Here is a 54,055-nt window from a genome sequence, read left to right on the forward strand (position 1 = left end):
CGCAAACATGTCAGAAACGGGATGCTGTCACCCGTCGACTTCGAAAACACACAGCGCAACGTGAACCAGGAAGGCGTCTAGGAAACTAGGGGCTATTCAGTCTTGCGTTGCGTAGTAGTGCCGCCAGCTATAAAGCGTGCGCTCTTTGCCGTCTGCACCCACCTTCAAATCCAGTTCGTCCAGCAGTGCATTAAATGCGCGGTTCAAGCTGGCAATATTAGCAACTTGCCCCAGGCGTGTCGTAAACACATGCTCTTCGCTGCGCGCTGTCAGCAGCTCGTCTAAGCTGTCAGCGCTTATTGCTTTATTTAGCTTGCGCTGCCTATCCAAATACTTCTCAACCCTGTCTCGTGCCACTGCTGCGCGCTTCCGCGTTTTGCCGTCAACGTTCACCACCAAGTAGCGCTCACCGTCTTTCTCTTGCCACTCAATGTTACGCCAGCGCAGCCCCAAGGCTTCAGTGCCGTGCCGGACGCCCGTGTTTGCTAAAAACAGCACGTAGTTGCGTAGCACCTCACGCGTTGCAGCCGCCTTTTCGTTGTTCGTCTCTTTGTGCCAGCCACGCAGCACCGTATAAATTTGCGTATACTCTGCGTTCGTAAAGCTGCCTCTGCTTTCGCTCTTCGTGCCTTTATTCAGCAACGTTGGACGCAAAGATTTTACCAGCCAGCCGTGCAGCTCAGCTTCGTCCAAAACCCTGTTCAGCGCAGCGTTGTGGTTGTTAATGCCGCTCTGTGAGAACGGCTTTTTGTTCTGCTCTGTGCGCATGCGTCATACGCCGTCAGCGCAGCCAAATCTATCTTCGCTATGTCAATGTCGCCAAAGTATGGAACCAGCCATCGACGCAGCGCAGACACGTAGTCTTTGTACGCTTGCTTCCCTGTCCCACTAGCTAGCTCGTCCTGCATCCGCCGAATGGCGAACTCTGCAACGTGTTTGAACTTACGGGTTTGGGCAGGAAGCTTGTTAGCAATGCGAGCTTGGGTCTCAAAGTAGAGCTTCAATGCGCGTTCGCGCGCCTCCTCCAAGTCGTCCGTCTTCGTGCTCTTCACTACGCGCTTGCCATTCTCCAGCGTCAGTCGCGCGTACCAGTTCTCGCTGCCGCGCCGCTTATCCAGCCTCAGTTTCTTGTGCACATTCACAGTGCTAATCCCGTAACTCATCGCGCGCCGGATTCATAAGTATCTGCTGCTGAACACTATCCAGCAAAATGGGGCGACAATGCAGCAAAACTGCACGCGGACTGTGTGCGAGTTGTGTACAAAGCACACCTCACAACATCTTGTGATAGATGCTGTGAGGGGCGCAAAATGTTGTGGAATTGTGGAGGCGAGTACCGGAATCGAACCGGTGTACACGGATTTGCAATCCGCTGCGTAACCACTCCGCCAACTCGCCGCATGGTGGTGATGCTCTAACGCCTCGGATCGAGGGCTGCAAGCACCTGTGTAGGCCCGCTTCGGTCCATTCATCGTTGCAGCGAAGCGCAAGACGTGCTTTCCTAAAAGTACTGTATTAAACGGATTGGTTTACTGGCAATGGTTGAGTTTCAGACCCTTCGCACCATGATGGTGGACACTCAGGTCCGCCCGTCTGACGTGACGAAATTCCCGATTATATCCGCAATGCTCGATGTGCCGCGCGAAGATTTCGTGCCGCGGGCTGCGCAACCGGTCGCCTATATGGACGCCCCCCTTAATCTCGGGTCAGGCCGTGAAATGATGGAGGCGCGCGTCCTTGCTAAGGTTCTGGACGCCTTGGACATTCAGCGCTCGGACCAAGTGCTGATCATCGGAGGCGGCCTTGGGTATTCTGCTGCGGTCCTTGGGCATATGGCCGAGTCGGTCGTCATGGTCGAGGAAGATGCAACGCTCGCGTCCGAAGCGGAGAGCAATCTGGCTCAGCATGAAATAGACAATGCCGTTGTCTTGCAGGCTCCTTTGATGGACGGGGCCGCCAAGGCCGCCCCCTTCGACGTCATCCTGATTGAGGGCGCGGTCGAGACCGTGCCCGAGGCTTTGACCGCGCAACTCGCAGAGGGCGGGCGCATCGCGGCTGTCTTCGCCGACGGCGCGCATGGCGAAGTCCGCATCGGGACCCTTATCGATGGCCATCTCGGATGGCGCACCTCTTTCAACGCAAGCGGGCCAGTCTTGCCCGGCTTTTCCAAATCGACGGGATTTGTTCTATGATCCGCCGTACAATCGAACGCGGTGCCGCCGCGACCGCTCTTGCCTTGCTTATGTCCGTGCCTGCGATGGCCGAGAGCCTGAGCGATGCGTTCATCCAAGCCTATCGAAGCTCTCCCTCGCTTGAGCAGCAGCGTTTCCTGTTGCGCACCACCGACGAGGATGTGGCGATTTCCGTGTCGGCGTTGCGGCCGACTGTCAATTTCGAAGCCACCTACAGCAAGGCGACCGCCTTCGAGGATTTCAGCAACCAGACCACGACGACCAACGGGGCTCTTTCACTGGTGCTGGATTACACGCTGGCAGACGGCGGGCAGCGCCATCTTCGGATCGGGGCAGCCAAGGAAGCGGTTCTTGCCGCACGGTTCCGCCTGGTCCAATTCGAGCAGGGCGTTTTGCTGGATGCCGTTACCGCGTACCTCGACCTGCGCCTTGCGGCGCGTACTGTTGATGTTCGCGAGAGCAACGTTGGTTTGATTAATCAGCAGCTGCGCGCCGCGCAGGACCGGTTCGAAGTCGGCGAAGTGACGAGAACCGATGTTGCACTTGCACAATCCCGCTTGGCGGCTGCGCAGTCCGCGCTCGCGGCTGCTCGCGGCCAAGTCGATGTCCAGCGTGAGTTGTACCGGCTGGCAGTCGGTCGCCTGCCGACCGGACCTCTGCAAGATCCGCCGAGTCCGCCCGATCTCCCGCCCTCGGTTGACCGTGCACAGCAATTGGCGCTTCAAATTCATCCGCTGATTGACGCAGGTCAGCACGATATCAGCGCCTTCACTCTTCTTGCGGATGCGCGCGCCGCCGATCGTCTTCCGACCGTATCTCTGCGCGGGCAGATTTCTCGCACCAGGCCCGAGACGGACACCGCCTCAATCGGCCTGACCGGTCGGATTCCTCTTTACACGGGTGGTCGCCTCCCCGCGCTGCAACGACAAGCAATTGCCCAGACCCACGCGGCCCGGTCCGGGCTTGGCCAAACCACCCGTGAAATTGTCGAAGGCGTGGGACGCGCCTGGGCATTACTTGAAGTTTCGCGCGCTCAAATTAGCGCGACACGTCAAGGGGTCCGCGCCGCACAGCTGGCTTTTGATGGTTTCCGTGAAGAGGCCCTGCTGGGCGCACGCACAACGCTCGACGTGCTTGATGCGGAACAAGACCTTCTGAATTCGCGAACCGACCTTTTGCAGGCCGAAAGCGATGCTCAGCTGGCGGTCTATGGCGTTCTGGCATCCATCGGCTTGCTCACGACAGAGCATCTGGGCCTCTCGGTTCAACGCTACGACGTGTCAGCCTATTACAATGCCGTCTCAAACGCGCCGCAGGCGATTTCCCCCGCTGAGCCCTCAGCGCAGAGTAACCGTCTCGACTCCGTTATGCGGCGTTTCGGTCGCAACTGAGACCGGATAAAAAAGGCTTCGCCACGGCCCAAGTGGACGCGGCGAGGTAACCTCGTGCTATGATCACCCGAAGGCGGCATCAGATCGCCCGTGGTCACACGTCAAGACAGGATCGGGCAATGGCACAGACACATGATATCGAGGACGTCCTTTCGTCCATTCGCAGACTTGTCGCGAACGAAAGTGGGCAAACTGCTAAGCCGAAGGTCATGGACGGACCGATGCTTGTTCTCGAAGACAGTCATCGGATAACGGAGCCAGAAGACCCCTTCCAAATGATCCGCGCCTTGGCGCAGGAGGAGCGTGACGGACGCGATGCCGAACACCTCACGAACGCCCTGCCCGCTGACTTGGCCGCGATCACTACAGATCTGGAAGAAGGTTCGGAAGCCGTGGCTTGGGACGCGGACGAGGATCAGCCGCTCAAGTCGGCGGATGAAATGAGGAAAGCCCTTGGGAACCGTGACACGCCCTTGCGATCGGGCGCTCCCGATCGGACCGTTGACGTGCCTTCGGACTACACCGAAGACACCGACTACGAGGCCGAGACGGAGGACGCGGCACAGGAGCGCGCACCTGAGCCCGAACCCGTCATTCAGGCAGAGACCGATGCCACGCGACGGGACGTGATGCACGATGAATTTCAGTACCACCATCATGAGCGTGCGCCTGAAGCGGACAACCGCGCGACGGAGGAGGTTGTCGGCGCAGCCGAGCCGGACGGCGGCGCAGCAGATAACAATGGCAACGGTATCCACCAGACCAATCCCAATCCCAATCCCCATGGCGAGCCTGACCCGCGCCCGGCCGAGCCGGAAATTGGCTCGGCCGGGCCGAAATCCTTGCAAGAAGAAATGGGACGCGCCGGACTGGCCGATCTGTCGTCATCTTTGGGCGGCGATGATGCACTCCGGGACCTGATTGCCGAGATCGTGCGCCAAGAGCTGTCCGGCGAGCTTGGCGAACGGATCACTCGCAATGTTCGCAAGCTGGTGCGCCGCGAGATTCGTCAAATTCTCGCCTCGGACGAAATCGACTGAACGGCGATCCCCTGACGCCCGGAGACGAAAAAAGGCGTTGCAGTTTCCTGCAACGCCTTTTCCTGTTTCCCAGTCGCTCAAGCGGCTTCGGCGGCCTCGGCCAATTCGGCGGCCTGGCGGCGCTCGCTTTCCTCGCGCGAAAGCGCAACGGAGGTCCGAACACCACGGCTCACAAATTCCATCAGACCTGACACGACCCGCTCGTTTGGGTCGATCCCGGCGCATGACAAGACTTCGCGGCCATCGCGGGAGCGTGCCCAACGGGCAATCTGCTCGGGGCCGTTTCCGAATTTCTTGTCGTCCGAGATGGCATCGTCCAGCGCGGCCAGCACAACGGCAGCAAATAGCTTACGCGCTCGCTGCCCCTGCTCAAAATTGAACGCCGTCGCATCAACGAAGTTTGTCATCCCGCTCTCTCCACTAATTGTTCTTGCATCTTCCCCGGTGCACTGACCTAACACAGCGATCTGATTCTAGCTATGCGTATTTCGAATACCTTGCCTGCAAAAACCGCATACGTATAGGCGGAAAATTGCAGATTTGGTTCCAGAACCATTCAACTAGGTACAACATATGGAGTTCGGCCAACTGCAATCAAGTTTTTGTCACAATTTGGCCGTATTTCAAAACCGTGCCTGCGGTTGCAACTCCGTACGATCTCTGAACCGTCAACTCCGACCGCGTGGCCTGCCAAGGGGCGCTGTGCACCAACATGGAATCGCGGCAGAAGATGCCGTCGTTGCGGCGCATCCGTGGCATTTTCGTTTCTGATATGGCTTCAATCGGCTAATTTTTAAAGCTCTGACCACAGAATCGGTTGCTTGTCTGGGCTTGGACCCCGCGATACAGACGGCCTTAACATCAGGTCCAATCGAAAGTTCTCCGAAATGCCCAAGATCAACGGCAACGAAATCCGCCCCGGCAACATCCTCGAACACGAAGGACACCTCTGGTCTGCAGTCAAGGTCGACCATGTGAAGCCCGGCAAGGGTGGTGCCTTCGCACAGGTTGAAATGCGTAACCTGCGCAACGGCTCCAAGCTGAACGAAAGATTCCGGAGCGCGGACAAGGTGGAGCGGGTCCGTCTGGAGCAGAAGGATCAGCAATTCCTGTACGAAACCGACGGCAAACTGGTGTTCATGGATCTCGAAACCTACGACCAGATCGAGATAGATGCGGACCTTCTCGGAGAGCGCCGTGCCTTCCTTCAGGATGGTATGATGGTAAAAATCGAGTACCACGAGGAGGAGGCGCTCAACGCGACCGTTCCCCAGAAGGTCACCTGCAAGATCGTGGAGACCGAGCCGGTGGTCAAAGGTCAGACTGCGGCCAACAGCTTCAAACCTGCCGTGCTCGACAATGGCATCCGCGTGATGGTGCCGCCTTTCGTGGGCCAAGACGAAGATATCATCGTAAACACCGAAACGATGGAATACGCCGAACGCGCCTGAACGCGTCAGGTCAGGGGTCAGACCGCTACGGTTTGCACCCCGACCATGCCCAGTGCCATTCGGGCGTAGACATCCTCGACGGCGGCGCGATCCAGCCGTCCGCCGTCGCGGTACCAGGTGTTCACGCCGGTCAACATCGCGATCAACGCCATACTACCAAGTTTCACGTCCGTGACCTGCATCACTCCGGACTGCAATCCATCAAGCAGGATGGCTTCGGGAACGGCCTCGTACTGTTTGCGAAGCGCCTCGATTTCGGCGAAGGTCTCCGGCTCCAGCGACCGCAACTCCATATAGGCGATGAAGACCGCATCGGGTCGATCCAGGTGAAATCGAATGTGGAAGCGTGCGAACGCGTCCAGCCGCGCGACGGCCTCGCCACCTGGATCCGCTTGGGCCCAAGCCGAAAGTAGATCATCCAGATGGCTGCGCATCATGTCGCGCAGCAATGCCTGTTTATCCGGAGTGTAGTGATAGAGCGCGCCAGCCCCGATTCCGACTTCGGCCGCGATCTGGCGCATCGAGACGGCTGCATAGCCGTGGCGCGCAAACAAACGTTCCGCCGCCGCGCGCACGCGCGGGCCCGTCACGCCTGCATCTGATCCGCTTGGTCTGGCCATACCTTCAATTAAACCGAACGACCGTTCAATTCCAAGGGCATTCAGGTCCGGGCGCGTTCCCCGTCTTGCCGCCAACTGCCGCCCCGCCTAGGGTTGCGCGCATGAGATTTGTGTTTCCCATCCTGTTGTTGTTACCGGCCTGCGACCCGGGGCTTCCGCCCGCGAAGACTGCAATGAGCGCGACGGCGCAGGCGCAACCGTTTCCGCAGCTATTACCGCTCGATATGCTGTTGGCCGAAGGAAGCCGCCCCTCACGCGCAGCCGCGGCGCAACAGGAGCTTCAGGGCCGCGCCGCGCGACTGACCGGTGCGCGCATCACTCCCCCTGTTACCGGAGGGCTGGAGGCGCGGGGCCAACGCCTTCGCGAACGCGCAGCGCAGTTGCGCGCAGTCGACATCTGATCTCGTTGCACCCCGCAGGCGCAGCCGCTAACCCGTTGCTGACCCTTTATCGATCCCGGAGCATACCGTCATGACCACACCCCTTCGCCTTGGTATCGCAGGTCTTGGAACGGTCGGAGCCGGTGTGCTCAAGATCGTGGCAGAGCACGCCGCGCTACTGAAAGCGCGCACAGGGCGCGACATCTCGATCTCCGCCGTCTCGGCCAGGTCGCGGACCAAGGAACGGGGCGTGGACCTGACGCCTTTCGCATGGGAAGACGATCCGGTCGCCCTGGCCAAGCGCGACGATGTGGACCTGTTCATCGAACTGATGGGCGGCTCCGACGGCCCGGCCAAAGCAGCGACCGAAGCGGCGCTCGCCTTGGGAAAGCCGGTGGTCACGGCGAACAAGGCCATGCTTGCGCTGCATGGTCAGGCCCTCGCCGAACTGGCTGAGGCAAACGACGCAGCTCTGCGCTTCGAGGCCGCCGTCGCAGGCGGTATTCCCTGTGTGAAAGCCCTGACCGAGGGGTTGGCCGGCAACGCGATCACGCGCGTCTCGGGTGTCATGAATGGCACCTGCAACTACATCCTGACCCGAATGGAGTCGTCCGGCCTGCCCTATGACGAGGTCTTCAAGGAGGCTGACGCGCTTGGCTACCTTGAGGCAGACCCGACCCTGGACGTTGGCGGCATCGACGCAGGGCACAAGCTGGCGATCCTGTCGGCCATCGCTTTCGGCACGCAAGTCGATTTCGATGGCGTACAATTGCAGGGCATCGAACGGGTTTCGATCGACGATATCCACCGGGCCCGCGACATGGGTTACCGCATCAAATTGCTGGGCGAAGCCCGCCGCACCAGCGCGGGGATAGAACAGTCGATGCGCCCCACCCTCGTCCCCGCCGACAGCCCGCTGGGACAGCTGGAGGGCGGCACCAACATGGTCGTCATCGAAGGCGACGCCGTGGGCCAGATCGTGATGCGCGGCGCGGGCGCGGGCGAAGGCCCCACCGCCAGCGCCGTGATGGCCGACGTCTGCGACATCGCACGCGGGCTGAACATCGCGCCTTTTGGCCAGCCCGCCGCGACGCTGACCCCGGCAATGCGCGCCAACGCGGCCACGCATTGCGCCTATTACATCCGCATGTCACTGCGCGATGAACCCGGTGCCATGGCCAAGGTCGCGACCGAACTTGGCCGATCCGGCATCTCCATCGACCGAATGCGCCAGTACGATCATCCTGGCGACGATGCCCCGGTCCTGATCGTGACGCACCCCTGCGCGCCGATGGACATGATAGACGCGCTGAAAGGCGTCGTGGCCACCGGTGTCGTCAACGGCGACCCGGTCGCGCTTCAGATCCAGACACCCTGACCCACCCGGAAGAGACCCAACATGGCACGCAAACCCAAAGTCTTCGAGCCCGCCTACCGCGCCGCATCCCACCGCTACGAGGTGATGGAATACCGGCGCTGCGGACGCTCCGGTCTGAAGTTGCCGGCGATATCGCTCGGTCTGTGGCACAACTTCGGCGACGACACGCCGCACCAGCTCAAGCGCGACATCTGTACGACCGCCTTTGACCATGGGATCACCCACTTCGACCTTGCCAACAACTACGGCCCCAAGCCGGGTTCCGCCGAACTGGCTTTCGGCCAGATGATGCGCGAGGAGTTCGCCCCCTACCGCGATGAGATGATCATCTCCTCCAAAGCGGGCTATGACATGTGGCCGGGCCCTTACGGCGAATGGGGCAGCCGCAAGTACCTGATTGCGTCCTGTGATCAGTCGCTCAAGCGGATGGGACTGGATTACGTCGACATCTTCTACAGTCACCGTTTCGACCCCGAGACACCGCTGGAGGAAACCATGGGCGCGCTGGACCACATCGTCCGGTCGGGCCGGGCGCTGTATGCCGGTATCTCCAGCTACAACACGGAACGCACGCGCCAAGCGGCCACGATCCTTCGTGAACTCGGCACGCCCTGCCTGATCCACCAGCCCAGCTACAACATGCTCAACCGCTGGGTGGAGCGCGACGGCCTGCTCGACACGCTCGACGCCGAAGGGATCGGCTCGATCGCTTTCACGCCGTTGGCGCAGGGCCTTCTGACGCGCAAATACCTCAACGGTGTTCCCGAAGGCAGCCGCGCAACCCAAGGCAAATCCCTCGACCCGGACGCGGTGACGCCGGACATGATCAAGGCACTGAACGGGTTGAACGACATCGCCCAGGCGCGCGGCCAGACGCTGGCCCAGATGGCATTGGCATGGGTTCTGCGGGCGGGAGTCACGACCGCGCTGATCGGCGCGTCCAAACCTTCGCAGGTGGTCGATTGCGCCGGTGCCGTGTCCAACCTGACCTTCACCGAGGATGAAATTTCGCAGATCGATGCGCTCTCCGGCGAGAAAGGTCTGAACCTCTGGGCGGCTTCGTCCGAAGACGTCTGACCCTCTGGTAGCGCAATCGCGTTTGTGTCGTCCCCCGCAGCCCGCTAACAGGGCTGCTATACTCTTCGAGGACCAGTTCCATGACCAAGATCGATTTCAACGACCGCATGCTGTCCCTGGGCTTGGCCCGCGTGTCCGAGGCCGCCGCCCTCGCCTCCGCCAAGCTGATCGGGCGCGGCAATGAGAAGGCCGCCGACCAGGCCGCCGTGAACGCCATGCGCGATCAGTTGAACCGCCTGGACATCAAAGGCACCGTTGTCATCGGAGAGGGCGAGCGCGACGAGGCTCCCATGCTCTACATCGGGGAGGAAGTCGGCACCGGCAATGGCCCCGAGGTCGACATCGCGCTGGACCCGCTGGAAGGCACGACTTTGACAGCCAAGGATATGCCGAACGCCCTGACGGTCATTGCCATGGGGCCGCGCGGCTCGATGCTCCATGCGCCCGACGTCTATATGGACAAGCTGGCCATTGGCCCCGGATTTCGGAACGGCGTTGTCACGATGGACATGTCGTCCGCCGAACGCGTGAACGCTCTGGCGGCGGCCAAGGGCTGCTCGACCGATGATATTACGGTCTGCGTCCTCGAACGCCCCCGCCACCAGGAGTTGATTGACGAGTTGCGGTCCACCGGCTGTGCCATCCGTCTCATAACCGATGGTGACGTGGCGGGCGTCATCCATTGCGCCGAGGCTGCCGTGACCGGTATCGACATGTATATGGGCTCCGGCGGCGCGCCGGAGGGTGTGTTGGCTGCCGCGGCGCTGAAATGTATGGGCGGGCAGATGTTCGGTCGCCTGACCTTTCGCAACGACGACGAACGGGGACGCGCTGCCAAGGCCGGGATCACCAACCTCGACCGCGTCTATACACGCGACGACATGGTGACCGAGGACGTGATCTTTGCGGCCACGGGCGTCACCGACGGCTCCATCCTGGCCGGCATCCGGCGCGAGCCGGGGTATCTCACGACCGAGACGATCCTGATGCGGTCAAAGACCGGGTCCGTCCGGCGTATGACCTATCGCAACCCGACCTGAGGTGATCTGCCTCGGCGTCACGCAATCCGCCACCGGACGACGCTGGGTCAGCCTCGACCCCGCGCAGGAGCGGCTGGCCGAGGCTATCGCACAGACGGGCCCCCCCCTGCCCCTCGCGCGACACTTGGCGCGGCGCGGCGTTCTGCCGGAAGATGCCGCAGGATTTCTAGATCCCAAGCTGCGGGACTTGCTGCCCGATCCGTTGACATTGCGTGACATGGGGGTTGCTGCCGCCCGCTTGCTGTCGGCCGCCCGAGATGGACATCGCATCGCTATCTTCGCGGATTACGATGTGGATGGCGGCACCTCTGCCGCGCTCCTGGTGTGGTGGCTCCGTACTTTAGGCCGTGTTGCAACGATCTATGTGCCCGACCGCATTGACGAGGGCTATGGCCCCAATGCGCCTGCAATCGGGGCGTTGGCCCGCGACCATGACCTGATCGTCTGCGTCGATTGCGGCACCCTGTCCCACGACGCGCTGGCCGCCGCCGAGGGGCAGGCAGACGTCATCGTTCTGGATCACCACCTGGGCGGAGATACCCTGCCGCCCGCGCTGGCGGTAGTGAACCCGAACCGGCAGGACGAGGACGGCGCACTCGCCCATCTTTGCGCCGCTGCCGTCGTGTTCCTTTGCCTTGTCGAAGCCAACCGACTGCTGCGTAAGGACGGCGAAACCGGCCCCGACCTGATGGCGATGCTGGACCTCGTGGGACTTGCCACGGTCGCAGACGTCGCACCTCTTCTGGGCGTGAACCGCGCACTGGTGCAGCAGGGCCTTAAGGTATTGCGCGATCGCCGCCGACCGGGTTTGCGCGCCTTGGCGGATGTTGCGCGAATGGATGGGCCGCCGACGGCCTATCATCTCGGCTACCTACTGGGTCCGCGGATCAACGCGGGCGGTCGCATCGGGGCCGCCGATCTGGGCGCGCGCCTGCTTTCGACCGACGACGAATCCGAGGCATCCGCACTGGCCGAGCGCCTGGACGTGCTCAACACCGAACGGCGTGCCATCGAGGCGCGCGTGACCGAAACCGCGCTTGCAGCGGGCGAGGCCTGCATCGCCGCCGGATCCGCTCTGGCATGGGCCGCGGGCGAAGGCTGGCATCCTGGCGTGGTCGGCATCGTCGCCAGCCGACTGAAAGAGGCCCTGAACCGTCCCTCTGTCGTCATCGGCATCCGAGAGGATGGCTTGGGTCAAGGATCTGCCCGATCGATCACGGGCGTCGATATCGGTGCGTCGGTTCAGCGGCTGGCGGCCGAAGGGTTGTTGGTTAAGGGCGGCGGGCACCGAATGGCGGCGGGCTTGACTGTTGAAGTCGGTAAGATCGAGTCCGCAATGGCGCGCCTGTCAGAGCTTGTGGCCCGCCAAGGCGCGGACCGCGACGGTCCGCGCGATCTAAAAATCGACGCAACTCTTATGCCTCGTGCCGCCACGCGTGACCTGGTTGGGCTCTTGGAGCAGGCTGGCCCCTTCGGTCAAGGCGCATCCGCTCCGCGCTTCGCCTTTCCAGAATTGCGCGTCGCCCATGCCCGTCCCGTGGGCGATGGACACCTGAAGATCACCTTCACCGGCGGTGGCCCCGGACGCCTGGACGCGATCGCCTTCCGAGCCACGAGCAGTGGTATCGCCGACGCCGTGACCCGTGCCGCCGGCGCGCCGATGCATGTCGTGGGCCGGCTTGAACTAAACCGGTGGCAAGGACGCGAGGACGTACAACTCAAGCTGGAGGACGTGGCGATCATGTCGGAAACGGATGTCTGACACCCGCTCTCCAGCCATGCAAAAAAGCGCGGCATTCGTTGCGAAAACCGCTTGCAGGCCTTTGGGTCGTCGCCTAAACAGCGCTCACGTCAGCGAGCTGGCCCGTTCGTCTATCGGTTAGGACGCCAGGTTTTCAACCTGGAAAGAGGGGTTCGATTCCCCTACGGGCTGCCACTGAATTTCCACAAAATATTGATTAAAATGAGAAATAAAGTTCTCGCGTAGATCGTATCCCCCGCTACATCCCCCACAATGACGGCGACTGCCTCTAGGCACAGAAGGTTTTTGCGGTCACTGAATACGGTAGTGCGGACGGCTCTTTCCAAAGCACGCCCCTAATGCAGAGCAGCGCTTAGGAGCCGGCGTGGTCGTGGCGCTCCCCGTGACGAACTTGTCCCATAATGCTTCCTTCCATCCCCGAGAAAGGATCGCACCATCAAACCGTGGGATCAAAAACCTAGGGTCAGGACTCATGAACGGTAGGTTGCCGAATGCAAGGAAAGCGGACCTTGGTGCACAGAACAGCGAATGACCGCTCCGAGCCCATAACTACCACGATCCTGCGACGCGGCGAATGCCCGCTAAAGCCGCCTCCGCGCCAGCTCTCGATAGAGCGCGGGCGGCGAGACGCCTATCTGGTCAGCGACGATGATCCATTCGCCCTTCGGCGGTTCCCCGTGAAAATCGAGCCAGGCGTCAAGACGGTCAGAGACCCGTCGCAAGCGCAGTATCTCGATCCGCGCCCGCTGCGCCTGAACGGCTCTTGCGTGGGTCTCGATCATACTCATTGCGGCATCGGGCCACTGGCGAAGTTCAGCGGCAAAATTGCTTCGTGACAAGACCGCGACAGAGGCGTTTGATCGCGCGACCGCATCGCAGTGATACGTCTCGGCGAACAGCGATGCTTCTGCCAGTGCAGCCCCCGCACCTGCGACGTGCAAGGTTAAATGCCCGCCATCTGTCAGCGGGCGTTCAAGCGCGACCGCGCCTGTGCTGACCAAATACATCGACCGCACCGGATCATCCCGGCGAAACAGAATATCACCCTTTGTAAAAACCCGCACCGGGGCATCATCGAAAATTTGCATCCACTCCGATATGATAGAAATCATACAATAGATGTCGGGATTTCGATAGGGTCGTGGCAACAGGAAAGGATACAGACATGCGACTTGGTATCGGTATTGGCGTCCTCGCGCTGGTCAGCGCAGGGGAAATCGCGATTGCTCAAACGGATCATTCAGGACATGGCGATGGAATGGATCATACCATGCACGGCCAGACGGAAGCGGCGGGCGCATCTGTGTTGCTTGAGCCGGGGCAAGGGGCCTTTGCCGCGCTTTCCGAAGTCGTGCGTGTTCTGGAAGCTGACCCGAACACCGACTGGGGCCGTGTCGATCTCGTCGGTCTCAGGGCACACTTGGTTGATATGGACAGGCTTATCTCGGATGCGGTCGTTAAAGAAACCAGTCTGCCAAATGGCATCAGCATCTTGGCCAGCGGTGACGCGGAAACTGTCGCCACCCTTCGGCGCATGGTGCCGGCCCATTCAGCCCAACTCGCCCGTGATAACCGCTGGACGGTCGCGGCGTTGGAAACAGAAGACGATGTGGAATTGCGCGCGACCAGCGACAATCCGGCCGTCATCGCCCGCATACGGGGTCTTGGATTCTTTGGCCTGATGGCAAGTCAGGATCATCATCGCGAACACCATCTGATGATGGCACGGGGCGAGGATGCCCACCGGCATTGAACCTGCGCCACAGGATGTAGCTGCCTGATCGCTTGCAAATCCGCATATACCCCATATAGGTATATTTCATGGTATTGATGCGCGCTATGCTAATCGTCCTTGCGACGTTTTCCGCCTCGATCTCCGGGGCGATGGATGCGGGTCATGTGGTGAGCTCCGAACACGAACATGTCGCTGTCGAAAGCATGGCTGACCATGGACCGGTGTGCTGCCATGACAGCTCTGAGCGTGGACAAAGCTGTCGTGTCCTTCCAGCACTGCTTGCAGATGGCGGTGGCGACATGGCTGGACCATCGACTTCCGAGGCCGCGCTCACCATGTTCCGTCTTCTGCTGACCGGCATTGAACCATCCGGTCCTCTCGATCCTCCGCGCCTCGTGTGATGCACTCTGCGCTCTGCGCAGATTCAATCGAAAATCACCGTCATGCGGGCTTTGCCCGCTGCCCTGATAATGGGGCGCATTCTTATCGAGAGGAAAACTCATGAAACCAATCAAGACTGTTATTGCCGTCACTCCTGCCGCCGCTCTCGCGCTTGGCCTCGCCTCCTTCGGAATGACTGGCATGGCCCATGCGGACAGCCATTCCGACATGGCCGATCACGGCACCATGCACGTCACCAAAACCCCGACCTGCGGGTGTTGCGGCGCGTGGGTCGCGCTGGCCCGCGAGGAAGGCTACGAGGTCGAAGTCACAGATACCCGCGATGTGACAACCGTGAAGCTGGATGCCGATATTCCCGGCGAAATGTGGGCCTGCCATACCGCGATGATTGACGGCTATGTGGTCGAAGGCCATATGCCTTTCGAGGCGCTGTCCAAACTGCTGGAAGACCGGCCCGACATAACCGGAATTGCCGTGCCCGGAATGCCCGGTGGATCGCCCGGCATGGGGAATGATCCATCTGCCCGCTATGATGTGATTGCCTTTGGCGGTGAAGCCGGTGAGGGCGAGTTCTTCTATCAGGCGGGGTTGTGAACCGCCTCCTCTGGATTTCGGCTGGCGGTGTGGCTCTGATCGGAGCCGCCCTGTTCGTCAGCGCGCAAAGTTCTGCCGAAAATGATCGGGTTTTCCTTATGGACAAGGACCCGGACGTAGTGACGCTCGGCGCAGCTCTCTATCAGGAAAACTGTGCGTCATGCCACGGGGCCAAGCTCGAAGGTCAGCCGAATTGGCGGTCCCCCGGCGATGACGGGCGGCTTCCGGCCCCACCACACGACGAAACCGGTCATACGTGGCACCATGACGTTGACACGCTGTTCCGGCTGACCAAATACGGAACCGGCGCGCTGATCGGTGATTCAGGCTACGCCTCGAACATGCCGATCTATGAGGGCGTCCTGAGCGACGACGAGATCATCGCCGTCCTCAGCTACATCAAATCGACCTGGCCGGAGGAAATTCGCGCCCGTCACGACGAAATGGAAAACAGACAATGAAACAGAATATTCTTGCCGGGTTAATGATGGCCACGCTGGCGACGGGCGCGCTTGCACATTCGAAAGCCGAAGACACCACCCCGGTCCATGAATCGACGGCCACAACCGTCGAAGCCATCGAAATGCGTTTCGATGATCCCATGCGCGTGACCGCGATCACGCTGACAGGGCCGGAAGGCGATGTGGAGATTGAACGAGAAACCGGTATGGACGCTGTGACGGAGTTTCGCGCACTGCCATCCGTCGATCTGCCCGAGGGCAACTACACTGTCGATTGGCGCGGGTTGTCGTTGGACGGCCACCCGATGCAAGGCACCTTCGGCTTCACAGTTGCCAACTGATCCGTGGAAGGTTTGGCACCAATAGACGCTTGGGCCGTTGCGGCGATCATCGTGAAAGCCGCCGGTTACGGTGCCGCGCTTCTCGCCATGGGCGGGCCGCTCTTTCTGGTGGCCTTCCCTGACGCAAATGATGATGTGCGCCGTCTGGCCCGGAAAATCGCAGCCACAGCGGCACTGTTCGGTCTTGTCGTGCTGGCCCTGCGCTTCGGCATTCGCGCCGCCCGCATATCGGGGATGGGCCTGCCGGGCGCTGTCGATCTGATGATGCTCAGCTTCGTTTGGGACAGCCCGCTCGGGACGGCCGCGATCTGGCGTGGTGCGGGTGAGGTGCTGGTCGTCGCGATGCTCATTGGCGGCGCAGTTGGTCTTGGAGCCGGTCTGGTCGGGGCGCTATTGATCAGCATATCCTACACCTTCGTCGGTCACGCGCTCGGCGATCCTCGATGGCTGCTTGCGGCACTGCTGACGGTGCATCTGCTGGCGGCGGCTTTCTGGGTCGGCGCACTCGCCCCTCTACAACGCGCTGCCCACCTGCCGGAGGGCGCGACGCTCCTTCATCGTTTCGGAAACATCGCGAGCGCAACTGTTGCGCTGCTGATCCTCGTTGGCCTCGTCTTCGCATGGCTGATGACGGGATCGGTGTCGGCGCTGCTCACCACGGCCTATGGCTGGACCTTGCTTGCCAAGCTCGGCGTGGTCACGGGCTTGATGGCCCTCGCCGCGCTCAACAAATGGCGGCTCGTTCCGGCACTCGCCTCAGGCGCTCCTGCCGCCACAACCCATCTTCGTCGCTTAATCCATTTCGAGGCTCTGGCCGTCATGCTGATCTTGATCGCGACTGCCACACTGACCTCGATAACCACGCCACCGGTGAACCTGTGAACAGGAGGCTTCCCATGAATCCGGTTTCCCGACGATCTTTCCTGAAAGCGACTGCGGCCCTCGGTGGCACGGCCCTGATGGCTAAACCTTCCTTTGCCGATACCGATCTGTCCGTTTTGCGGGCGGCTCCCGCATCGGCGCAGCTCGCACCGGCTGGATACCCGGCAACGCCGGTCTGGGCTTATGCGTCTGAAGGTCTTGGCACCGTTCCCGGCCCGGAAATTCGCGTCACTGCCGGGGATCGCATCCAAAAGCGGTTCATCAACGATTTGCCGCAACCCACTGCCGTTCATTGGCACGGTATTCGCATCGAAAATGCGATGGATGGCGCGGTACCGCTGACGCAAGCGCCAGTGCCTGTCGGTGAGACTTTCGACTACGATTTCGTGGCTCCCGATCCCGGCACCTACTGGTATCACGCCCACAATCGGAGCACGGAACAGGTTGCGCGCGGTCTCGCGGGTCCGCTGATTGTCGAGGACCGCGAACCCTGGCTCGGACAGCCTGGTGCGGCCACGCGCGAGCTGGTGCTGGTTCTCGATGACTGGCTGCTCGATGGTGAGGCCGCAATTGTCGAGGACAGGTGGGACGACCTGCATGCCGCCGCGCATGACGGCCGGATTGGCAACACCGTCACCGTGAATGGCAGCGCTTATCCGGTTCTGACTGTTCAGCCGGGCGAGCGGCTGCGTCTCAGGATCATCAACACCGCTACGGCACGGATCATGCCTCTGGCATTGCCCGACCTGGCTGATCGCGCTCGACGGGCACCCGGTCGCGCCACGCGATATGGGAACGCTTCTCCTCGGACCCGCGCAGCGCGCCGACGGGGTAATCGACGTGCCCGGTGACGGGTCGGCTGCAAGTCTTCTGATCGACCCCGGCAACGGGGAATGGGTCGAGCTGGCTCGTTTTGAGGCCGAAGCGGACTCCCTACCGGTGCAGAGCGGTGACGTGAGGCCCCTGCCTGCCTGGGGAACGCTCGCGACCCCGAATTTGGAAGATGCGCAGCGCGAGACGTTGCTGATGGAAGGCGGCGCGATGCGCGGGATGCGTGAAGCCCGCTATGAAGGCGAAACCATGGCTTTCCGCGAGCTGGCCGACAACGGCATGGTCTGGGCCTTCAATGGCGTGGCAAACGGGATGGACGCGCCGATGTTCCGCGCCGCGCAGGGCCGGACGGTTCATATGGAAATGACCAACCGCTCGATGTTTCCGCACGCGATCCATTTGCACGGCCACCATTTCGAGGTTCTGGCCCGGAGCGGCGCGCTGAATATGGCGGGCGATGTCCGTGACACGGTTCTGGTCGGAGCCGATGAAACCGTGGAGATCGCCTTTGTCGCGGATAATCCCGGCGCGTGGATGCTGCACTGTCACATGCTCTCGCATCAAAAGTCGGGCATGACTGGCTGGTTCGAGGTGGTCTGAATGCTGTTCTGGGCACCATTTCTGGCCGGGATCGGTCTCGGCGGCGTCACCGTTGCGCTTATAGCAATCGGCGGCGTCATGCGTCAGCGCGGCACATGGGCCACGACGATGGTGGCGATTGCTTAGTTCTACGTGGTCTTTGCGATCCAGACCGGCGACACCTCCGAGATCGTGATCCATACGCTTCTTGCAGCCGGCTTTGCGATCCTCGCCATCATGGGAGCGCGCGCCTCGGCATGGATACTGGCCGCTGCACTACTCGGGCACGGGATATTCGACATATCGGTCGGATGAGTGCTGGCAAACCCAGCGCCGGGATGGTGGGGGCCGTTCTGTCTTGGCATCGACGCGGTACTGGCGATAGCTTTGGCGGTCATGCTCTGGCGCGGCGAAAAACTGGACTGAAACTGTTACTTCGATGCTTTCTGCAAAAGCCCGATCAGCTCGTCGAACTTGGCACGCTGTTCCTCTGGATCACCGCTCCGGATCGCGGTTTCGACGCAATGCTCAGCATGGTTCTCAAGCACAAGTTTCTCGACGCCCAGGATCGCAGACCTGATGGCTGCTGTCTGGGCAAGGATGTCCATGCAGTAGCGGCCCGTCTCGACCATCTTGGCAACACCGCGCACCTGCCCTTCCAGTCGTGACAGGCGGTCCAGTGTCTTGTCCTTGTTCGCTTTCATAAGCTGAATATCCCTCTTTGTGGAACCATGGGCTGACAATCTGGCTATATACCCCATATGGGTATATCGGAGAGACAGACAATGGCACGTCATTGAGACACTACAATGGATTCAAGGAATACACATCACGATAGCCACGCGGGAAAATCCGGAGGCTATGGCCGGTTCTTCGCCATGATCGGCACCTCGACGGTCGTGATGTATGGCCTGATGTATCTCAACACCTACGCGCTGGATCATGTCTTCTTCTCGCAGACGCGCATGTGGATGGCCCTCTACATGGGCGGGATGATGGCGATCATCATGCTGGCTTTCATGCTCGGCATGTATTCCAACCGGAAAACCAACATCGCGATCTTCGCGGGCGCTGTTATCGCCTTTGCGGCTGGCGTCTATCTGGTGCGGTCACAGGACACTGTAGGTGACGTGGCCTGGATGAGGGCGATGATCCCCCACCATTCCATCGCGATCCTGACAAGCGAACGCGCCAATATTTCCGATCCCCGCGTGCGCGAGCTGGCGGATGCGATCATCGAGGCGCAGCGCGGCGAGATTGCGGAACTGCAGCGATATATCGCGGACATCGAAGCCAATGGGAATGCGGCACCCCGCATCCGCGCTGCAGCGCCTGTCAGACTGAGCACCGGGTCGCATCTGGTGCGGGAGTGGAATGGGCGCAGCTATCAGGTCGAGGTTGCCGGAGATGGTTTCCGGATGGACGGACGCAGCTGGCCCTCGCTCTCGGCCATCGCGAAGCACATTACCGGGACGACCTAGTCGGGGCCCCGGTTCTTCGGCCTGACGGGAAGGGACGGCGCATGAAGAAGATTCGCTGTGCCATTTACACTCGCAAGAGCTCCGATGACGGGCTGGAGCAGGAGTTGAACTCGCTGCACGCCCAGCGGGAAGCCTGTGCGGCCTATGTCGCCAGCCAGAAGCACGAGGGCTGGGTGCTGTTGCCGGATGCTTATGACGACGGCGGGTTGTCAGGTGGCAGTCTGGAGCGGCCCGCGCTCAGGCAGCTGCTGGACGATGTCCGGCAGGGCAGAGTGGATCAGATCATCCTCTACAAGATCGACCGACTGACCCGGTCACTGGCGGACTTCTCGAAGATCGTGGACATCCTCGATGCGGCGGAGGCGTCTTTCGTGTCCGTGACCCAGTCGTTCAACACGGCCACGAGCATGGGCCGGCTGACCCTGAACATGTTGCTGAGCTTTGCTCAGTTCGAGCGCGAAGTGACCGCCGAGCGCATCCGAGACAAGATCGCGGCCTCCAAGCGCAAGGGGCTGTGGATGGGGGGCAATGTCCCGCTTGGCTATGATCCGGATGGTCGGACGCTGCGGATCAACGAGGGCGAGGCAAAGACCGTCCGGACGCTCTATGACCTCTACGACCAGCACGGCACCGTTCGCGCCGTCAGGGAGCGGGCAGACGGACTGGGCCTCCGGAGCCGCCGCCGAACCTCAGCGAATGGCACGACGACCGGCGACCGCCCGTTCGACCGGGGGCACATCCATCACATTCTGACCAACCCGATCTACGCCGGGCGCATCCGGCACCGGGACAAGGTGTTTGAGGGTCAGCACCCGGCGATCATTAAGCCGGAGACGTGGGAGGCCGCCCAGGCGCAGCTTCAGGATGGCGCGGCGAAAAGCCGTTCAAAGACGACGGTCACCCGCCGCTCCCCTCTCTGCGGCAAGCTCTTTGATGAGACCGGCGACCGGCTGACGCCGTCGCATTCAAAGACGAAGCAGGGCGTCCGCCTTCGCTACTACATCTCGCACCGGCTGGTCGCGAAGAGCGGCGAGGCGCAGCAGAACGCCTGGTGCCTGCCCGCGGCTGAATTTGAGAGTAGGATGATCGATCTGCTCCGCAAGTTGCTACCGGCATCGGGCTTCGCGACAAAGCTTCTGCCGCATGCAACGGCGGATCAGATCGGTAAGGCCGCGTCGGCGCTTGCAAAGGTCGGTGACAAGGCCGAACCTGATACGCTCTTCAGTCTGATCACCCGCATCGACATTGCGCCCGGCAGGCCGGACCTGCACCTGAGGGCCGATGCAGTCGCCGAAGCCATTGGCGCAGACAGTTGCAGTGTCGCAGAAGACGCGCTCTTCGCGACCTTCCCGTTCCGGCTGCGAAAGCGTGGCGTCGAAACGAAGATCATCCTCGCCGAGGCACCGGCAGGTATCGACGAGGCACTCATCCGCAACATCGCCAGAGCGAATCTCTGGTTCGAGCAGATCAAAACGGGCAGAACTCTTTCGGAGATCGCAGAGGCCGAGCGCACCACGAACGGCAGGATCCATAAGCTGATTGATCTGGCCTTCCTCGCTCCTGACATCATCCGCGATGTCCTCGACGGCAAACAACCTCTGGGATTCACGTCCGACTGGTGCGTACGGCACGCTCTGCCGGGCGACTGGCAAGACCAGCGCGCTCTGATCGCGACTCTCTGAACACAACTCCACGGACACTCGTATCGCGCAAAGCCCGACCTCAGACTTCGGTTAAGACTGGGGCATATCTGCGGCGCACGAGCGGTCTGCGTTGAGCCGCTATAGCTGTAACCTGCTGAAATACCGACGCTACCTGGAGCGACAGTCGTACGGTCTGCTTTTGAAGAAGTGTCTGGCTGGGATGGTAGGATTCGAACCTACGACCTGCGGTACCAAAAACCGTTGCGCTACCACTGCGCCACATCCCAACCGTGCGGCGGAAATAGTAGAGGCCGGGTCGGGCCGCAAGGGAAAAATCCTCCCCTTGCGGCCAGTATCCTCAGTCGCGTGCCGCGCGGATCAGCTTGAGTATATCCGCCGCGGCGGCGGGAATGTTCGTCCCCGGCCCAAAGATCGCGGCAACACCGGCATTCTTGAGGAAATCATAGTCCTGCTGCGGGATAACACCTCCACAGATAACGATGATCTCCCCAGCCCCAGCCTCGTTCAGCGCGGCGATCAGCTTGGGGGCCAGTGTCTTGTGGCCCGCCGCCTGGCTGGAGATACCGACGACGTGGACGTCGTTGTCAATGGCATCCTGCGCGGCTTCCTCCGGCGTTTGAAACAACGGACCGACGTCCACGTCGAATCCGATGTCGGCAAAGGCCGTGGCGATGACTTTGGCTCCACGGTCGTGCCCGTCCTGCCCCATCTTGACGACCAGCATCCGTGGGCGACGGCCTTCGTTTTCAGCAAAATCCTCCACGTCCTTCTGGATCGCGGCAAAGCCTGCATCGCCTTCATAGGCGGCACCGTAAACCCCGGCGAGCGTCTTGACCTCGGCCCGGTGTCGACCGAATACGTTTTCCATGGCCATGCTGATCTCCCCAACGCTTGCCCTGTGCCGGGCGGCCTCAACTGCCGCTTCCAGCAGGTTGCCGCCGTCGCGCGCGCGGCGCTCCAATTCGGCCAGGGCCGCATCGCAGGCGGCCTGATCTCGGCTGTCCCGAATGCGTTTCAGCCGCGCGACCTGGCTCTCGCGCACGGCGTCATTGTCGATGTTCAGGATATCGATCTCGTCCTCCGTCTCCCGGCGGTACTTGTTGACGCCAACGATCACCTCTTCGCCCTTGTCGATCATGGCCTGGCGGGTGGCAGCCGATTCCTCGATCCGCAATTTGGGCATTCCGCTCGCGACGGCCTTGGTCATGCCGCCCAGTTCCTCGACCTCTTCGATCAACTTCCACGCGGCCTCGGCCATATCGTGAGTCAGTTTTTCAACGTAATAGCTGCCCGCAAGCGGATCGACGACATTGGTCACGCCCGTCTCCTCCTGAAGGATAAGTTGCGTGTTTCGGGCGATCCGCGAGGACCGCTCGGACGGCAGCGCCATCGCTTCGTCAAACGAGTTGGTATGCAGCGATTGCGTCCCGCCCAGAACGGCGGCCATCGCTTCGTAAGCGGTGCGCACGACGTTGTTGTAGGGGTCCTGCTCCTGCAAGCTGACGCCGGACGTCTGGCAATGCGTGCGCAACATGGACGATTTGGGGTTCTTGGGCTCGAACTCCGCCATGATGCGGTGCCAAAGCAGGCGGGCGGCGCGCAGCTTGGCCGCCTCCATGAAGAAATTCATCCCGATGGCGAAGAAGAACGAAAGCCGCCCCGCGAAACGGTCCACGTCCATACCGCGCGCGATAGCGGTCCGCACGTATTCGCGCCCGTCGGCCAGGGTGAAGGCCAACTCCTGCACCAGGTTCGCGCCCGCCTCCTGCATGTGGTAGCCGGAGATGGATATGGAGTTGAACTTCGGCATCTCGTCGGCGGTGTATTCGATGATGTCCGCGATGATCCGCATCGAGGGTTCGGGCGGATAGACATAGGTGTTCCGCACCATGAATTCCTTGAGGATGTCGTTCTGGATGGTGCCCGAAAGCGCCGACCGCGCGACCCCCTGCTCTTCGCCGGCGACGATGAAATTCGCCAGGATCGGGATGACGGCACCGTTCATGGTCATCGAAACCGAAACCTTGTCCAGCGGTATGTCGTCGAACAGGATCTTCATGTCTTCGACGCTGTCGATGGCGACACCCGCCTTGCCGACATCACCCACCACGCGGGGATGGTCGCTGTCGTATCCGCGGTGGGTGGCGAGGTCGAAGGCAACCGATACGCCCTGTTGCCCGCCCGCCAATGCGCGACGGTAGAAGGCGTTGCTCTCCTCGGCAGTCGAAAATCCGGCGTACTGCCGAATGGTCCACGGGCGCCCGGCATACATCGTGGACTTGACGCCGCGCGTATAGGGGGCCTCCCCCGGCATGGGACCGGTGTGGGTCACGCCGTCCAGATCCGACGGGGCATAGACCGGGGCAACGTCGATGCCCTCCAGCGTCTTCCATGTCAGATCGTCCAGCGTCCGACCGCGCAGCTCCGCTTCAGCCAGCTTCCTCCATCTGTTCTTGTCGTCAGTGTTGGCCATGTCTCGGTCTCCTGTCGCGGAAAGGCCCCTCTGAAGGGGATGTCTTGTCATATGTGTCCCGGTCGATCAGCCCGTCCGCGCCCTCCCGAAGCCAGGACAGGTCCGCGTCGTAGCGGTCGCGCAGTTGCGCGCGTTCATCCGGGGTGAAAGGTGCATAGTGCCCCGCCACCTGCGGCAGGGCCGTGATCCAGCCCTCGTCCAGCAGGCGCGCCTGAAGGGCGGCGCAGCTTGGGGATTCGTTCAGACGGGGCACGTATCTGCATTGAGGCATTTCGCCCGTCAGTTCCCGCAGGGCGACTTCGGGCCGCGAGGCCATGTCCTCGTGAATCCAGACGGTCAGCCGGGCATCGGGCAGAACGCCCGCAACGTCGCCGATGACGTCCCGCCAGGATCGCCGCACGCGCATAATGGTGTCGAGCGTTGCGCGGTCCGGGGGGGCAAAGCCTCGCATCATCTGGCAGGCGAAGACACTGGTCCACCAGGCATCTGGGCTGCGGATCGACAGAACGACGTGGTCGATGCCAGGCAGCGCTGCCGCCGCACGTTCCACCCGCGCGGACACCGTGGGGTAGAGCCGCCCGAGCAACAGGTTCTCTCGCAGACCGCCCAGAATGTTCTCTTCGCTGATCACCAGCCTGCGCACCCCCGCGTGAGACAACTCCGAGCTGAGCATCGCGACGCGTCCAGCCGTCCGATGGGCCTTGACGTTACGTCGCGCGTCCACCCGGCCCGGATCGCCAAGTACACCGGTCAGAAGCCCGTCGCGCGTGCGCTTCGGTACCCAGACCGCGATGCGCCGCGTGGCCAGATAGTCGGCGTTCCGCGACAGCAGGCGCTGCAACCCGGTCGTGCCTGTCCGATGTGCCCCAAGGTGAAGGGTGATCGGTGGATTCTGTGTCAGGTGAGCGAGGTCCGGTCTTTTCATGAAGCCACCCCCCGGGGCTGACGATCGCCTGCGACCCGGTTAAGCACACCGATCGCGGCAAATTGGCTCGATCGTGCTGCGCAAACCTTCGCCAATCGCTTGCCTATGCCTATATAAGAGCAAACAATACGGACGATGAACATGCGCCCCACACTGATTGCCGCACTGGCGGCCCTGACCTTGGCCTGGCCCGCAATGGCCGCCGACGTCCCCTCGCTTGAGGAGCGTTGGCGTGAGGATCCGGGACAGATCTTTGAGGCGGGCGATATCGACCTCGCCGATTTGAAGTGGGTCGCACGACCCGTCGTCATTTTTGCAAACTCGCCGCGCGACCCGTCCTTCGTGGAACAGATGGAAGAAATTAGGGCCGATATGCCGCGACTGATCACGCGCGATGTCATCGTGATCACCGACACGAACCCGGACGAGCCGTCGGACCTGCGCAACAGGCTGCGGCCCCGCGGTTTCATGCTGGTCCTGATCGGCAAGGACGGTAGGATCGAGCTGCGCAAGCCCCTGCCGTGGACCGTGCGGGAATTGTCGCGCTCCATCGACAAGATGCCGATGCGCCGACAGGAAATGGGGCGCGACCGATAGGTCGACCGCATCCGGTATTCCGACGCTTCGGCGTTTATGGCGCGTGCCGGGGCCAATGGGTCACTCGAACTCCAGGATGATGTCGTCGACCGCCAGGCTGTCGCCCGGTCCGGCGTTGATCTTGATGACAATGCCCCTCTTCTCCGCGCGCAGGATGTTCTCCATCTTCATCGCTTCCACGACGGCCAGCGCCTGGCCCTCCTGAACTACGTCACCCTCGACCACTTCCACCCGGACGATCAGGCCGGGCATGGGGCAGAGCAGCAGCTTCGAGGTATCAGGCGGCAGTTTCTCGGGCATCAGCGCGGCCAGCTCCGCCTGACGCGGGGTGCGCACCTTGACCTGCAGGTCAGCCCCCCGCGTGCGGATCCGGAAGCCTTGGGTGATCTTGCCAACCTTCAGGACGATCACCTCGCCCGAGACAGCAATCCTTGCGAGTTGATCGCCGGGTGTCCATGCGCTTTCACAGCGCAGGATTTCCCCATCGATGGTTACGTCCGCGCCGTCACGGTCCGCGACGATCGATGTTTCGAACCGGTGTTCGCCCATCGTGACGACCCAGTCCGTCCCGACCACACGCTCGTGATTGTCCATCCGGCCCGACACGCGGGTACGGCGGATCTCGGCGATGCGGTGCATGGCGGCGCAGGCTGCGGCAATCCGCTTGAGATGCAGTTCGGGCAGTGCGACGCCGTTGAAACCGTCCGGGAACTCCTCGGCGATAAAGGCCGTGGTCATCTCCCCGGCGATGAATTTGGGATGGTCCATCACGGCCGACAGGAATGGCAGGTTGTGTCCGATTCCTTCCACCTCGAACCCGTCAAGCGCGTCGCGCATCCCCTGAATCGCATCGCCCCGCGTCGGAGCCCAGGTGCACAACTTGGCGATCATCGGATCGTAATACATGCTGATCTCGCCGCCTTCAAAGACGCCGGTGTCGTTGCGCACGACCGGAGCCGAAGGTGTGACGCCCGGCTGGTACTCCGGCGTTTCCAACGGCGGGCGATACCGGGTCAGACGCCCGATCGAGGGCAGGAACCCGCGGTACGGGTCCTCAGCATAAAGTCGGCTTTCCATCGCCCAACCGTTCAGTTTCACGTCGTCCTGTCCGAACGACAGCGTTTCACCGTAGGCGACGCGGATCATGTGCTCGACCAGGTCGACACCGGTAATCAGCTCGGTCACCGGGTGTTCCACCTGAAGACGGGTGTTCATTTCCAGGAAGTAGAAATTGCGGTCCCCATCCACGATGAACTCGACCGTACCCGCGCTGGCATAGCCGACGGCATGCGCGAGGGCCAAAGACTGTTCTCCCATCGACTTTCGGGTCGCCTCATCAAGGAACGGCGACGGGGCCTCTTCCACGACTTTCTGGTTGCGGCGCTGGATCGAGCATTCCCGCTCTCCCAGGTACACACCGTTGCCGTGCTGGTCGCACAGGATCTGAATTTCGATATGGCGGGGCTGCGTGACGAATTTCTCGATGAACATGCGGTCATCACCGAAACTGCTGGCGGCTTCGTTCTTAGACGCCTGGAAGCCCTCGCGGACCTCGCTCTCGTCCCAGGCGATGCGCATCCCCTTACCGCCCCCCCCGGCGGATGCCTTCAGCATGACCGGATAGCCGATCTGCCCCGATATCTTGATCGCCTCGTCCGCATCCTCAATCAGACCCATGTGCCCAGGCACGGTCGACACGCCCGCCTCCTGCGCGATCTTCTTGGAGGTGATCTTGTCGCCCATCGCCTCAATCGCGCCCTTGGGCGGACCAATGAAAGCGACGCCCGCGGCCTTAAGCGCCTCGGCGAACTTGGGATTCTCGGACAAGAACCCGTACCCCGGATGCACGGCCTCCGCCCCGGTCTGCCTGACGGCGTCCATGATCCTGTCGATCACGATATAAGACTGGTTTGCCTGCGGCGGGCCGATATGCACCGCCTCATCCGCCATGTTGACGTGCAGAGCGTTGCGATCCGCGTCAGAGTAAACGGCAACCGTCTTGATGCCCATCCGCTGGGCTGTCTTGATGACCCGGCAAGCAATCTCGCCCCGGTTCGCGATCAGGATTTTCTTGAACATGGTTCCTCCCCCTCCGGTCTGATGCCGGATCCGCAAAAGTCCGCCGGACGTCTGCCATTAGAGCAAAAGAAAGGGCCGCCCGGTCGAAAGACCGGACAGCCCAGAATGATCGTACGACGCCCCTGACGGGGCTGCGTATCAGAAGTCGTTGGACAGCGCACCGCCAGCGGCACCGATCGCGGCACCGGTAACGCATTTGCCGTCATCGATGATTTCGCCGACGGCACAGCCGATGGCACCCCCAATGGCAGCACGCTCAAGGTCGGAGCCGGTGTTGCAGGCCGACAGGCCAGCGACGAGCACGAGGGCGGGGATGATAAGTTTGCGGTGCATTGGTTCTCTCCGAAGGTATTAACGAAAGTAAACGCGCCTGGACCACTTTGGGTTCCAAGAAAACGTCGGGTTGTGTGAATCGACCAAACGTCGGTCAGGTCCTCGGACCAGGGGCAAGCGGGGCAAGTGTACGGTATTGTCCCGCTGGACGGTAGGGAATTAGAATTGGCTCCTGCTCGGTCTCTTCTTGCTTTTTTGGCCGTTGCCCCCCCGTGCTGACTGCGCTCTGCGCAAGAAAGTCCGGCCAATGAGACAGCCCAAGGGCCAGCCCACCGACCGGTTAAGGAGGGGGTACGTTTCCACTCACGATCAGACGAACGCACATTTTGAACACTCGCGGAAGACCGCACGCGAACGTTGCGCCCAGACGCACCCCCGGCAAAGCGCGAAATCGAGAGCGACGTGCGTTCGGCGTGGGTTCGCGCAAGAGGGAATGCAATCGGCGGGAACATGCTCAGTCGTCACCCCATTCGTCGTCTTCGGCCGCCTCAGGCTGGGCAAAAATTTCGGGGAAGTTTGCCTCTGCCACCTTCAGGTCGATGCGCAAAAGCGCCTCGTAATCGGCGGGATCGAAAGGATCTTCGGCAGGAAGTACCTCGCGCCCGAACAACCACGAAAGACGCCCGGCATCTAGGTTGCCCCGCTCGAACGGGTCGCCCCCGAAATGTTCGATAAGCGCTTTGAGAAAAGCAGTATCGGCCTGCCGGTCGACCGACTTACGGTCGCGATAGCGTTCACGCCGGGTGATCGGCGTCACGCCCTTGGGATTGCCCCGACGTATCGTGAACTGGAAATCCGATCCGGTCAGACGACCGGGAAAGCCACGGTGCTTCAGCATGTCCACACCTCCTGAGATGTGCGGTTGCGATGCGGGTGGAAGGTCAGGGCGAGGTTTGTCCCCCGCCCTGAGTTCTTTTCAGTACTTGCCGGTAACGGGTTCGACCACGACGGGGGCCGGCTCGATGATGACAATCTCTTCCGGTTGGGGGTTCGAGAGGAAGCAACCCGAAAGGGCGGAAAGCGCGGCGACAGCCACAGAGAATTTGACGATGCTCGACATCTGGGTCTCCTGACGTTGACGGGCGATGCCGGGGTTTCAATCCCGGCATCGCCCGTGATGACAGCCGCTTGGACGCGGCCTGTAATCTGCATACCAGAAGTGAAATGCCCCCGATATGGCTGCCCCAGAAATGCCCCAGTTGCCCCAGAGGCTTGTGTCACAGCCGCACCAATCGGGCCATGCCCCGCGACTGTGCCCTTCAACAGGACAGTCTCGGCGAAACTCCGCCCTTCAGCCTTGGCACGAAAAACGGCCAGAGCCACGCCTGCGCGCGGGTCTGGCCGTTGGGTGTCCGCAGTCCGACCGGGGCAGGCCCGGTCAGAGCCTGAGGCCGGATCAGTACTTGGTCGAAACGGGCTCGGGCTGGACGGGAACGATGACGACTTCTTCTTCAGCCGGGGCACCACAGGCGACCAGCGTGGCAGTGACGCCCAGAACGGCGAAGGCTTTGACAAACTTTTGCATGTTATTCTCCAATTTAACGGGGACGTGTGGCGGAATCGATGATCGCCCCGTGCGTTACAACGAATGGCGTCCCATTTCGGTTCCCGCAAGGGAATCATGTAGAAAACCGCACTCATCAGAAGTCAGACGGCGAACATTCGCCGTTTTCTATGGTATAAATGCCAAAATACTGCGTCGCCTCGGGGTCGGTCTCACCGCGAGGGACGGGCCGGTCCATCAGGGTGATGACAACCGTATCCCCATGCGACGCGGGCAGGCTGGCAATTGGAACGGCATGTGTCGCGCAAAGCCAGTCCAGATCGGCAAAGGCTGCGTCGACGTCCACTGTTCCCACCTCGCGCGCGATGCCGGGCGCGATAAAACGGAGAATTGCCTGCGTGCCGGTGCTATCCACCCGCTCCCAGACCACTTCCCACAAAACGATGGCCTGACCGGACGGCAGCCCGCTCTGCGCCGCAGATGGACCGGCACACGCAGCAAGCAAAGCAGCGGCCAAGGTCAGGTTGCGCCATGCAAGCAGAACTGCCGACCAGTGGTATCGCCCCCGATGAAGGAACCGCGGTTTCGGAGGAAACACCGCCTCTGTCGGAAAAAGAGAGGGCCGGGTCGTCGCCCGGCTTGCAGGGCACAAGGTCATGCGGCCTCCTTTCGGGCGAGAAGGCGAAGGTGCGACGCGCCGCGCCCGATTTCCTCGACCGTTCCGATGGCTTCCAACGTCGCGCGCTCCTGCGTGGCCTTACGCCCGCGCACGTCCAGAATGACGGCCCCGCCGGGGGCCACGCCGTACGCATAGAAGTCTGCATACGTCGCCGCAGGGTAATGGAACCCACAAGACAGCATGGAGATCGCAAGGTCCACGGGGGCCTGCGCCGACAGGTCCTGTGATTGCGGGTTCACAGTCTCGATGGCATCCCCCGGTACGCCATTCGCCTCTAGGAACGCGCGCGCCCGTTCCAGCGACGTATAGGCAGAGCCGTTCTCGGCAAAGCCGAAATGACGCACATCCCCGTCCTCGATATCGATCAGCAGGAGCCGCGCGCCCAAATCACGATGCGCGAACAGGTCCGCCATCGCATAACCGCAGCCGATATCGGCAACCGATACGGGCTTTTGGCGCACAAGTGCATAGAGCATGTCGCGCCACTCCAGCCAGGCCACCGCCGCCGCACGCCGGGCAATCTCGTCGCCGCGCCGCTGCGCGATTTCCGTCAGGGGCCCCGCATCACCCCCGGTCCAGGCGCGAATTGCACGACCCGGTCGCGCCTCGTCCCACAGGATTTCAGAGCGTTGCAGGATCAGATTCACGTGATCACGGGTGTCGAACATCGAAACGTTCAGGTCCGCGATCTCGGCGGTGGCACAGGCGGCCTTGACCCTCTCAGGAGTGGCGGCGTCGGACGTCATGCGCGGCATCCCATCATCTGTGTCGCGCCGTTCGCGCCCACGCGGCACGCTTGACCGGGTCGTTCAACAGCGCCGCAACCTGTTCCTGTGCGTTCCGCGGGATCCGCCCGGCGACGGAACCGCCCGCCCGCAGAGACAGTCCCTGCCCGTCCCGCGTCACCGTCACGACCGGCGCGAAGCCCCGCAACCGTTGCAAAATGCGCCACAAGTCCTGCCGCACAGCATGGGCCAACCTGCGCCGCCCCATATCCGGCAGGCGGGTTTGCGCGCTGATATCCCATTGAACCGGCAGCCGCCGCGCAACCGCGTAAGTCGCGCCGTCGTCCGCGAAATGCCAGCCGCGCCTGTCCCAGGACCATGCCTCCTGCCTCAAAGCGGAATGGTATCATGTTTGCGCCAAGGGCGGTCCTGCCGCTTGCTGCGCAGACTCGCAAAGGCGCGGGCGATGCGCTTTCGGCTGGCCGAGGGGAAGATCACCTCGTCGATGAAGCCCTTCTCGGCGGCCACGAACGGGTTGGCGAAACGATCCTCGTAATCCTTCGTCCGCTCGGCAATCTTGGCTGAGTCGTCCAGCTCGGATCGGTACAGGATTTCCACCGCACCCTTGGCCCCCATCACCGCGATCTCCGCCGTTGGCCAAGCATAGTTGAAATCACCCTTGAGATGCTTTGACGCCATCACGTCATAGGCCCCTCCATACGCCTTGCGCGTTATCAACGTGACCTTCGGCACCGTCGCCTCGCCATAGGCAAACAGCAGCTTCGCACCATGCTTGATAACGCCGCCATATTCCTGGCTCGTCCCCGGCAGGAAACCCGGCACGTCCACCAGCGTCAGCAGCGGTATTTCAAAGGCGTCGCAGAACCGCACGAACTTGGCGGCCTTACGCGAGGAGTCGATATCCAGGCACCCGGCCAGAACCATCGGCTGGTTGGCGACGACGCCCACAGTGCGCCCTTCTATCCGGATGAACCCGGTCAGGATGTTCTTGGCAAAGTCTGGCTGAATTTCGAAGAAATCGCCTTCGTCCGCCAGTTTTCCGATCAGCTCCTTCATGTCGTACGGAGAGTTCGGATTGTCCGGGATCAACGTGTCAAGGCTCTCCTCGATACGGTCGGGGCTGTCGAAGAAGGGCCGGACGGGCGGCTTCTCGCGGTTGGACAACGGCAGGAAGTCGATCAGGCGGCGCGTCTCGGCCAGCGCCTCCACGTCATTTTCAAAGGCGCAATCGGCCACGCCGGATTTGCGCGTGTGCGTCGTGGCCCCGCCCAGTTCTTCGGCCGTGACGACTTCGTTGGTAACGGTCTTCACCACGTCGGGGCCTGTGACGAACATGTAGGACGTGTCGCGGACCATGAAGATGAAGTCAGTCATCGCAGGCGAATAGACCGCACCACCCGCGCAGGGGCCCATTATGACGCTGATCTGCGGAATGACGCCCGACGCGTCGATGTTGCGCTGAAACACCTCGGCATAGCCCGCAAGCGAGGCAACGCCTTCCTGAATGCGCGCGCCACCGGAATCGTTCAACCCGATCACGGGCGCGCCATTCTGAACCGCCATATCCTGAATTTTGCAGATTTTCTGCGCGTGGGTCTCGGACAGCGATCCGCCGAAGACCGTGAAGTCCTGACTGAAAACATATACGAGACGCCCGTTCACAGTGCCCCAGCCCGTGACCACGCCGTCGCCCGCCGGACGCTCCTTTTCCATGCCGAAGTCAGTGGCGCGATGCGCGACGAAGGTGTCGAACTCCTCGAAGGAGCCCGCATCCAGCAAAAGCTCGACCCGCTCCCGTGCGGTCAGCTTGCCCTTGGCGTGCTGCGCGGAGATCCGGCGTTCGCCGCCGCCCATGCGGGCCTGCTCGCGGCGGTTCTCAAGCTCTTCCAGAATGTCCTTCATGGCGCGTCCTCCCTGTTGCAGACAGGTCTAGACGCTGCGCTGCGGTGCGGAAAGGGCGTTCTAGAATATTTGCAAATCATTGCTCGCCAAACTTCGTTATATTGCAAATTTGCAAATACGGCGTCCGATGTGGTCTTGGCGATCGATCGCCCCAATTCCCCGGTCATCGGAATGCACATATGTTTGTGCGAACCGGGGTACTGACATAAGAAACCCAAAGGCGTACCTGGCTACAATGGCAATACTCACAGACCCACAGGCGCACGCAACACGCACGCCACCGCACATTCTGACGCTGGTCGCACTGGTCGGTGTCTCGACCTTGGCGATGAACGTCTTTCTGCCTTCCCTGCCGACCATGGCCACGTACTTTTCCGCCGATTACAGCCTAATCCAGTTGTCGGTCGGCCTTTACCTGGGTGTGAACGCGGTTCTGCAGCTTTTCGTCGGTCCGATCTCCGATCGCTATGGCCGACGGCCCGTGATCCTGTCCGGAATCGTGTTGTTCATGCTGGCCACAATCGGTTGCCTGATGGCCACCAGCATCGAAGTCTTTCTCTTCTTCCGGATGTCACAAGCCGCAATAGTCGTCGCCATGGTGCTCAGCCGCGCTGTCGTTCGCGATCTCTACCCGCAGGACAAAGCCGCCTCGATGCTGGGCTATGTGACAATGGGGATGTCCATAGTCCCCATGGTCGGCCCGGCCGTCGGTGGCGTGCTGGAGGCCCAGTTCGGCTGGCAGTCGACCTTCTGGCTATTGCTCGGCGCGGGCGCATTTTTGTGGGTCCTGACCTATACCGACTTGGGGGAGACCGCCCCCAAGAGCGAGGGCACCTTCCGCGACCAGGTGCGACAGTACCCCGAATTGCTGACATCCCGACGGTTCTGGGGCTACAGCATCGCGTCTGCCCTCGCGAGCGGGTCGTTCTTCGCCTATCTGGGCGGCGCGCCCTATGTCGGGACCCAGGTTTTTGGCATGGATCCTGCCACGCTGGGCATCTACTTCGGTGCGCCTGCCGTCGGCTACCTGATCGGCAACGGAATTTCCGGTCGCTTCTCACAGCAAATGGGTATCGACCGCATGATCTTGATCGGTGCCGTTGGACTGGCCGCGGGCCTGACGGTTCTGGGCGGGCTGACAATCTTCGGCTTCACCTCGCACCTCGTCTTTTTCGGCTTCATGACCTTCGTGGGACTGGGCAACGGCCTTGTAATCCCGAATGCGACCGCCGGGATGTTGTCGGTCAAGCCGCACCTTGCGGGCACTGCATCCGGGCTGGGTGGCGCGTTGATGATCGGCGGCGGCGCGGCACTTTCGGCGGTCGCTGGGTGGCTTCTGGCCTTTGGTGGCGGCGCGATGCCATTGATTGCGCTGATGATCGCATCGGCCATTTGTTCCGTTGTCGCCATCGGTCTGACCATTCGCCGGAATCGGCAGCTGGCGGGCTGAAGACGGGCTGACACCACCCTGCAAAGCCTGCTAATCCCCTTTGCAAAGGGGATGCGGATGGCGGCTCGAAAACTCTATGCCGGGGCAAAACTGCGCGAAGTGCGGACGCGTATCGGCCTGACCCAGACCGATTTCGCCGCCCGTTTGGGCATTTCGCTGCCCTATCTCAACCAGATGGAAAACAACAATCGTCCGATCTCGACGTCGGTTGTTCTGGCCCTCGCGCGGGAGTTCGGGTTCGATGTGACCGAGTTGGGCGCGGGCGATGACGAACGCCTCGTCTCCGATATGCGTGAAGCGCTGGCCGATCCTGTTATTTCCGACGCCGTGCCGATGGCCGACCTGCGTCTGACGGCGGCAAATGCCCCGGCCTTGGCCCGAGCCTTCCTAACCCTGCATCGCGCCTATCGCGACGGGGCGGAGCGGCTTGCGTCGCTGGATGCGGCCCTTGGCGTCTCCGGAACATTGACCCCCTCACCTTGGGAGGAGGTCCGGGACTTCTTCCATTACTGCGACAATTACATCGACTCCGTCGATCGCGCCGCCGAGACTTTCGCGGCGCAGATCGGCCGCGACCTCGACGCGGGTCTGGCCCGCTGGTGGGCCGATCGCAATGTCGTCGTCACCCAATACGAGGCTCCGCGCCTGCGCCATTTCGATCGCGGGGCGCGCCGCCTGACCCTTTCGACCCGGTCCAGCGCCGCAACCAACCGGTTTCAACAACTGCACCAGGTCGCGCTCAATGCTCAGGCCAAACTACTGGATGCCACGTTGGACCTGGCCAGGTTCAGCAGCGACGACGCCCGCGCCATCGCCCGTACCGGGCTTGCAAACTACTTCGCCGGGGCCGCGCTTATGCCATACGAGGCATTCCGCGCTGCCGCCGAAGACACGCGGCATGATCTGGAGCGGCTAGCCCGGCAATTTGGCGCATCGCTGGAGCAGGTGGCCCATCGCCTGTCCACGCTGCAACGCACTGGTGCCAAGGGCGTGCCTTTCTTCTTTGTTCGCGTCGATCAGGCCGGGCAGATCACCAAGCGCCACTCGGCCACCCGCCTGCAATTCGCGCGCTTCGGCGGGGCCTGCCCGCTTTGGAACGTGCACGCGGCCTTCGCCACCCCAGGTCGTTTCCTGCGACAGATGGCTGAAACACCCGACGGGGTCCGATATTTCTGCCTTGCGCGCGATGTTTCCACGTCCGGCGGTGCCTTCGGCACGCCGACACGTCGCCACGCGATCGCCCTTGGCTGCGAAGTGCGCCATGCGCCACGCATCACCTATGCCGATGGCCTGGACCTGTCCGCCACGTTCGAGCCCATCGGGATCAGTTGCCGCATCTGCGAGCGCGTCGCCTGTCATCAACGCGCTGTTCCGCCCTTGGAACGGCCGCTGAAGATCGATCCTGATGATCGTGGTTTGCTGCCTTACGACTTGTGAACGATGCGCTGATCTGAGCAGATTGCGCCAACCTTGGAGGACATTATGGAACTGACCGGAACCCGCACGATTGCCGCCTCTCGCGAAGTGGTCTGGGCCAAGCTGAACGATGCCGAGACGCTCAAAGCCTGCATTCCGGGCTGCGAGGAACTGACCGGTTCGCCCGAGGAAGGGTTCGAGGCCGTGGTGAAGCAGAAGGTCGGGCCCGTAAAAGCGACCTTCAAGGGGGCCGTGACCCTATCGGATGTTGTAGCACCCGAAAGCTACCGCATCGCGGGCGAAGGCAAGGGCGGCGTCGCGGGCTTTGCCAAGGGCGGGGCCGACGTGAAGCTGACCGAGGTCCCCGAGGGCACCGAGCTGACCTATGCGGTCGACGCGAAGGTGGGCGGCAAGATCGCTCAACTCGGCTCTCGCCTGATCGACAGCTTCGCGGCCAAGATGGCGGATGCATTCTTCGAAAACTTCAAGAACGAAGTCGAAGGCCCAGCCGAGCCGGAGGCGTAGTCGACATCGATGCCTTGGATGCCCTGCTCGCGGCCACCGCGTTAACGCAGGCATCACCGGCAACAAGCGAACCTCGACATACCGGCGCGCTTCAGGCCACGTCGGACTTGCCCGGCAGAACGTAACTGCCCGGCGCAGCCTCGAGCACGGGGTGATCCGGCCCACCCACTTCCCGTGCAGCGATTTTCTTGCCGGAATGTCCGCGCAACCATTTCTCCCATCGCGGCCACCAAGACCCTTCGTGAAACGTTGCCGCCTCCAGCCAGTCTTCGGGCGTGGACGCATCATCGGCATCGTTCACGTAGTGGCCGTACTTGACCTTGCTGGGCGGGTTTACGATGCCCGCGATATGCCCAGACTGCGACAGGATGAACGTCTTGTCCTTCGACCCAAATTGACGCGCCGTCTGCCAGGCCCCACGCCAGTGGGCGATGTGGTCCGTCTCGCAGGCGATATCGCAGAGCGGAACGTCCACGTCACCGAGGCTCAGGTTCCTTTCGCCCAGCAATTCGAATTCGCCTCTGGCGAGCTGGTTGCCCAAGCAGAGCTTCTTCAGGTATTCCGTCACCATCGGGCCTGGCAGGTTCGTACCGTCCCCGTTCCAGTACAGAAGATCGAAAGCCGGCGGTGCCTCCCCAAGCATGTAGGATTTGATCGCCGGGCCATAGACGAGGTCGTTGGACCGCAGGTAGGTGAAGGTACGGCCCATGAAGAACTTGTCGAGATAGCCCTTCGCCCTGCCTTCCCGCTCGATTCCGTCGATGAAGTCCTCGTCAAGGAAGACACCCATCTCACCCGGATCCTCAAAATCGGCCAGCGTTGTAAAGAAAGTCGCCGACTTGATTGACTTGTCTTTGCGGCGCGACATCAGTGCCAGCGTGGCCGCCAGTGTGGTACCCGCGATGCAGTAGCCGATGGCATTGACCTGCTCTTCGCCGGTGATTTCCTTGACAACGTCGATGGCCGTGAGGAACCCCTCGTCCACATAATCAGCATAGCCGGTGTCGGCGTAGCTTGCATCCGGGTTCACCCAGCTGACCACGAACAGCGTGTAGCCCTGATCGACGATCCATTTGATGAGAGAATTTTTTTCCTTCAGATCGAGAATATAGAACTTGTTGATCCAGGGCGGGAACAGGATCAGCGGAGTCTTTTGCACCTTCTCGGTGGTGGCCTTGTATTGGATCAACTCGAACATGCGGTTGCGAAAGACGACGCTTCCTTCGGTCGTGGCGATGTTGCCGCCGACCTGAAACGCTTCCGGATCGGCCAGTGTGACCAACCAGTCGCCTTTGTTTGCCTCGATATCGCGCACCAGGTTTTCCAGTCCCTTTACAAGGCTGTCGCCCTCGGTCTCGACCGCGCGCTGCATCGCTTCGGGGTTTGTTGCCAGGAAGTTCGTGGGGGCGAACAGGTCGATGATCTGCTGGCTAAAGAATTCGACCCGCCGCTTGTCATTGCGGTCCAAACCTTCGATGCCCTTGACGGTGTCGCGGATCGCGTTCGCGCTGATCTGATATTGCTGCTTAAGGAAGTTGTAATAGGGATGCTCATCCCAGATTGGATTGGCGAACCGGCGGTCCTTCGGCTGCGTGTCTGGCGCGGGTTGTGGCGTGCCCTTGGTCAGCGCCGTCTGTGCTTCGACTGCATGCTTGAGGGCCTGGCCCCAATATCCGACCTGATGTTCGATCATCTTGCCGGGGTTGGACGCCATTTCGGCCCAATAAGCCGCCATCGCCTTGGCATAAAGATCGGGTCCTGGCCCTTGCAGCCCGTGATCCGAACTACGCTTCGACCCCAGGGCACCGACCAGACGCTTGGTCAGTTCGTCCATGCGGACAAGGTTCGCATTCAACCGTTCTGTCGCAGCGCGGCCCGTCTCATCATCGTCACGGTTGGCCCCATTCGCGTGATCGCCATCCGACATTTCTTGCCTTCCCGTCGCAATGCTGCAACTGCTAAGTAACTTGGGGACGTTTCTACACCGAACGAACCCGTTTATACAGGGGGCACAACATATGCTTCCCTGACCGCCGGAAGGGACTTTCGCTTATGCGCTTCATGTTAGCCTATGATATGATGGAAACCATGCGAAATGCGAGCGCGTGGTTCGGAGCAACCGCCCGCACGATGGGGAGCTTTCCGGCCACCGCGATGGCACCGCACCCTGCTTTCAAGATGTTGGCCGCCTGGGGCGAGGTCACCGAGCGCAGTTTCGGGCGCATGAATACCAAGCCCGACTGGAACATCGCCCCGGTGGCCGGCGTCGACCAACGCGACCACATCGTCGAGGTCGAGACCGTGGTCGAGAAAGCCTTCGGCGACCTTATCCATTTCAACGTGCACGGCCGTCGCCCGATGGAGCGGCGCGTCCTGCTCGTAGCGCCGATGTCCGGCCACTACGCCACGCTGCTCCGCAGCACGGTCGTTTCGCTCCTCCCGGACGCAGACGTCTGGATTACCGACTGGCACAACGCCCGCGACATTCCAGTATCCGAAGGCAAGTTCGACGTGGAGGACTATACCCTCTATCTCGTCGATTTCATGAAAGAGCTGGGGCCGGACATCAATGTGATCGCCGTCTGCCAGCCCGCGCCGCTGACGCTGGCGGCCACTGCCCTTCTGGCAGAGCAGGACCCGAAGGCCCAGCCCGCAACGCTGACGCTGATCGGCGGACCGATCGACCCGGATGCCGCCGCAACGGACGTGACCGATTTCGGTCGCCGTGTCACGATGGGCCAGCTTGAGCAGTCGATGATCCAGCGTGTCGGATTCATGTACAAGGGCGTTGGCCGGATGGTCTATCCCGGCCTGCTGCAACTGTCGTCCTTTATCTCGATGAACGCGGAAAAGCACGGCGAGGCGATGTGGAACCAGATCGTGTCCGTCGCGAATGGCAATGCCTCCGACCATGACAAGCACAACAAATTCTATGACGAATATTTGTCGGTTATGGACATGCCAGCCGAATTCTACCTTTCGACCGTGGAGCGGATCTTCAAGGGTCTCGAAATCGCGAAGAACGAATTCATCGTAGACGGGCATATGGTCGATATCGGCAAGATCACGGACGTTGCCGTCAAGACAGTAGAGGGCGGCAAAGACGATATCTCGGCACCCGGACAATGCGTCGCGGCTTTGGCGCTATTGACCGGTCTCTCCGATGATAAAAAGGCAAGCTACATAGAACCCGAAGCAGGCCACTACGGCATCTTTGCCGGCGGAAGTTGGCGCAAAAATATCCGCCCCTTGGTGTTGGACTTCATAGACGCCAACGCCGGTCGCAAGCCTCATGCCAAGGCCAGAAAACCCGCTCTTCGCGCGGTCGAAAGCGACCCCCCTGACACGGCCGGCGATTCAGGACGGGTCGCCGTCTGATGGCGGCAGGCGAAACCCTCGGGTTCGCCTGCAAGTGCGGCAAACTTCGCGGAGAGATCCGCGATGTTTCCCCCGCCGCCTGCACCAAGATCGTGTGCCACTGCAAAGACTGCCGGTCGGCCTATACGCACCTTGGTCTGGCCGATCCGGAAAAAGTCGGCATCCTTCAGACCACCCAAGACCGTATCACAATCACCGAAGGCGGCGAAAATTTGCGCGTGTTCCGGCACACCCCAAAGGGGGCACTGCGTTGGTTCGCGACCTGCTGCAACACGCCCCTGTTCTATACGCCCCTGAAAGCGCGCCTTGTACATGTCGGAGTGAACGCGGATCGGCTGAGTAACCCCGAAGCCGGTGGCAAGGTCCTGGCGGAGGCGTTCATTCCCAAGCCCGGCGGCGGACAGGCCCACAAGGGAGTCGGTCGTATGGCCGCGCGGATGGTCGGGCGCATGGTCGCGAAAAATATCAGTGGGGAATGGCGCGACTCGCCGCTTTTTGCTTCGGATGGTTCCCCGACGCGGGACCCCCAAATTCTCAGCCGAGAAGAACGCGCCGCTGCACTCATGGGCGTTCACGGCTGATCCCGGCGGAATACGCTGCATTCGGGCGAACGATCTTGCCAAGACCGCGCTTGCCATCATCGGCCACCAAAAATCCAATCGCAATCAGCACGCGACAGATTGCACCGCCGTAAGAACGGCAACCTTCGCTGGCAGTCCATCACTGTGATCACGGACTATCCGCGATTCAGGGCGATCATCGCCCCACTGGATGGCTCAGACAATTGGCTGGGTCTGAATGAAGAACGCCCCGGCATCACTGCCGGGGCGTTCGTAATACGCGCTTCACGCGGGACTTCGCGCGCAAATTCGCCCGGGCCTCAGTGACCCAGAATCTGGCTCAGGAACAGCTTGGTGCGTTCATTTTGCGGGTCGGTAAAAAACGGCTCGGGAGCGTTCTGTTCAACGATCTGACCGGCGTCCATGAAGATCACCCGGTTCGCCACCTGACGGGCAAAGCCCATCTCGTGCGTCACGCAGAGCATTGTCATCCCTTCCTCAGCGAGCTGAATCATGGTGTCCAGCACCTCCTTGATCATCTCAGGGTCGAGCGCCGACGTCGGTTCGTCAAACAGCATGATCCGGGGCCGCATGCACAGCGAACGCGCAATCGCCACACGCTGCTGCTGACCGCCCGAAAGCTGACCCGGATACTTGTCCGCCTGCTCGGGGATCTTCACCTTTTCAAGGAAGTGCATCGCCGTCTCTTCCGCTTCCTTCTTGGGGATCTTGCGAACCCAGATCGGAGCCAGCGTACAATTCTCCATGATCGTCAGATGCGGAAAGAGGTTGAAGTGCTGGAAGCACATGCCGACCTCGGACCGGATCTTGTCGATATTCTTGAGATCCGACGACAGCGGAACGCCGTCAACGACGATAGACCCCTGTTGATGTTCCTCCAGCGCATTGATGCAACGGATCAGCGTCGACTTCCCCGAACCCGAAGGCCCACAGATGACGATCCGCTCACCGCGTTGCACCGTCAGGTCGATGTCGCGCAAAACGTGGAACTGTCCGTACCACTTGTTCATGTTCTTGATTTCGATGGCCACCTCGTCGGAGACGGTCATGCCCTGTGTATTGGTGTCAGCCATAGCCATGGTCAGGCCTCCTTAACGATGGTCAGTCCGCAGTTGGCGTTCGAGCCACTGCGAGTATTGCGAAATGCCGTAACAAACGGTGAAGAAAAGGACGCAGGCTGCGGCCCAAAGCTCCCAGTAGACGCCCGTCCAGGCAGTAGACGAAAGGATCGGTCCACGGATCATGCCCACGAGGTCGAACATCGAGATGACCGACACGAGAGTGGTATCCTTGAACAGGCCCACTGCCACGTTGACGATGCCCGGAATGGAGATCTTCAACGCCTGCGGCAGGATGATCAGCCGCATGGCCTGAGCATAGTCGAGACCCAGGCTGTCGCCCGCCTCGTACTGGCCCTTTGGAAGCGCGGCCAGACCGCCACGGATCACCTCTGCGATATAGGCAGAGGAGAACATGGTGATCATGATGATCACTCGGACGATCAGGTCGAAGTTGCTGTCCGGCGGCAGGAAGTACGCCAAAACCACGTTCGCCACGAAGAGCAAGGTGATCAGAGGCACGCCACGTACGAACTCGATAAAGACCACGCAGAAGCCCTTGACAACGGGCAGGCGCGATTGCCGACCCAGCGCAAGTACAATGCCAAGCGGCACCGACAGCGATACGCAGACCACGCCCAGGATCATGTTGAGCATGAAGCCACCCAATTCACGCGAGGGGACCGCCTCGATCGCCAGCAGCTCGGGTGCCGACGCCGTGACAAAGCCACCGATCCACAGGATGACGGCCGCGGTGATCACACCAGCCGTGAGGCCGAGGACAAAGCCATACCGCTCCGCACGCGTGAACGCGACGTAGCCGAACGCGACCGCCAAGAGGGAAAAGATCGGTGCCATCAAGGTGCCGCCCCAGATCAGCCAGTAGGCCAAGAAGGGGTAAAGGGCCGTGAATATCAGCATCCAGCGGGGAAGCTTGAAGAAAAGAACCGGCGGAACGGCCAGAAACAGCAGAACGAAGGCAACGGTCGGACGCCAGCGCAGGTGGTCCGGGTACTGGAACCCGAACAGGAGCTGAGGCCAACGTTCGGCCAGAACGGCGAAGCAGCCGCCACCACTGTCGCCAAGGACTTCCCTGCAGTCACGGATTGATGACCCTTCCCAAGTCCCGTTCAGGATCCATGGGATCAGACCGGACAACAGGTAGATCACGACGATAACGCCAATGACGGTCATGACGGTGTTCGCGATGCCCGAAAAAAGGTTCTCGCGCATCCATTTCACGGCACCAGTCTCGGTGACCGGGGGCGGAGCCGGCGGAATCTCCGTCTCGCGGACGAAGGCGACGGATTCGGCGTGCATATCGCTCATCTCAGCGCTCCTTCAACTTAACGGAGTTGTTGTAGACGTTCATAATCGCTGAGATCGCCAGGCTGATCGTCAGGTAGAAGGCCATCAGTAACAGGATGCATTCAAGCGCCCGACCGGTCTGGTTCAAAGTGATGCCGCCCAGCGTACCCGTCAGATCCATGTATCCGACCGCAATCGCCAGCGACGAGTTCTTGGTGATGTTCAGGTACTGCGAAATCAGCGGTGGGATGATGACGCGCAGTGCCTGCGGCAGAACGACCAGTCCCATGATCCGGCGCGGACGCAGACCCAGAGCCGCCGCGGCTTCCGTTTGTCCCTTGGACACGGCCAAGATGCCGGCTCGTACGTTCTCGGCGATGAAAGCACCCGTATAGATCGACAAAGCGAACCACAGCGCGATCAGGGAGGGGCGCAACAGGAACCCGCCATCAAAGCTGAAACGAGCCATCTCGGGGTATTCCAGCCCGAGCGGACTTCCGAGTATCAGTTGCATCAGGACAGCGGGCACGATCAGAACTGCAATCGACGGCCAGAGGATCGGAATGAGCTTGCCTTCGGCATATAGTTTCTGGCGCGCATAGCGGCGAAGCCCGAAGACACCGGCGATCGATGCGAGGAAGGTCAGGATCACGATCCAGCCCGTCTCACCCATCGTCAGCCGCGGAACGTAGACCCCTTGGTTGGTTGCTGCGAACATCCCAAAGAGCAGGGTCCGTTCGGGCTCTGAGCCGTCACGAGGCAGTCGGAATTCAGACATCGGCGGAAAGACGTTCGCCGCCACGGTGAAAATGATCAGGATCCAGATCAGCACGGGAACGTTCCGGAACATCTCCACGTAGATGGCCATCAGCTTTGAGATGATCCAATTGTTCGAGAGCCGCAGCACACCGGCGATGACACCGAAGACCGTCGCCGTCACGCAACCGAGGAAGGCCACGATCAAAGTGTTGATCGCCCCGATCACGGCAGCGCGCATGTGCGAAGATTGGCTGGTGTATTCTATCGGCTGCTGATTGATGTCGTACCCGGCAGGGTCCTGCAAGAAGCCGAAGTCAATCCCAGCCTCTTGAAGCACCGGATTGTTGATCGCGTTGTTTATCAGCCATCCAAAGCCGAAAACCAGGGCCGCCAATGCGAAGAACTGGAACGTATAGCTCCGGTACCGCTTGTCGCTGATCAACTGCCCGATCCGAAATCCATCCGCGTTAGGCGGGTCGGTCATCGTGGTCATTTATATTTCCCCGTTGTCCCTCGGGTACTCCGGATACGGGCCGTCTCGGCCCCTGCATCCGCGGGGTCATTGTTCGCCCCGCCCTACTCCCGAGGGATTATCGATTGTCTGTATGTAAGAAGGGCGCGGCCTGCGCCGCGCCCTTCCGTTTGGTTCTTAGCGGAACGGAGGCGAGTACAGCAGGCCGCCCTCCGTGTATTGCGCGTTCAACCCTCGGGCCAGGCCGATCGCAGTCGACTCACCGATGTTGGCGTCAAACACTTCACCGTAGTTTCCGACGGCGGCGATGGCATTCTTGGCCCAGGACGAGTCGAGACCCATCATCGCGCCCAATTCACCTTCGGTGCCCAGCAGACGGTTGATCTCGGGGTTGTCGCCCGGTGCCGCCGCCAGTTCCTCGACGTTGGCCTGAGTCACGCCATACTCCTCGGCAGCGATCATCGCGTTCAGCGTCCATTTGACGATATCGAACCACTCCGAGTCGCCATGACGAACCAGCGGGCCCAGCGGCTCCTTGGAGACAACCTCGGGCAGGATCACGCTGCTGGACGGGTCGGCAAAGCCGGCACGTTGCGCGGCGAGAGCCGAACGGTCGGTTGTGTACACGTCACAGGCACCAGCGGTATACTGCTGAACAGCCTCGGCACCGGTTTCGATCGGAACGGGCTCATACGACATGTTGTTGACCCGGAAGTAGTCCGCAAGGTTCAACTCGGTCGTGGTACCGGTCTGAATACAGACGGTTGCGCCGTCCAGTTCAAGTGCCGAGGACACGCCAAGCGAGGCGGGTACCATAAAGCCCTGACCGTCGTAGTAGTTGACGCCGGTGAAGTCGAACTTCAGATCGGTGTCGCGCGAGAACGTCCAGGTCGTATTCCGGGCCAGCACGTCGATCTCGCCCGAAGCCAACGCGGTGAAACGCGTTTTGCCTGTTGTCGGTACGAAAGTCACAGCGTCACCGTCGCCCAGAACGGCGGCAGCGACGGCACGGCACACGGCCACATCGAAGCCCTGCCACACGCCATTGGCGTCAGGCTCGGCAAAGCCGGGTACGCCGGTAGTCACGCCACAGTTCAGCGTGCCACGTGCGGTCACGTCGTCCAGCGTGGCGGCGGATGCGCCGGCAGCGGCCAGACCGGCGAACGCCAGGCTACCGAAAAGTACGAAATTCTTCATTTACTTACCTCTTCCTATTGAATCGCACAGCCGACATAGGCTCTGCGTCACCGCCCCATTTTTGGGTGCAGTTCGTTTTGAATGTGAGGGTACACCCCGACATTAGCGCAAAAGAGACTAGAATGGCTCTGGAACGTCAAGGGATGATGCCGCCAAAGCGTGCAGATGACTAAGTTTTGAACAGCAGGGAGGGGGGTATTGCGCGTCTAGCAGGCTAAACTGGTCTCAGTCGCCACGCAGAAGCATCAGATATCGATGGGCTTGTGTGAAGGCACCCCTTTTGAGTCCGATGCGACCAGCCTCCTCCTCGTCGGCCCCCCACTGCTCTGCCTGCCAATCCTCATCGATCCGGCTCAGGGGCCACAGATCGTCGGGATGATGCCCGTCCATCGCTGCCAGCCCGAGAATCAGACTGCCGGTCAGGGTCACGAATTCCGACAGCGCAGTCAGCTCCCAGGGGGTCTTGGCGTGCACACGGGCACGCAATGCCTCCAGAGCGTTTGCGGGCTGCGCGACATGCATGACGCCTTGGGTCACGTTCAGGCGGGCACCCAGGTTGGCGTCAGCCCAGTCCAGCATCGGGTCCCAGGCCGCCACCTGCCGTTCAAGCAGAGCGACCGGACCCGCAGCGCGATAGCACAGAAGATCGGTGCCGCCATACTCGGCCAGATTTGCAGCCACCTCGGCCTGTTGAGGCACGACCTTGTCGAGTGTGGCGTTCACAGCGCGCGTCAGGGGCATGATCATCGGGTTGATCACTTGCTCCTGCGCGTCCCATTCGGCAGCTACACCTTCGGCCAGCGCCCGCGTGGGCATGGCGATCACTGTCTTCAGCGGTGTGCGGACCGGGCGGCCGTCAAGTCGCACACCATAGCCTTGTTCCAGTGTCTCGACGGTCGCTTGGGTCCAGAACCGCTTGGCCTTCCACTCGCTCATTGCGCCATCCTCTCGATTTCCGCGACCAGTGTGCCGAAATTCGGCAGCACAGACCTTGCGCCCGCCGCCAGAAGGTCCTCCGCCGCGTGGTAACCCCATGCCACACCCAACGTCGCGACGCCGCCACCGGCCCCCATTTCCATGTCAAACGTCGTGTCGCCGATCATCACCGCGCGCCCGGCCTCAGTCGCCGTTTCCAGCAGCGCCCGGTCGACCATCGACCGATGCGGTTTCGACGGATGATGGTCCGCGCATTGCAGCGTGGCGAACATGTTGCCCCACCCCTGTCCCGCGACCAGTCTGTCCAGTCCCTTTTGCGATTTGCCCGTGGCCACGCCCAGCGTGATGCCCTTCTGCTTAAGGCGCGCAAGACCTTCCCCGACCCCTGGGTAAAGCCGCGCTTCGCTGTCGTTGGCGATGTGTTCAGTATAGATCCGGCGGTAATTCTCGGTTACCCGCTGCTGCATCGCCGCAGTCTGATCCGGCAGAAGCATCGCGATCAACTGCGGCAGGGAAATCCCCACAAGAGCAAGAGTCTGTGCCCGCGTCGGCGGCTCCAACCCGGCATCGACAAAGGCGCGTGCCATCGTCGCCGTGATAATGGCCTGACTGTCGACCAGTGTGCCGTCGACATCGAAAATCGCCAGAAAGTCAGTCAATCTCGTCCTCCGCGAACGGGTCGACGGGCACGTCCAAGTTGTCCCAGCCCATCATTTTCCAGGTGCGCTCCATATGTTCGGGCAAAGGTGCAGTCAGGTGCAGCCGTGCGCCCGTCATAGGGTGCGTCAGCGAAAGCGATCGGGCGTGAAGGTGCAGCTTGCGGCTGATCTCTCCGCCGAAAGACGCACCCCAGCCGTCTCCTTGGTTTTCTTGCCCCGAGCCGCCATATTTGCCGTCGCCCACAATGGGGTGCCCGATCTCTGCCATGTGCACGCGCAGCTGGTGCGTGCGACCCGTGACGGGCACCAGCGCAACCCAGGCCCCGCGTGAGCCCAGCGTGTCAAGGACGGCGTAATCCGACGTCGCACGCTTTGCCCCCTTTACCTCGTCGATCTCATCGGGATGAACGGTGCGCATCTTCTCACCACCGTCACCACCGCCCCCGGACTTGACCAGACCGTACCGGATTGTGCCCATGCGCGGATGGGGTGTGCCCGCGACCGCGGCCCAATAGATCTTGCGCGTATCGTGATCGCGAAACGCTTCGGACAATTGCACGGCCGTCAGGCGATTGCGCGCCATCAGCATGATGCCGGACGTGTCCTTGTCCAGACGGTGCACCAGCCGGGGTTGCTCGTCGCTGTCGAACCGGAGGGCATCGCCCAGGCCATCGACGTGCCGTGTCTGGCCGGAACCGCCCTGACTGGCCAGGCCCGGCGGCTTGTTCAGTGCAATCAGATGCTCATCGCGATAGATGACGCAGGATCGGATCATCTCCGCGTCAGCCTGACTCACCTTGTCGCGACGGGCAGCGGCGGGAGCACGGTCCTCGGGCAGTGGCGGGATGCGAACCTCCTGTCCCGCCTGTACGCGCGTATTGGCCTTGACCCGCCCGCCATCGACGCGGATCTCGCCCTTTCGACAGGCCTTCTCGACGTTGCCCTGGTTGAGTTGTGGGAACTTGCGCTTAAGCCAACGGTCCAGGCGCTGATCGCCCTCCCCGTCAGCCACGATGATGGTCTGGACGCCGCTCATATGAGGCTCCTTGCGAATGTGACGCCGACGGCGAGCGCCAGCAAAGACAGGCCGATCGACAGTGCCACATAAAGCCCCGCCGACCCAAACTGCCCCCGTTCAATCAGGGTGATCGTTTCCAGCGAAAAAGCCGAGAAGGTGGTGAACCCGCCCAGAACCCCGGCCATCAGGAAAGGCTGCCAATGCGGCAGGCCAGCGCGATTCAGCGCCACAGTGGCGACGCCCATCAACAGGCTTCCAACCACGTTCACCGTCAGGATCGCCACGGGAAACCCGTCGCGCATGAGGGCCATGGCCATGAGAAAGCGCAGCGATGCGCCAATGGCACCGCCAAGCGCCACGGAGATCAGGGAAAAGGTCATCGCGGTCCTGTCTGCCCCATCGCCGCCACTGTCAACCTTTGCCCCGCTTGGCACGTTGATCGACCAGCCAGTCCACACGTCGCCCCAACTCCCGTTCGAACCCGCGATCAACTGGGACGTAATAGACCGGGCGCTTCATGTCGTCGGGGAAGTAGTTCTGCCCGGAAAATCCATCGGCCTGATCGTGGTCGTATTGGTACCCTGTCCCGTAGCCCTGATCCTTCATCATTTGCGTCGGCGCGTTCAGGATGTGCTTGGGCGGCGGCTCGGAACCGGTCTCGCCTGCCTGCTTCATCGCAGCCTTGAAGGCAGTGTAGCTGGCATTCGATTTCGGGGCGAGCGCGAGGTAGACAACCGCGTTGCCAAGGCTCTGCTCGCCCTCGGGGCTGCCAAGCCGTTCGTAGGTCTCCCACGCTTGCAGGCAAAACGCCTGCGCTTGCGGGTCGGCCAGGCCGATGTCCTCAACCGCCATGCGGGTAATCCGCCGCATCAGATAGCGAGGGTCCTCCCCGCCCCTGAGCATCCGTCCCAACCAATAGAGCGCCGCATCCGGGTCGGACCCACGCACCGATTTGTGCAGCGCCGATATCAGGTTGTAGTGCGCATCGCCCGACTTGTCGTATTGCGCCGCGCGTCGTTGCAGGCGCTTGGAGAGGGTGTCGCGGTCGATCGTGTCCGTCGCCCCCCATGCGGCGACCTGCTCCGTCAGGTTCAGCAGCGCCCGTCCGTCGCCGTCGGCCATCTCCTGCAGGGCCTCGCGCGCGTCGCCGCTCAGCGGCAGCTTGATGCCCAGCTCCTTTTCCGCGCGCTGCATCATCAGCTCCATGTCGCGCAAGGTAAGCCGTTCCAGCGTCAGGACCTGCGCGCGGCTCATCACAGCGGCGTTCAGCTCGAACGAGGGGTTTTCGGTGGTCGCCCCGACCAGCGTGATCGTCCCGTCTTCCATGTGCGGCAAAAAGCTGTCCTGCTGCGCCTTGTTGAAACGGTGAATCTCGTCAACGAAGAGAAGCGTGCCTGTACCATTGACGCGGCGGTTGCGCGCAATTTCAAAGACCTTCCGCAGGTCGGCCACGCCGGTAAAGATCGCACTGATCTGCACGAAATGCAGATCCGCCTGCGCCGCAAGAAGCCGCGCGATAGTCGTCTTGCCCACACCGGGCGGCCCCCAGAGGATCAGGCTGGGCATCTGACCGTGTAGCATGACAGTCAGCGCACCGTCGGTGCCCAACAAGTGCCTCTGCCCGATCACATCCTGCAACGTCGCCGGTCGCAGTCGATCGGCCAGCGGGCCGGGGCGCGCGACCGCTGCGTCGCTGGGGGATACGGAATTTCCGCTGTCAAAAAGATCTGCCATGCGGTGGATGTAATGCCGAAGGGGCGGCGGATAAAGCCGCCCTTTGCGACGTCGCCATTGACGACGCCGGGATCAGCGCCGTCAGTGCATCTTCGTCGCCATCGAAATGTTGACACAGACGGACGCTGAGCCGCCAATGTCGAGCACAGGGCCCGCCGCCACGCAATCAAGCCCGACACGCCGGGCCAAACGCGGCGAATTGGCTGGAATCAATCCAAGAACGGCCGTGGCCCCGACCTCGCGCCCGGCGCGGACCATTTCGGCGATCAGTCGCATCTGTACACGCATCCGAAGGTTGGCTGGGACATCGTCGCAGACGAAGACTCGGCTCGATTCCCAAACATGGGCAGCCACCGGTGCCTGCTCATAAAGTAGGGTCGTGGGGATCGTCTCTAGCAAGCCCTTCTGAGCATCGCGGATCATGTACGAATAGATCCCGCAACGATGGGTCGTAGGCGTCAGCCGCACGCCCGCAAGGATGCGTCCGTAATCGTGCACGGCCACCCAGCGACTGGCCGGCGTGTCGTATTGGTCGAACTCCATCCCATCGGCCTGTGGCAGGTCCCATTGGGCCTGCTCGATGAACGTCCGATGACGGGCGCGTAGAAGATCGGCGAAGAGCGGGCCGTGAGTGTGGATATTCTGGAACGAAAGAGTCGCTACTTGCATGGGAGAATTCTTCCTCTGCCGGTTGTCATTGACACCAGGGGACCTTGGATACTCGCAATGTGGGATGAGGACCGGGATTAAATCAGCCTGAACTCTCTCGCCATTCTTAGTGCCTCGGCCGTGGTCTGTGCTCCCAGGCGATCCCGGGCGGACGAAAGGCGCGCCTTGAATGCGCTTTCCGAAATTCCAAGTTCAGCCGCGGCAGCCGCATGCCGAAACCCCTCCCCGACCAGACGCAGCGCCTCAATCATGGCGGGAGTCAGGTCCGTGGGCGGTTCCGTCACTTCGTGGAGCGCGTCCGCAATCGCAGCAACTCCCCGCATCTCGCTGTCGGTGAATTCACGATCGTCACGAGATACCCCGACGATTGTACGCGAGGTGATCTTGCCGCAAGACGCGACCGCTCCATAAATCAAGCCATGCTTTGCCGCCTTGATCATGACGCCGAAGGGATCGGGCAGATTGATGTCGCTCCAACGGATCACACCGGTCTTGCTGATTCCCCAAAACACCAGCGGATCGCGCAGCGCATAGTTGTTGGTTGAGTACAGATCCTGCCATGCCTGCGGATAGGTGCTGCGCATGTACATCGGCGAAGCGAAGCGAATGTGAACGCCCACGGTGTAACCCACCGGGGCAAACTCTTCCAGGTTCTGCAAATACCTGACCATGAGGCGTCTTCTTTCAGACATGTCTTTTTAGACAGGGAGCGAAAAATCGCGTCAACCGCGTTCATTGCCACTAAGTCGCCATAAAGGTTAACAAGCTGTAAAGATTACGCCAATAAATTGCTTCGAACAGCGAGCAACACTTCCGGCTCTTCGGGCTCAAGGGCAGGTTTGTTGCTATATTTTACTGATGAATTAACTGTCTGCCGGCATCGTCTTTGATGGACGCGCCTCCGCGACAAGTCGCGCAACGGAGGCCCCTGATTACCTTACGTCAGGACAAAAAAGGGCCCCGCCAGCAATCTGGCGGGGCCCCTTTAGAAAGGTGGGCGTCGGAGGATCAGGCCTCAGCGGCGTCTTCCGCTTCGAGGCGCGCGCGATCGGCAGCCCCTTTGGCGTCTACGTCACGCTCGACAAACTCGATGATAGCCATGGGTGCCATGTCGCCATAGCGGAAACCGGCTTTCATGATGCGAACGTAGCCGCCGGAACGGTCGGCATAGCGCGGCGCAAGGACGTCGATCAGCTTCTGAACGGCCGCTTCATCGTGCAAGCGCGAGGCCAGCAGGCGACGGGCATGCAGGTCGCCGCGACGGGCCAGCGTAACCATCTTTTCGACGATAGGACGCAGTTCCTTAGCTTTCGGCACGGTCGTCTTGATCTGCTCGTGTTCGATCAACGAGGCAGCCATGTTCTTGAACAGTGACTTGCGGTGTTCGTGGGTGCGATTCAGGCGGCGGTATCCGCGGGCGTGGCGCATGGGTCTTCTCCGTTATGTTTTACTTTGTCCGGGGTTCCATGCGTGGCGGAACCCTCACCTTGGGGCAGATGCCCATATCGTCCCCGCCAAATGCGGGCATTTTTCGCGGCACCCCGGCCCAAAGGCCGGGGTGATCAACTCAGAATTCGTTTTCGAACTTCTTGGCCAGGTCTTCGATGTTTTCTGGCGGCCAGTCGACAATGTCCATGCCCAGGTGCAGGCCCATGCCCGACAGCACTTCCTTGATCTCATTCAAGGACTTACGGCCGAAGTTCGGCGTGCGCAGCATCTCGGCTTCGGTTTTCTGGATCAGATCGCCGATGTACACGATATTGTCGTTCTTCAGACAGTTGGCGGACCGGACCGAAAGCTCAAGTTCGTCGACCTTCTTGAGGAGAAGCGGATTGAACTCCAGGTCATCGGCGGCCTCTGCACCGCGGGCGGCTTCGGGCTCATCGAAGTTGACGAAGATCTGCAACTGATCCTGAAGAATGCGAGCGGCATAGGCCACCGCATCATCGGGTGCCAGCGACCCGTCCGTATCGAGCTTGAGCGTCAGCTTGTCATAGTCCAGCACCTGCCCTTCGCGGGTGGGCTGGACTTCGTAGGACACCTTTTTGACCGGCGAATAGATCGCATCGATCGGGATCAGACCGATAGGAGCGTCCTCCGGCTTGTTCTTGTCGGCCGATACATAGCCCTTGCCGGTGTTCACGGTGAGTTCCATGTACAGATCGGCACCGTCGTCCAGATGACAGATCACGTGGTCGCGGTTCAGAACCTCGATGCCGTTCGTTTCGGAAATGTCGCCGGCTGTGACGACCATCGGGCCCTTGGCAGAGATCGAGACACGCTTGGGTCCCTCGACTTCCATCTTCAGGCTGATGCCCTTGAGGTTCAGCACGATGTCGGTCACGTCTTCACGCACCCCAGACACGGATGAAAACTCGTGCAGAACGTTGTCGATCTGGACCGACGTCACGGCCGCGCCTTGCAGCGACGACATCAGGACGCGGCGCAAAGCGTTGCCCAAGGTCAGACCGAAGCCACGCTCCAGCGGTTCGGCGACAACAGTGGCCTGACGGGCCGGATTGTTGCCGGGGCGTACATCAAGCTGCGACGGCTTGATCAGCTCTTGCCAATTCTTATTGATCATTTGCCCTGTCCCTCCATTCTCGTCTTGCGCCGGGGCGGGTGGCGCAGACACTCGAGGTGATTAAACGGCTTAGGCAGGGGCCACCGAAACGGCCCCTGCCAAGTAAGAAATTCTTCAGGTCAGACCCTGCGGCGCTTCGGCGGGCGAACACCGTTGTGCGCAATGGGCGTCACGTCCCGGATTGCGGTGATCTGCAATCCGACCGCAGCCAGCGCGCGCAGGGCGGATTCACGTCCACCACCAGGGCCCTGCACTTCGACCTCTAGTGTCTTCATGCCGTGCTCCTGCGCCTTCTTGCCCGCGTCTTCGGCGGCCATCTGTGCGGCGTAGGGCGTCGACTTGCGCGAGCCCTTGAAACCGCAGGTGCCGGCCGAAGACCAGCTGATGGCGTTGCCCTGAACGTCGGAAATCAGGATCTTGGTGTTGTTGAACGAAGAGTTCACATGCGCAACACCAGCGGCGATGTTCTTGCGTTCCTTGCGCTTAGGAGCGCGACGGGTTTCACGTGCCATGTCTAATGCCCTCCCTTACTTCTTCTTGCCAGCGATGGCCTTTGCGGGGCCCTTGCGCGTACGTGCGTTGGTGTGGGTCCGCTGACCGCGAACCGGCAGGTTCCGGCGGTGGCGAAGACCGCGGTAGCAGCCCAGATCCATTAGCCGCTTCACGTTCATCTGACGCTCGCGGCGCAGGTCGCCTTCGACCGTCACGTTCGCGTCGATGAACTCGCGGATCGACAGAACTTCGGCGTCCGACAATTCATTGATACGGCGTTTTTCATCGATGCCGACGGCCTCGATGATCTCTTTCGCCTTAGACGGGCCGATACCCGTGATGTACGTCAGCGCGATGGGAACGCGCTTCCCCGTGGGGATGTTTACGCCAGCAATGCGTGCCAAGTGGTATTCCTTCTTCGTTGCGGTTCCGTAGTTCCAGAACCTTTTTTCACAACGGCCGCGCGTGGATCGCAGGGCCAAAATGACGCTGCCGGAAATCGTCGATTCCCAGCAGAGACTGCGCATTAGGGGGTCTTGACAGCCGCGTCAAGCGAAGTGCCCCGGCCTGTCAAGAACTTTCTCTCAGGTCGCGTCAAGAACGGCAGACATTTCGGCGGCAACAGCGTCGATCTCGCCCAGGCCATCGACCGAATACAGGTCGCCCTTGGCATAATAGTATCCGATCAGCGGCGAGGTCTTCTTGTAGTATTCCATCAATCGAGTGCGAAGGCTTTCGGCGTTGTCGTCTGCGCGACGCGAAAAGCTTGTTCCACCACAGTTGGTGCACTTGCCGTCTGCGGGAATCGGTTTGGTGTGATCGTTATAGACCTCACCGCAATCCGCACAGGTGGACCGCGCCGTGATCCGGTCGACCAGGGCCTCGTCATCCACGCGCATCTCTATGACCGCATCGAGCTTGGAGCCGTGCTTTTCAAGCAAAGCCCCGAGCGCGTCGGCCTGCGGCAGCGTGCGTGGGAACCCGTCGAAGATGAAGCCACCCTTGTGGCCACTCTCCAACTTCTCTTCGATCAGGCCGATTACGATGTCGTCGGTAACCAACTGACCTGCGTCCATGATCGCGGCAACCTTGTTGCCCATCGCAGTTCCCGACGACTTTGCCTCGCGCAGCATATCACCAGTCGAGAGCTGCACCATGCCTCGGTTGATTTCCAACCTTCGAGCCTGTGTTCCCTTGCCCGCTCCCGGCGGCCCCAGAAGGACTATGTTCATCGACGTGCAACTCCCTTTTTCCGGCCGCGCTTCTTGCCGCGCAACTGG

62 protein-coding genes and 3 tRNA genes (1 of these 65 cut by a window edge) are annotated in these 54,055 nt (G+C 61.4%); 28 read left to right on the forward strand and 37 right to left on the reverse strand.

Annotated elements, in window-relative coordinates:
• Positions 1-96: 96 nt before the first annotated feature.
• The 3 genes from BLV27_RS15930 to BLV27_RS15940 form a co-directional block, all read right to left on the reverse strand.
• Entirely contained in the window at positions 97-768 is a 672-nt protein-coding gene (locus BLV27_RS15930) for a site-specific integrase (RefSeq protein ID WP_139176696.1), read from the reverse strand.
• Positions 702-1,163 (reverse strand): hypothetical protein, encoded by a 462-nt coding sequence (locus BLV27_RS19445; RefSeq protein ID WP_092647501.1) that lies wholly within the window; start codon positions 1,161-1,163, stop codon positions 702-704. The genes BLV27_RS15930 and BLV27_RS19445 overlap by 67 nt, the downstream gene beginning before the upstream one ends.
• A gap of 161 nt (positions 1,164-1,324) precedes the next feature.
• Positions 1,325-1,398: transfer RNA gene (locus tag BLV27_RS15940), tRNA-Cys, on the reverse strand.
• A 167-nt stretch (positions 1,399-1,565) separates the two neighbouring features.
• On the opposite strand from BLV27_RS15940, the gene BLV27_RS15945 reads away from it, so the two are divergent.
• The 3 genes from BLV27_RS15945 (at position 1,566) to BLV27_RS15955 (ending at position 4,623) form a co-directional block, all read left to right on the forward strand.
• Complete coding sequence (locus BLV27_RS15945; RefSeq protein WP_342025374.1) at positions 1,566-2,192, forward strand: protein-L-isoaspartate O-methyltransferase family protein; 627 nt, start codon at positions 1,566-1,568, stop codon at positions 2,190-2,192.
• On the forward strand, positions 2,189-3,583 hold the full coding sequence (locus tag BLV27_RS15950; protein ID WP_092647503.1) for a TolC family outer membrane protein: 1,395 nt from the start codon (positions 2,189-2,191) through the stop codon (positions 3,581-3,583). The genes BLV27_RS15945 and BLV27_RS15950 overlap by 4 nt, the downstream gene beginning before the upstream one ends.
• Positions 3,584-3,702: 119 nt before the next feature.
• On the forward strand, positions 3,703-4,623 hold the full coding sequence (locus tag BLV27_RS15955) for a hypothetical protein (RefSeq protein WP_092647504.1): 921 nt from the start codon (positions 3,703-3,705) through the stop codon (positions 4,621-4,623).
• 77 nt (positions 4,624-4,700) lie between these two features.
• Here BLV27_RS15955 and BLV27_RS15960 read toward each other — a convergent pair whose 3' ends face one another.
• On the reverse strand, positions 4,701-5,030 hold the full coding sequence (locus BLV27_RS15960; RefSeq protein WP_055085756.1) for a DUF6280 family protein: 330 nt from the start codon (positions 5,028-5,030) through the stop codon (positions 4,701-4,703).
• A gap of 480 nt (positions 5,031-5,510) precedes the next feature.
• Here BLV27_RS15960 and efp point away from each other — a divergent pair, with 480 nt between their 5' ends.
• Positions 5,511-6,074 carry an elongation factor P gene (gene efp, locus BLV27_RS15965; protein WP_092647505.1) on the forward strand — a complete coding sequence of 188 codons (564 nt, stop codon included), beginning with the start codon at positions 5,511-5,513 and terminating at the stop codon, positions 6,072-6,074.
• A 17-nt stretch (positions 6,075-6,091) separates the two neighbouring features.
• Here efp and BLV27_RS15970 read toward each other — a convergent pair whose 3' ends face one another.
• The gene (locus BLV27_RS15970; RefSeq protein ID WP_092647575.1) at positions 6,092-6,694 is read right to left on the reverse strand and encodes a TetR/AcrR family transcriptional regulator; all 603 of its coding nucleotides are present in this window, start codon (positions 6,692-6,694) and stop codon (positions 6,092-6,094) included.
• Between the two features lie 101 nt (positions 6,695-6,795).
• Between BLV27_RS15970 and BLV27_RS15975 the strand changes: the two genes are divergently transcribed.
• From BLV27_RS15975 to BLV27_RS16000, 6 genes are all read left to right on the forward strand, one after another.
• On the forward strand, positions 6,796-7,095 hold the full coding sequence (locus tag BLV27_RS15975; RefSeq protein ID WP_092647506.1) for a hypothetical protein: 300 nt from the start codon (positions 6,796-6,798) through the stop codon (positions 7,093-7,095).
• Between the two features lie 70 nt (positions 7,096-7,165).
• Complete coding sequence (locus BLV27_RS15980) at positions 7,166-8,452, forward strand: homoserine dehydrogenase (protein WP_092647507.1); 1,287 nt, start codon at positions 7,166-7,168, stop codon at positions 8,450-8,452.
• Positions 8,453-8,473: 21 nt separating this feature from the next.
• On the forward strand, positions 8,474-9,529 hold the full coding sequence (gene mgrA, locus BLV27_RS15985) for an L-glyceraldehyde 3-phosphate reductase (RefSeq protein WP_092647508.1): 1,056 nt from the start codon (positions 8,474-8,476) through the stop codon (positions 9,527-9,529).
• An 80-nt stretch (positions 9,530-9,609) separates the two neighbouring features.
• Positions 9,610-10,569, forward strand: a complete 960-nt coding sequence (gene glpX / locus BLV27_RS15990) for a class II fructose-bisphosphatase (RefSeq protein ID WP_092647509.1) — start codon at positions 9,610-9,612, stop codon at positions 10,567-10,569.
• A 1-nt stretch (position 10,570) separates the two neighbouring features.
• Positions 10,571-12,331, forward strand: coding sequence for a single-stranded-DNA-specific exonuclease RecJ (recJ, locus tag BLV27_RS15995; RefSeq protein WP_092647510.1), 1,761 nt, complete (start codon positions 10,571-10,573; stop codon positions 12,329-12,331).
• Positions 12,332-12,430: 99 nt separating this feature from the next.
• Positions 12,431-12,505: transfer RNA gene (locus BLV27_RS16000), tRNA-Glu, on the forward strand.
• Between the two features lie 407 nt (positions 12,506-12,912).
• On the opposite strand, the gene BLV27_RS16005 is transcribed toward BLV27_RS16000, so the two are convergent.
• Entirely contained in the window at positions 12,913-13,443 is a 531-nt protein-coding gene (locus BLV27_RS16005; protein ID WP_092647511.1) for a Crp/Fnr family transcriptional regulator, read from the reverse strand.
• Positions 13,444-13,496: 53 nt separating this feature from the next.
• Here BLV27_RS16005 and BLV27_RS16010 point away from each other — a divergent pair, with 53 nt between their 5' ends.
• From BLV27_RS16010 to BLV27_RS19450, 10 genes are all read left to right on the forward strand, one after another.
• Entirely contained in the window at positions 13,497-14,084 is a 588-nt protein-coding gene (locus tag BLV27_RS16010; RefSeq protein ID WP_092647512.1) for a hypothetical protein, read from the forward strand.
• A gap of 68 nt (positions 14,085-14,152) precedes the next feature.
• Entirely contained in the window at positions 14,153-14,467 is a 315-nt protein-coding gene (locus tag BLV27_RS19170; RefSeq protein WP_139176699.1) for a hypothetical protein, read from the forward strand.
• Positions 14,468-14,567: 100 nt separating this feature from the next.
• Entirely contained in the window at positions 14,568-15,062 is a 495-nt protein-coding gene (locus BLV27_RS16020) for a DUF411 domain-containing protein (RefSeq protein ID WP_092647514.1), read from the forward strand.
• Positions 15,059-15,523: a c-type cytochrome gene (locus tag BLV27_RS16025; protein WP_244504708.1), complete on the forward strand. Its 465-nt coding sequence runs from the start codon at positions 15,059-15,061 to the stop codon at positions 15,521-15,523. The genes BLV27_RS16020 and BLV27_RS16025 overlap by 4 nt, the downstream gene beginning before the upstream one ends.
• Positions 15,520-15,864, forward strand: a complete 345-nt coding sequence (locus BLV27_RS16030; RefSeq protein WP_092647515.1) for a copper resistance CopC family protein — start codon at positions 15,520-15,522, stop codon at positions 15,862-15,864. The genes BLV27_RS16025 and BLV27_RS16030 overlap by 4 nt, the downstream gene beginning before the upstream one ends.
• A 3-nt stretch (positions 15,865-15,867) precedes the next feature.
• Positions 15,868-16,746, forward strand: a complete 879-nt coding sequence (locus tag BLV27_RS16035; protein ID WP_092647516.1) for a copper resistance D family protein — start codon at positions 15,868-15,870, stop codon at positions 16,744-16,746.
• Between the two features lie 14 nt (positions 16,747-16,760).
• Complete coding sequence (locus tag BLV27_RS19845; RefSeq protein WP_244504709.1) at positions 16,761-17,597, forward strand: multicopper oxidase family protein; 837 nt, start codon at positions 16,761-16,763, stop codon at positions 17,595-17,597.
• On the forward strand, positions 17,536-18,177 hold the full coding sequence (locus BLV27_RS19850) for a multicopper oxidase domain-containing protein (RefSeq protein WP_244504710.1): 642 nt from the start codon (positions 17,536-17,538) through the stop codon (positions 18,175-18,177). Before BLV27_RS19845 ends, BLV27_RS19850 begins: the two co-directional genes overlap by 62 nt.
• Positions 18,178-18,303 (forward strand): hypothetical protein, encoded by a 126-nt coding sequence (locus BLV27_RS20055; protein WP_280140315.1) that lies wholly within the window; start codon positions 18,178-18,180, stop codon positions 18,301-18,303.
• Positions 18,304-18,309: 6 nt separating this feature from the next.
• Complete coding sequence (locus tag BLV27_RS19450) at positions 18,310-18,471, forward strand: hypothetical protein (protein ID WP_170831485.1); 162 nt, start codon at positions 18,310-18,312, stop codon at positions 18,469-18,471.
• A 116-nt stretch (positions 18,472-18,587) separates the two neighbouring features.
• Here BLV27_RS19450 and BLV27_RS16045 read toward each other — a convergent pair whose 3' ends face one another.
• Positions 18,588-18,860, reverse strand: coding sequence for a metal-sensitive transcriptional regulator (locus BLV27_RS16045; protein ID WP_092647517.1), 273 nt, complete (start codon positions 18,858-18,860; stop codon positions 18,588-18,590).
• Between the two features lie 105 nt (positions 18,861-18,965).
• Here BLV27_RS16045 and BLV27_RS16050 point away from each other — a divergent pair, with 105 nt between their 5' ends.
• A complete protein-coding gene (locus BLV27_RS16050; protein WP_139176703.1) occupies positions 18,966-19,637 on the forward strand; it encodes a DUF2924 domain-containing protein in 672 nt (223 codons plus the stop codon).
• A 41-nt stretch (positions 19,638-19,678) separates the two neighbouring features.
• Entirely contained in the window at positions 19,679-21,319 is a 1,641-nt protein-coding gene (locus BLV27_RS16055; RefSeq protein ID WP_092647519.1) for a recombinase family protein, read from the forward strand.
• A 173-nt stretch (positions 21,320-21,492) separates the two neighbouring features.
• Here BLV27_RS16055 and BLV27_RS16060 read toward each other — a convergent pair.
• The 3 genes from BLV27_RS16060 to BLV27_RS16070 all read right to left on the reverse strand — a co-directional run bounded on the left by BLV27_RS16060 (position 21,493) and on the right by BLV27_RS16070 (position 24,699).
• Positions 21,493-21,567, reverse strand: a tRNA-Gln gene (locus tag BLV27_RS16060).
• A gap of 71 nt (positions 21,568-21,638) precedes the next feature.
• Complete coding sequence (gene scpA / locus BLV27_RS16065; RefSeq protein WP_092647520.1) at positions 21,639-23,774, reverse strand: methylmalonyl-CoA mutase; 2,136 nt, start codon at positions 23,772-23,774, stop codon at positions 21,639-21,641.
• Positions 23,761-24,699: a hypothetical protein gene (locus BLV27_RS16070; protein WP_092647521.1), complete on the reverse strand. Its 939-nt coding sequence runs from the start codon at positions 24,697-24,699 to the stop codon at positions 23,761-23,763. Before BLV27_RS16070 ends, scpA begins: the two co-directional genes overlap by 14 nt.
• A gap of 141 nt (positions 24,700-24,840) precedes the next feature.
• On the opposite strand from BLV27_RS16070, the gene BLV27_RS16075 reads away from it, so the two are divergent.
• Positions 24,841-25,296, forward strand: a complete 456-nt coding sequence (locus BLV27_RS16075) for a DUF4174 domain-containing protein (RefSeq protein ID WP_342025395.1) — start codon at positions 24,841-24,843, stop codon at positions 25,294-25,296.
• Positions 25,297-25,356: 60 nt separating this feature from the next.
• On the opposite strand, the gene BLV27_RS16080 is transcribed toward BLV27_RS16075, so the two are convergent.
• The 9 genes from BLV27_RS16080 to BLV27_RS16110 form a co-directional block, all read right to left on the reverse strand.
• Entirely contained in the window at positions 25,357-27,375 is a 2,019-nt protein-coding gene (locus BLV27_RS16080) for an acetyl-CoA carboxylase biotin carboxylase subunit (RefSeq protein ID WP_092647523.1), read from the reverse strand.
• Positions 27,376-27,513: 138 nt separating this feature from the next.
• Positions 27,514-27,708, reverse strand: a complete 195-nt coding sequence (locus BLV27_RS16085; protein WP_092647524.1) for a hypothetical protein — start codon at positions 27,706-27,708, stop codon at positions 27,514-27,516.
• Between the two features lie 454 nt (positions 27,709-28,162).
• Positions 28,163-28,546 (reverse strand): hypothetical protein, encoded by a 384-nt coding sequence (locus BLV27_RS16090; protein ID WP_092647525.1) that lies wholly within the window; start codon positions 28,544-28,546, stop codon positions 28,163-28,165.
• A 78-nt stretch (positions 28,547-28,624) separates the two neighbouring features.
• Positions 28,625-28,768 (reverse strand): hypothetical protein, encoded by a 144-nt coding sequence (locus BLV27_RS19455; RefSeq protein ID WP_170831486.1) that lies wholly within the window; start codon positions 28,766-28,768, stop codon positions 28,625-28,627.
• Between the two features lie 336 nt (positions 28,769-29,104).
• Positions 29,105-29,233, reverse strand: coding sequence for a hypothetical protein (locus BLV27_RS20060; RefSeq protein ID WP_280140316.1), 129 nt, complete (start codon positions 29,231-29,233; stop codon positions 29,105-29,107).
• A 115-nt stretch (positions 29,234-29,348) separates the two neighbouring features.
• The gene (locus BLV27_RS16095; protein WP_092647526.1) at positions 29,349-29,870 is read right to left on the reverse strand and encodes a DUF6497 family protein; all 522 of its coding nucleotides are present in this window, start codon (positions 29,868-29,870) and stop codon (positions 29,349-29,351) included.
• A complete protein-coding gene (locus BLV27_RS16100) occupies positions 29,867-30,637 on the reverse strand; it encodes a class I SAM-dependent methyltransferase (protein WP_139176706.1) in 771 nt (256 codons plus the stop codon). The genes BLV27_RS16095 and BLV27_RS16100 overlap by 4 nt, the downstream gene beginning before the upstream one ends.
• Before the next feature lie 13 nt (positions 30,638-30,650).
• Positions 30,651-31,010, reverse strand: a complete 360-nt coding sequence (locus tag BLV27_RS16105; RefSeq protein WP_244504711.1) for a hypothetical protein — start codon at positions 31,008-31,010, stop codon at positions 30,651-30,653.
• Positions 31,007-32,539: an acyl-CoA carboxylase subunit beta gene (locus tag BLV27_RS16110; RefSeq protein ID WP_092647528.1), complete on the reverse strand. Its 1,533-nt coding sequence runs from the start codon at positions 32,537-32,539 to the stop codon at positions 31,007-31,009. The genes BLV27_RS16105 and BLV27_RS16110 overlap by 4 nt, the downstream gene beginning before the upstream one ends.
• Before the next feature lie 235 nt (positions 32,540-32,774).
• Between BLV27_RS16110 and BLV27_RS16115 the strand changes: the two genes are divergently transcribed.
• From BLV27_RS16115 to BLV27_RS16125, 3 genes are read left to right on the forward strand one after another with little or no spacing between them, the layout of a single operon-like run.
• Complete coding sequence (locus BLV27_RS16115) at positions 32,775-33,989, forward strand: multidrug effflux MFS transporter (protein WP_092647529.1); 1,215 nt, start codon at positions 32,775-32,777, stop codon at positions 33,987-33,989.
• 57 nt (positions 33,990-34,046) lie between these two features.
• Complete coding sequence (locus BLV27_RS16120) at positions 34,047-35,426, forward strand: helix-turn-helix domain-containing protein (RefSeq protein ID WP_092647530.1); 1,380 nt, start codon at positions 34,047-34,049, stop codon at positions 35,424-35,426.
• A gap of 45 nt (positions 35,427-35,471) precedes the next feature.
• Positions 35,472-35,930, forward strand: a complete 459-nt coding sequence (locus BLV27_RS16125; RefSeq protein ID WP_092647531.1) for an SRPBCC family protein — start codon at positions 35,472-35,474, stop codon at positions 35,928-35,930.
• A 91-nt stretch (positions 35,931-36,021) separates the two neighbouring features.
• Here the strand turns inward: BLV27_RS16125 and phaC are convergent, their stop codons facing one another.
• Entirely contained in the window at positions 36,022-37,857 is a 1,836-nt protein-coding gene (gene phaC / locus BLV27_RS16130; RefSeq protein ID WP_092647532.1) for a class I poly(R)-hydroxyalkanoic acid synthase, read from the reverse strand.
• Positions 37,858-37,982: 125 nt separating this feature from the next.
• On the opposite strand from phaC, the gene phaZ reads away from it, so the two are divergent.
• The gene (gene phaZ, locus BLV27_RS16135) at positions 37,983-39,308 is read left to right on the forward strand and encodes a polyhydroxyalkanoate depolymerase (RefSeq protein ID WP_092647533.1); all 1,326 of its coding nucleotides are present in this window, start codon (positions 37,983-37,985) and stop codon (positions 39,306-39,308) included.
• Positions 39,308-39,889, forward strand: a complete 582-nt coding sequence (locus BLV27_RS16140) for a DUF6151 family protein (RefSeq protein WP_092647534.1) — start codon at positions 39,308-39,310, stop codon at positions 39,887-39,889. The genes phaZ and BLV27_RS16140 overlap by 1 nt, the downstream gene beginning before the upstream one ends.
• Before the next feature lie 299 nt (positions 39,890-40,188).
• Here the strand turns inward: BLV27_RS16140 and BLV27_RS16145 are convergent, their stop codons facing one another.
• The 17 genes from BLV27_RS16145 to secY form a co-directional block, all read right to left on the reverse strand.
• Positions 40,189-40,962, reverse strand: a complete 774-nt coding sequence (locus BLV27_RS16145; RefSeq protein WP_092647578.1) for an amino acid ABC transporter ATP-binding protein — start codon at positions 40,960-40,962, stop codon at positions 40,189-40,191.
• 18 nt (positions 40,963-40,980) lie between these two features.
• Positions 40,981-42,276, reverse strand: coding sequence for an amino acid ABC transporter permease (locus BLV27_RS16150; RefSeq protein ID WP_092647535.1), 1,296 nt, complete (start codon positions 42,274-42,276; stop codon positions 40,981-40,983).
• A gap of 1 nt (position 42,277) precedes the next feature.
• Entirely contained in the window at positions 42,278-43,507 is a 1,230-nt protein-coding gene (locus tag BLV27_RS16155; protein ID WP_092647536.1) for an amino acid ABC transporter permease, read from the reverse strand.
• 156 nt (positions 43,508-43,663) lie between these two features.
• Complete coding sequence (locus tag BLV27_RS16160) at positions 43,664-44,683, reverse strand: amino acid ABC transporter substrate-binding protein (protein ID WP_092647537.1); 1,020 nt, start codon at positions 44,681-44,683, stop codon at positions 43,664-43,666.
• A 225-nt stretch (positions 44,684-44,908) separates the two neighbouring features.
• Positions 44,909-45,619, reverse strand: coding sequence for an ATP12 family chaperone protein (locus BLV27_RS16165; RefSeq protein ID WP_092647538.1), 711 nt, complete (start codon positions 45,617-45,619; stop codon positions 44,909-44,911).
• Positions 45,616-46,278 carry an HAD-IA family hydrolase gene (locus BLV27_RS16170; RefSeq protein WP_092647539.1) on the reverse strand — a complete coding sequence of 221 codons (663 nt, stop codon included), beginning with the start codon at positions 46,276-46,278 and terminating at the stop codon, positions 45,616-45,618. Before BLV27_RS16170 ends, BLV27_RS16165 begins: the two co-directional genes overlap by 4 nt.
• On the reverse strand, positions 46,271-47,314 hold the full coding sequence (locus tag BLV27_RS16175; protein WP_092647540.1) for an RluA family pseudouridine synthase: 1,044 nt from the start codon (positions 47,312-47,314) through the stop codon (positions 46,271-46,273). Before BLV27_RS16175 ends, BLV27_RS16170 begins: the two co-directional genes overlap by 8 nt.
• Positions 47,311-47,676 carry a fluoride efflux transporter CrcB gene (gene crcB, locus BLV27_RS16180; protein ID WP_092647541.1) on the reverse strand — a complete coding sequence of 122 codons (366 nt, stop codon included), beginning with the start codon at positions 47,674-47,676 and terminating at the stop codon, positions 47,311-47,313. The genes BLV27_RS16175 and crcB overlap by 4 nt, the downstream gene beginning before the upstream one ends.
• Positions 47,677-47,707: 31 nt before the next feature.
• The gene (locus BLV27_RS16185; RefSeq protein WP_092647542.1) at positions 47,708-49,030 is read right to left on the reverse strand and encodes a replication-associated recombination protein A; all 1,323 of its coding nucleotides are present in this window, start codon (positions 49,028-49,030) and stop codon (positions 47,708-47,710) included.
• 81 nt (positions 49,031-49,111) lie between these two features.
• Complete coding sequence (locus BLV27_RS16190; protein ID WP_092647543.1) at positions 49,112-49,699, reverse strand: acyl-homoserine-lactone synthase; 588 nt, start codon at positions 49,697-49,699, stop codon at positions 49,112-49,114.
• 77 nt (positions 49,700-49,776) lie between these two features.
• Positions 49,777-50,370: a helix-turn-helix transcriptional regulator gene (locus BLV27_RS16195; RefSeq protein ID WP_092647544.1), complete on the reverse strand. Its 594-nt coding sequence runs from the start codon at positions 50,368-50,370 to the stop codon at positions 49,777-49,779.
• A 337-nt stretch (positions 50,371-50,707) separates the two neighbouring features.
• On the reverse strand, positions 50,708-51,127 hold the full coding sequence (gene rplQ / locus BLV27_RS16200) for a 50S ribosomal protein L17 (protein WP_092647545.1): 420 nt from the start codon (positions 51,125-51,127) through the stop codon (positions 50,708-50,710).
• Between the two features lie 139 nt (positions 51,128-51,266).
• On the reverse strand, positions 51,267-52,283 hold the full coding sequence (locus BLV27_RS16205) for a DNA-directed RNA polymerase subunit alpha (protein ID WP_092647546.1): 1,017 nt from the start codon (positions 52,281-52,283) through the stop codon (positions 51,267-51,269).
• Positions 52,284-52,402: 119 nt separating this feature from the next.
• Entirely contained in the window at positions 52,403-52,795 is a 393-nt protein-coding gene (gene rpsK, locus BLV27_RS16210) for a 30S ribosomal protein S11 (RefSeq protein WP_092647547.1), read from the reverse strand.
• Positions 52,796-52,810: 15 nt separating this feature from the next.
• Positions 52,811-53,179, reverse strand: coding sequence for a 30S ribosomal protein S13 (gene rpsM / locus BLV27_RS16215; protein ID WP_092647579.1), 369 nt, complete (start codon positions 53,177-53,179; stop codon positions 52,811-52,813).
• Positions 53,180-53,359: 180 nt separating this feature from the next.
• Positions 53,360-54,007, reverse strand: a complete 648-nt coding sequence (locus BLV27_RS16220) for an adenylate kinase (RefSeq protein ID WP_092647548.1) — start codon at positions 54,005-54,007, stop codon at positions 53,360-53,362.
• On the reverse strand, positions 54,004-54,055 hold the final stretch of the coding sequence (gene secY / locus BLV27_RS16225) for a preprotein translocase subunit SecY (protein ID WP_092647549.1). Its footprint extends 1,307 nt past the window's final position; only the last 52 of its 1,359 coding nucleotides appear in the window; its start codon lies beyond the right edge, outside the window; the stop codon is at positions 54,004-54,006. The genes BLV27_RS16220 and secY overlap by 4 nt, the downstream gene beginning before the upstream one ends.

The organism is Jannaschia faecimaris (genome assembly GCF_900107415.1).
GTDB lineage: Bacteria > Pseudomonadota > Alphaproteobacteria > Rhodobacterales > Rhodobacteraceae > Jannaschia > Jannaschia faecimaris.

What these genes read in the sequence shown, in the direction of transcription:
- BLV27_RS15930 (WP_139176696.1), bottom strand. Translation starts at nt 768, where the DNA reads ATGCGCACAGAGCAGAACAAAAAGCCGTTCTCACAGAGCGGCATTAAC.
- BLV27_RS19445 (WP_092647501.1), bottom strand. Translation starts at nt 1,163, where the DNA reads ATGAGTTACGGGATTAGCACTGTGAATGTGCACAAGAAACTGAGGCTG.
- BLV27_RS15945 (WP_342025374.1), top strand. Translation starts at nt 1,566, where the DNA reads ATGATGGTGGACACTCAGGTCCGCCCGTCTGACGTGACGAAATTCCCG.
- BLV27_RS15950 (WP_092647503.1), top strand. Translation starts at nt 2,189, where the DNA reads ATGATCCGCCGTACAATCGAACGCGGTGCCGCCGCGACCGCTCTTGCC.
- BLV27_RS15955 (WP_092647504.1), top strand. Translation starts at nt 3,703, where the DNA reads ATGGCACAGACACATGATATCGAGGACGTCCTTTCGTCCATTCGCAGA.
- BLV27_RS15960 (WP_055085756.1), bottom strand. Translation starts at nt 5,030, where the DNA reads ATGACAAACTTCGTTGATGCGACGGCGTTCAATTTTGAGCAGGGGCAG.
- efp (WP_092647505.1), top strand. Translation starts at nt 5,511, where the DNA reads ATGCCCAAGATCAACGGCAACGAAATCCGCCCCGGCAACATCCTCGAA.
- BLV27_RS15970 (WP_092647575.1), bottom strand. Translation starts at nt 6,694, where the DNA reads ATGGCCAGACCAAGCGGATCAGATGCAGGCGTGACGGGCCCGCGCGTG.
- BLV27_RS15975 (WP_092647506.1), top strand. Translation starts at nt 6,796, where the DNA reads ATGAGATTTGTGTTTCCCATCCTGTTGTTGTTACCGGCCTGCGACCCG.
- BLV27_RS15980 (WP_092647507.1), top strand. Translation starts at nt 7,166, where the DNA reads ATGACCACACCCCTTCGCCTTGGTATCGCAGGTCTTGGAACGGTCGGA.
- mgrA (WP_092647508.1), top strand. Translation starts at nt 8,474, where the DNA reads ATGGCACGCAAACCCAAAGTCTTCGAGCCCGCCTACCGCGCCGCATCC.
- glpX (WP_092647509.1), top strand. Translation starts at nt 9,610, where the DNA reads ATGACCAAGATCGATTTCAACGACCGCATGCTGTCCCTGGGCTTGGCC.
- BLV27_RS16005 (WP_092647511.1), bottom strand. Translation starts at nt 13,443, where the DNA reads ATGATTTCTATCATATCGGAGTGGATGCAAATTTTCGATGATGCCCCG.
- BLV27_RS16010 (WP_092647512.1), top strand. Translation starts at nt 13,497, where the DNA reads ATGCGACTTGGTATCGGTATTGGCGTCCTCGCGCTGGTCAGCGCAGGG.
- BLV27_RS19170 (WP_139176699.1), top strand. Translation starts at nt 14,153, where the DNA reads ATGGTATTGATGCGCGCTATGCTAATCGTCCTTGCGACGTTTTCCGCC.
- BLV27_RS16020 (WP_092647514.1), top strand. Translation starts at nt 14,568, where the DNA reads ATGAAACCAATCAAGACTGTTATTGCCGTCACTCCTGCCGCCGCTCTC.
- BLV27_RS16030 (WP_092647515.1), top strand. Translation starts at nt 15,520, where the DNA reads ATGAAACAGAATATTCTTGCCGGGTTAATGATGGCCACGCTGGCGACG.
- BLV27_RS19845 (WP_244504709.1), top strand. Translation starts at nt 16,761, where the DNA reads ATGAATCCGGTTTCCCGACGATCTTTCCTGAAAGCGACTGCGGCCCTC.
- BLV27_RS19850 (WP_244504710.1), top strand. Translation starts at nt 17,536, where the DNA reads ATGGGAACGCTTCTCCTCGGACCCGCGCAGCGCGCCGACGGGGTAATC.
- BLV27_RS20055 (WP_280140315.1), top strand. Translation starts at nt 18,178, where the DNA reads ATGCTGTTCTGGGCACCATTTCTGGCCGGGATCGGTCTCGGCGGCGTC.
- BLV27_RS16045 (WP_092647517.1), bottom strand. Translation starts at nt 18,860, where the DNA reads ATGAAAGCGAACAAGGACAAGACACTGGACCGCCTGTCACGACTGGAA.
- BLV27_RS16050 (WP_139176703.1), top strand. Translation starts at nt 18,966, where the DNA reads ATGGATTCAAGGAATACACATCACGATAGCCACGCGGGAAAATCCGGA.
- BLV27_RS16055 (WP_092647519.1), top strand. Translation starts at nt 19,679, where the DNA reads ATGAAGAAGATTCGCTGTGCCATTTACACTCGCAAGAGCTCCGATGAC.
- scpA (WP_092647520.1), bottom strand. Translation starts at nt 23,774, where the DNA reads ATGGCCAACACTGACGACAAGAACAGATGGAGGAAGCTGGCTGAAGCG.
- BLV27_RS16070 (WP_092647521.1), bottom strand. Translation starts at nt 24,699, where the DNA reads ATGAAAAGACCGGACCTCGCTCACCTGACACAGAATCCACCGATCACC.
- BLV27_RS16075 (WP_342025395.1), top strand. Translation starts at nt 24,841, where the DNA reads ATGCGCCCCACACTGATTGCCGCACTGGCGGCCCTGACCTTGGCCTGG.
- BLV27_RS16080 (WP_092647523.1), bottom strand. Translation starts at nt 27,375, where the DNA reads ATGTTCAAGAAAATCCTGATCGCGAACCGGGGCGAGATTGCTTGCCGG.
- BLV27_RS16085 (WP_092647524.1), bottom strand. Translation starts at nt 27,708, where the DNA reads ATGCACCGCAAACTTATCATCCCCGCCCTCGTGCTCGTCGCTGGCCTG.
- BLV27_RS16090 (WP_092647525.1), bottom strand. Translation starts at nt 28,546, where the DNA reads ATGCTGAAGCACCGTGGCTTTCCCGGTCGTCTGACCGGATCGGATTTC.
- BLV27_RS19455 (WP_170831486.1), bottom strand. Translation starts at nt 28,768, where the DNA reads ATGTCGAGCATCGTCAAATTCTCTGTGGCTGTCGCCGCGCTTTCCGCC.
- BLV27_RS20060 (WP_280140316.1), bottom strand. Translation starts at nt 29,233, where the DNA reads ATGCAAAAGTTTGTCAAAGCCTTCGCCGTTCTGGGCGTCACTGCCACG.
- BLV27_RS16095 (WP_092647526.1), bottom strand. Translation starts at nt 29,870, where the DNA reads ATGACCTTGTGCCCTGCAAGCCGGGCGACGACCCGGCCCTCTCTTTTT.
- BLV27_RS16100 (WP_139176706.1), bottom strand. Translation starts at nt 30,637, where the DNA reads ATGACGTCCGACGCCGCCACTCCTGAGAGGGTCAAGGCCGCCTGTGCC.
- BLV27_RS16110 (WP_092647528.1), bottom strand. Translation starts at nt 32,539, where the DNA reads ATGAAGGACATTCTGGAAGAGCTTGAGAACCGCCGCGAGCAGGCCCGC.
- BLV27_RS16115 (WP_092647529.1), top strand. Translation starts at nt 32,775, where the DNA reads ATGGCAATACTCACAGACCCACAGGCGCACGCAACACGCACGCCACCG.
- BLV27_RS16120 (WP_092647530.1), top strand. Translation starts at nt 34,047, where the DNA reads ATGGCGGCTCGAAAACTCTATGCCGGGGCAAAACTGCGCGAAGTGCGG.
- BLV27_RS16125 (WP_092647531.1), top strand. Translation starts at nt 35,472, where the DNA reads ATGGAACTGACCGGAACCCGCACGATTGCCGCCTCTCGCGAAGTGGTC.
- phaC (WP_092647532.1), bottom strand. Translation starts at nt 37,857, where the DNA reads ATGTCGGATGGCGATCACGCGAATGGGGCCAACCGTGACGATGATGAG.
- phaZ (WP_092647533.1), top strand. Translation starts at nt 37,983, where the DNA reads ATGCGCTTCATGTTAGCCTATGATATGATGGAAACCATGCGAAATGCG.
- BLV27_RS16140 (WP_092647534.1), top strand. Translation starts at nt 39,308, where the DNA reads ATGGCGGCAGGCGAAACCCTCGGGTTCGCCTGCAAGTGCGGCAAACTT.
- BLV27_RS16145 (WP_092647578.1), bottom strand. Translation starts at nt 40,962, where the DNA reads ATGGCTGACACCAATACACAGGGCATGACCGTCTCCGACGAGGTGGCC.
- BLV27_RS16150 (WP_092647535.1), bottom strand. Translation starts at nt 42,276, where the DNA reads ATGAGCGATATGCACGCCGAATCCGTCGCCTTCGTCCGCGAGACGGAG.
- BLV27_RS16155 (WP_092647536.1), bottom strand. Translation starts at nt 43,507, where the DNA reads ATGACCACGATGACCGACCCGCCTAACGCGGATGGATTTCGGATCGGG.
- BLV27_RS16160 (WP_092647537.1), bottom strand. Translation starts at nt 44,683, where the DNA reads ATGAAGAATTTCGTACTTTTCGGTAGCCTGGCGTTCGCCGGTCTGGCC.
- BLV27_RS16165 (WP_092647538.1), bottom strand. Translation starts at nt 45,619, where the DNA reads ATGAGCGAGTGGAAGGCCAAGCGGTTCTGGACCCAAGCGACCGTCGAG.
- BLV27_RS16175 (WP_092647540.1), bottom strand. Translation starts at nt 47,314, where the DNA reads ATGAGCGGCGTCCAGACCATCATCGTGGCTGACGGGGAGGGCGATCAG.
- crcB (WP_092647541.1), bottom strand. Translation starts at nt 47,676, where the DNA reads ATGACCTTTTCCCTGATCTCCGTGGCGCTTGGCGGTGCCATTGGCGCA.
- BLV27_RS16185 (WP_092647542.1), bottom strand. Translation starts at nt 49,030, where the DNA reads ATGGCAGATCTTTTTGACAGCGGAAATTCCGTATCCCCCAGCGACGCA.
- BLV27_RS16190 (WP_092647543.1), bottom strand. Translation starts at nt 49,699, where the DNA reads ATGCAAGTAGCGACTCTTTCGTTCCAGAATATCCACACTCACGGCCCG.
- BLV27_RS16195 (WP_092647544.1), bottom strand. Translation starts at nt 50,370, where the DNA reads ATGGTCAGGTATTTGCAGAACCTGGAAGAGTTTGCCCCGGTGGGTTAC.
- rplQ (WP_092647545.1), bottom strand. Translation starts at nt 51,127, where the DNA reads ATGCGCCACGCCCGCGGATACCGCCGCCTGAATCGCACCCACGAACAC.
- BLV27_RS16205 (WP_092647546.1), bottom strand. Translation starts at nt 52,283, where the DNA reads ATGATCAATAAGAATTGGCAAGAGCTGATCAAGCCGTCGCAGCTTGAT.
- rpsK (WP_092647547.1), bottom strand. Translation starts at nt 52,795, where the DNA reads ATGGCACGTGAAACCCGTCGCGCTCCTAAGCGCAAGGAACGCAAGAAC.
- BLV27_RS16220 (WP_092647548.1), bottom strand. Translation starts at nt 54,007, where the DNA reads ATGAACATAGTCCTTCTGGGGCCGCCGGGAGCGGGCAAGGGAACACAG.